This window comes from Enterococcus sp. AZ101 (assembly GCF_050499005.1).
Taxonomy (GTDB): Bacteria; Bacillota; Bacilli; order Lactobacillales; family Enterococcaceae; genus Enterococcus_L; species Enterococcus_L ureilyticus.
In genome coordinates this window covers 1-57,671 of record NZ_JBMHEZ010000003.1, presented here as the reverse complement: position 1 = coordinate 57,671, position 57,671 = coordinate 1, and the positions used below count along the sequence as shown (strand labels likewise).

Genomic DNA, 57,671 nt, shown 5'->3' with positions numbered 1-57,671 from the left:
AATTAATCTTCCCAGAAGTTGATTATGATTTAGTAGATAAAGTACGCGGTATGGACATCGTTATTGTAACAACAGCAAACACAGATGAAGAATCTCGTGAATTGTTAACACAATTAGGTATGCCATTCCAAAAATAATAAAAGGAGGCGAACTACGTGGCTAAAAAATCAATGATTGCTAAAAACAAACGCCCTGCAAAACATTCAACACAAGCGTATACTCGTTGTGAACGTTGCGGACGTCCACATTCAGTTTATCGTAAATTTCATCTTTGCCGTATTTGCTTCCGCGAACTTGCCTATAAAGGTCAAATTCCCGGCGTGAAGAAAGCTAGCTGGTAAACAAGTAAACTCGCATAAAGGAGGTAAATAGTTCAATGGTCATGACAGATCCAATTGCAGATTTTCTAACGCGCATTCGTAATGCAAACATGGTTAAACATGAAAGCTTGGAAGTGCCTGCGTCAAAAATCAAACGTGATATCGCTGAAATCTTGAAACGTGAAGGTTTCGTACGCGATGTAGAATATATCGAAGATGACAAACAAGGCGTGATCCGTGTTTTCCTTAAATACGGTAAAAACGAAGAACGTGTTATCACAAACTTAAAACGTATCTCTAAACCAGGTTTACGTGCTTATGTCAAATCTGACGAAGTACCTAAAGTATTAAATGGTCTAGGAATCGCGATTATCTCTACTTCTGAAGGTGTTGTAACTGATAAAGAAGCAAGAGCTAAAAACATCGGCGGCGAAGTAATCGCCTACGTATGGTAATTTAAAAAAACACACAAGGAGGTGTCTCTAAGTGAGCCGTATTGGTAATAAAATCGTTGTACTTCCTGCTGGCGTCGAAGTTAAGCAAGAAGGAAACAACATTACTGTAAAAGGACCTAAAGGTGAATTAACACGTGAATTTTCTGCTGATATCAAAATGAATATCGAAGGAAATGAAGTAACATTCACTCGTCCAAATGATAGCAAAGACATGAAAACAATCCACGGAACAACTCGTGCGAACTTCAATAACATGGTTGTAGGAGTAAGTACAGGCTTTGAAAAAGGTCTTGAACTTATCGGGGTTGGGTACCGTGCTCAAATGCAAGGGACTACATTAGTTCTTAACGTTGGGTATTCTCATCCAGTAGAAATCACACCACCAGCTGGTGTAACTGTAGAAGTACCTTCGAATACACAAGTAGTTGTAAAAGGCGCTAACAAAGAACATGTTGGTGAATTAGCAGCAAATATTCGTGGTACTCGTCCTCCAGAACCTTATAAAGGCAAAGGAATCCGTTATGTTGGCGAATTCGTACGCCGTAAAGAAGGTAAAACTGGTAAATAATAGCAGCTTGAGAGTTATTTTTCAACTCTGTTTGAAAAATAACGATCCGTTGTCTATCGCAGCTTAATAGCTAGCAAATATAAAGAGGTGACAATTGTGATTACAAAACCAGATAAAAACAAAACACGCCAAAAGAGACATCGCCGTGTACGTAACAAAATCTCTGGTACTGCTGAGTGCCCACGCTTGAACGTATTCCGTTCTAACAAAAACATCTACGCGCAAATCATTGATGACGTAGCGGGTGTAACGCTAGCAAGTGCCTCTGCCTTAGATAAAGAAATTTCAGGTGGAAACAAAACAGAAACAGCCGCAGCTGTTGGTAAATTAATCGCTGAACGTGCCGCTGAAAAAGGCGTTAAAGTAGTAGTCTTTGACCGTGGTGGATACCTTTACCATGGCCGCGTGCAAGCTTTAGCTGAAGCAGCGCGTGAAAATGGACTAGAATTTTAGGAGAAGGAGGAACACCATTCATGGTTTATATTGATCCAAAACACTTGGAATTAGAAGACCGCGTGGTTTCTATCAACCGTGTAACGAAAGTTGTTAAAGGTGGACGTCGTCTACGCTTTGCAGCATTAGTTGTTGTGGGAGATAAAAACGGTCACGTTGGCTTTGGGACTGGTAAAGCACAAGAAGTGCCAGAAGCAATCCGTAAAGCAATCGAAGACGCGAAGAAAAACTTAGTGGAAGTACCTATGGTTGGTTCTAGTATCCCTCACGAAGTGATTGGGGTATTCGGTGGTGGCCGTATCCTTATGAAACCTGCAGTAGAAGGTTCTGGGGTAGCCGCTGGTGGACCAGTTCGTGCCGTATTGGAATTAGCTGGTGTAGCAGATATTACATCAAAATCATTAGGTTCAAACACACCAATCAACGTTGTTCGCGCAACAGTTGAAGGGTTAAAACAATTAAAACGTGCCGAAGAAGTGGCAGCACTTCGCGGTAAATCTGTAGAAGAAATTTTAGGATAAGGAGGACAAAATAATGGCTGAATTAAAAGTTACATTAAAACGCAGCGTTATCGGACGTCCTCAAAACCAAAAAGATACAGTTAAAGCATTAGGTTTAGGTAAACTAAACAGCTCTGTTGTGAAACCTGCGAACGAAGCAATCAAAGGTATGATCAACACTGTGTCACATTTAGTGGACGTTGAAGAAGTTTAATTTACAATAGTACATTGTTAAGGAGGTGCCAAACCAATGAAACTTCATGAATTGAAACCTGCTGAAGGTTCACGCCAAGTACGTAACCGTGTTGGACGTGGTACTTCATCTGGTAATGGTAAAACTGCCGGCCGTGGACAAAAAGGGCAAAAAGCTCGTTCAGGCGGTGGTGTAAGACTTGGATTTGAAGGGGGTCAAACTCCATTATTCCGTCGTTTACCAAAACGCGGCTTCACGAACATCAACCGTAAAGATTATGCAGTCATCAACTTAGATGTCTTAAATCGTTTCGAAGATGGAACTGAAGTTACACCTGCTGGATTGATCGAAGCTGGAATCGTGAAAAACGAAAAAGCTGGAATCAAAGTTCTTGCTAATGGTGAATTAACAACTAAAAAATTAACTGTGAAAGCAGCTAAATTCTCTAAAGCAGCAGAAGAAGCAATTGTTGCAGCTGGTGGATCAATCGAGGTGATCTAATGTTTAAACTGTTAAAAGACGCTTTTAAAGTCAAAGACATTAGATCAAAAATTTTGTTTACTGTATTCATTCTTTTTGTATTTCGTTTAGGTGCGCATATAACTGTACCTGGCGTAAATGCAAAAGGATTGCAAGACTTAAGCAATTTACCATTTTTAAATATGTTGAATATGGTCAGTGGTAGTGCAATGCAAAACTTCTCTATCTTCTCGATGGGGGTTTCACCTTACATTACAGCATCGATCATCATCCAATTATTACAAATGGATATCGTTCCAAAGTTTGTAGAATGGTCTAAGCAAGGTGAAGTTGGACGTAAGAAATTGAATCAAGCAACAAGATATCTAACGATTGTCTTGGGTATTGCTCAATCTATTGGGATTACTGCTGGATTTCAACAATTAAGTTCAGTTGGGATCGTAAAAAATCCGAATATCAGCACTTTTGTGATGATCTCTGTCATTTTAACTGGCGGAACAATGTTTGTTACTTGGTTAGGAGAACAGATTACTGAAAAAGGGATCGGTAATGGGGTTTCAATGATTATCTTCGCGGGGATTATTTCTCGTTTACCTGAAGGAATCAAAGAAATCATTGACGATTACTTTATCAACATCGAATCTTCTAGAATTTGGCAATCTGTCATTTTTATTGTAATCTTGATTATTGCAATTTTAGCTGTTGTTACTTTGGTAACTTTTTTCCAGCAAGCAGAACGAAAAATTCCGATCCAATATACAAAACGTGTTTCAGGAGCGCCAACTAGTAGTTATTTACCATTAAAAGTAAATGCTGCCGGTGTTATCCCAGTTATTTTTGCCAGCTCGTTGATTGCAACGCCGAATGCTGTTTTACAGGCCTTTTCTAAGAGTTATGCTGGTGAAGGTTGGTATGATGTAATGACACAAATTTTTAGTTACAATACCGTTCCAGGTGCGATTATTTATACTGTGCTGATCGTCGCTTTCACTTTCTTCTATGCGTTTGTTCAAGTTAACCCTGAGAAATTAGCGGAAAACTTACAAAAGCAAGGAAGCTATATTCCAAGTGTACGACCAGGTAAAGGAACAGAAGAATATATTTCTGGAATGTTAATGAGACTAAGTGTTGTCGGTTCTATATTCCTAGGTTTAGTGGCATTACTGCCGATCATTGCACAAATGATTTGGAAGTTACCGCAATCTATTGGTCTAGGAGGAACGAGCTTACTGATTGTGATTGGTGTTGCTTTAGAAACAGCGAAACAATTAGAAGGTTTAATGTTGAAACGTCAATATGTTGGCTTTATCAATAAGTAGGAGTCGTGTGTTGAGGATCATCCTCAGCACCATTCTTATTGGGCTAGCTTCAAAAGCCAGCCTTTAAAATTAGGAGGAAATGAAATGAACCTCATTTTAATGGGATTGCCTGGGGCAGGCAAAGGTACTCAAGCAGAACAGATCGTGGATACTTATGGTATTCCGCATATTTCTACAGGAGATATGTTCCGTGCTGCGATGAAAAACGAAACTGCTCTTGGCTTAGAAGCGAAATCTTATATCGATAAAGGTGCTTTGGTTCCTGACGATGTAACAAATGGAATCGTCAAAGAACGTTTGGCAGAACCAGATACTGATAAAGGTTTTTTATTAGATGGTTTTCCACGGACTTTGGATCAAGCAGAAGCTTTAGATAAAATGTTAACAGAGTTAAATAAAAAAATTGATGCTGTCATCGACATCCATGTCGAAGAAGAAATTTTGGTTGAACGCTTAGCTGGTCGGTTTATCTGCCGAACGTGCGGAGCTACCTATCACAAAATCTTTAATCCTCCTACCGTAGAAGGAACATGCGATCGTTGCGGCGGACATGAATTTTATCAAAGAGAAGATGATAAGCCCGAAACGGTCAAAAACCGTCTGGCTGTCAACATCAAAAGTAGTGCACCAATTTTAGACTTTTACAAGGCTAAAAACGTATTGCATACAATAGATGGGAATCGCGAGATCGATACTGTTTTTTCTGAAGTGAAAGAAATCATTGAAAAAAAATAGTTGTTTGAATTGCCGCAAGCTTACCATTTGTGTTTGATTCAGATTCTCTTGCCAAATAGAAAAATTTATGATAGAATGTATCAGTCCGACTTCTACCTTTTTGTGGAAGTTTAATTGAAAATTCTAGGTGGGGGCTGAAGTTTCCGCCATTTTATCGTGTGAAAATGCGAAACAAGTACAAGGAGGTACTGTGCGTGGCTAAAGAAGATATGATTGAAGTCGAAGGTACAGTCGTCGAAACTTTGCCGAATGCAATGTTTAAAGTTGAACTAGAAAATGGACACCAAGTTCTTGCTACTGTTTCCGGTAAGATCCGTATGCACTATATTCGAATTTTACCTGGGGATAAAGTGACTGTAGAGTTATCTCCATATGATTTAACTCGTGGTCGAATCACTTATCGCTTTAAATAATTGTACTCCGTAAAATTCAGGGAGGTATTATCATGAAAGTAAGACCATCAGTAAAACCAATGTGTGAACATTGTAAAGTAATTCGCCGTAAAGGACGTGTTATGGTCATTTGCCCAGCAAATCCAAAACATAAACAACGTCAAGGATAATAGGAGGTGTAACGTAGAATGGCTCGTATTGCAGGAGTAGACATCCCTCGTGATAAACGTGTAGTGATTTCCCTTACTTATATTTTTGGTATTGGTAACACTACTGCTAAAAAAGTTTTAGCAAACGTTGGTGTATCTGAAGATATTCGTGTTCGTGACTTAACAAACGAACAAACAGATGCTATCCGTGCGGAAATCGATAAGTTAAAAATTGAAGGTGATCTTCGTCGTGAAGTGAACTTAAACATCAAACGTTTGATGGAAATCGGTTCATACCGTGGTATCCGTCACCGTCGTGGATTACCAACTCGTGGACAAAACACGAAAAATAATGCACGTACTCGTAAAGGCCCAGCTCGTACTGTAGCAGGCAAGAAAAAATAATTCCTAAGTGAAGGAGGTTAGATCCTCATGGCAGCAAAAAAAGTTAGTCGTAAACGCCGTGTGAAAAAGAATATAGAAACTGGGATTGCACATATCCATTCTACATTCAATAATACAATTGTAATGATCACTGACAGTCATGGTAATGCATTAGCATGGTCATCTGCAGGTTCATTAGGTTTTAAAGGAAGCAAAAAATCAACACCGTTTGCAGCTCAAATGGCCGCAGAAGCTGCAACTAAAGCAGCACAAGAACACGGACTTAAAACTGTTGATGTAACAGTTAAAGGACCTGGTTCTGGACGTGAAGCAGCGATTCGTTCATTGCAAGCAACAGGTTTAGAAGTGACTGCAATTCGTGACGTGACTCCAGTTCCTCATAATGGATGCCGCCCTCCAAAACGCCGTCGTGTTTAATGAGTGCCACTCATTCTGAGTTTGAATTAAGAACGTCATTGAACAAGACACTTTTCGTTTTGAAAGGGGTATAGATAAGAATGATTGAATTTGAAAAACCAAGAATCGAAAAAATTGATGAGAATAGAGATTATGGCAAGTTCGTCGTTGAACCACTGGAAAGAGGTTACGGGACTACTTTAGGCAATTCTCTACGTCGTATTTTATTATCTTCTCTACCAGGAGCTGCTATTACCAATATTCAAATCGATGGTGTGTTGCATGAATTCTCTACCATTAAAGGTGTAAGAGAAGACGTAACTCAAATTATTTTGAATATTAAAGGCTTAGCATTAAAGCTTTATGCAGAAGAAGAAAAAACCCTTGAGATCGATATTACAGGACCTGCTACAGTAACTGCTGGCGATATCATCGTCGACAGCGATGTTGAGATCTTGAATAAAGATTTAATTATCTGTAGTGTCTCTGAAGGAGCTACTTTCCATGCTCGCTTAACAGTGAAACCTGGTCGTGGCTATGTTCAAGCAGACGAAAACAAAAAGGAAGATATGCCAATTGGTGTTCTCCCAGTTGATTCCATCTATACGCCAGTTCGCCGTGTGAACTACCAAGTAGAAAACACTCGTGTTGGTCGTCGTGATGACTTCGACAAATTAACAATGGAAATATGGACTGATGGTTCAATCATTCCTCAAGAAGCCCTTAGCTTAGCTGCTAAGATTATGACGGAGCATTTAGACATCTTTGTTAACCTTACTGATGAAGCGAAAAACGCTGAAATCATGGTTGAAAAAGAAGAAACACAAAAAGAAAAAATGCTAGAAATGACCATCGAAGAACTAGACTTGTCTGTTCGTTCATATAACTGTTTAAAACGTGCAGGTATTAATACTGTACAGGAACTTACAAATAAATCTGAACCAGAAATGATCAAAGTACGTAATTTAGGTCGTAAATCTCTTGAAGAGGTTAAACTAAAACTACATGATTTAGGTTTAGGCTTACGTAAAGACGATTAATACTTTTTACGAAGGAGGAAAACCAACGTGGGTTATCGTAAATTAGGACGCACATCAAGCCAACGTAAGGCAATGCTGCGTGACTTAACTACTGATTTAATTATCAATGAACGTATCGTTACGACTGAGTCTCGTGCGAAAGAAATTCGTTCAACTACAGAAAAAATGATTACTTTAGGCAAACGTGGCGATCTTCATGCTCGTCGTCAAGCAGCTACTTTTGTACGCAATGAAGTTGCTAGCGTTCGTGAAGAAGACGAAAAAATCGTTGTTGAATCAGCTTTACAAAAGTTATTCAATGACCTTGCACCTCGTTATGCTGAACGCCAAGGTGGTTACACTCGTATCTTGAAGACAGAACCAAGACGCGGAGATGCAGCACCAATGGTAATTATTGAATTTGTTAAATAATCAAACTATACCGTCACTTTATAGATGATTCTTTTAGAGTGTTATGATGTTGGAGGCGACTCCTAGTCTAGCTCAACGCTTTCCCTGTCGAACTTGGTTTGACAGGGAAGCACTCATCATAGTATAAGGTGTATTTTTTTGTCCTGAGAATTTTTCTCAGGTTTTTTTGTGTTTAAACGATAGATTTTTTATTTTTGTTATTTTATTGCATCCCGATGCAAAGTTTAGTATACTTTCATTAGTCGGAATTTTCTGACAAAACACTAGGAGTTTCAAAAGGGGGAGTAATATGGCACAAATGACCGCGTTCACGTTATTGGTGGGCATCTTGTATATTGGAGATGTTGTTTCAAGTAAAACAAAAGCATGGATTTCATCTGTTTTTGTTTGTGCAGTATTATTTGTTATTGGTTACTGGACTTTTTTTCCAGAAAATATTGTTGAAATCGCTGGAATACCACCAGTCGTCGCTACTTTATTGATGTATTTACTGATTACGAATATGGGAACTTTATTATCTGTTAAAGAGCTAGTAAACCAATGGAAAACCATTGTGATCACACTTTCAGGAATTTTAGGCATCGTTGTTTTATTATTAACCGCAGGTTCAGTTGTTTTTGATTTTAAAACAGTTTTAGTAGCCGTTCCTCCACTAGTAGGAGGCGTTGTTTCATCTTTGATTATGTCAGAAGCAGCCAAAACTGCCGGCTTGACATCGTTATCAGTATTGGCTATTTTGATTTATGTAATGCAAGGCTTTGCCGGGTATCCTTTAACGTCCATCATGTTGAAGAAAGAAGGCAAGCGAATGCTTGAAAAATACCGTAGTGGTGAATGGGTTCCAACGCATGAACAAGAAACAAGCGAGAGCTCAGAGAGTGATGAAGATCTTCCCAAATTGTTTAAAGGCATTCCCAAAAAATATCATACGGATTATTCACGAATCTTTCGTTTAGCAATTGTGGCTACATTGGCTTATTATGTCTCAGTGTGGTGTGCGCCCTTTCTATCAATCAGTCCGTTTGTATTATGTTTATTTTTCGGTGTTGTCGCCTCATCGTTAGGTTTTTTAGAAAAGCAACCGTTGAAAAAAGCGAATAGTTTTGGTTTTGCAATTTTAGGATTAATGTTATTTATCTTTGATGGATTAAAAAAAGCGACACCAGAGATGCTAGAAGAATTATTCTTACCCATGGTCGGGATCATCATTATTGGGGTGATCGGCATGTATATCTTTTCAGCAATCGTAGGAAAATTGTTAGGTGTTAGTAAAGAAATGGCATTTGCTGTGTCATTGACAGCCTTATATGGTTTTCCTGCAGATTATATTATTACCAATGAAGTCATTCAGTCATTAACTGAAGATGAAAAGGAAAAAGAAGCACTGACCAGTCATATGATGCCGCCAATGTTAGTTGCAGGATTTATAACCGTTACGATCGTGTCAGTTGTCCTTGCCGGGATCTTTTCAAGTATTTTATTGAGTTTATAGAAATGAGGGAATAAAATGAACGAATTAAAAGCGTTGGTTCAAAAGTATAAAGAAGAAATGATCGATTTTAGAAGAGATTTACATCAACATCCAGAATTGCAATTTGAAGAATTTAGAACAACTGAAAAAGTTGCTGAAACATTAGATAAAATTGGAATTCCCTATCGTAAGACTGAACCTACAGGAATTATTGCAGAACTAGTTGGCGGTCAACCTGGAAAAACAGTGGCTTTGCGAGCAGATATGGATGCTTTACCTGTACAAGAATTGTCAGAAGGAATTTCTTACAAATCCTTAGAAGATGGCAAAATGCATGCCTGTGGTCACGATGCACATACGGCAATGCTTTTGACTGCAGCGAAAGCATTAAAAGAAGTGCAGCCAAAAATCAAAGGAACAGTTCGGTTTATTTTTCAGCCTTCAGAGGAAAATGCCCTAGGAGCTAAAGCTATGGTCGCTCAAGGAGCAGTGGAAGGTGTGGACGATGTTTTTGGGATGCATATCTGGTCACAAATGCTTTCTGGAACAGCTTCTTGTGTTGTCGGCTCATCATTTGCTTCAGCGGATATTTTTTCAATTGATTTCAAAGGACGCGGTGGACATGGCGCAATGCCGGATGCTTGTATAGATGCTGCTGTAATGGCTTCTTCTTTTGTGATGAATGTACAGACAGTGGTTTCCAGAGAAACTAATCCGCTAGATCCTGTTGTCGTAACAGTAGGAAAAATGGATGTAGGGACTCGTTTTAATGTAATTGCTGAAAATGCTCGTTTAGAGGGGACTGTACGTTGTTTTAGCATTGAGACGCGTGATCGTGTGGAAAAAGCACTAAAACGCTATGCAGAGCAAACTGCGGCGATGTACGGAGGCACAGCTGTCATTGATTATGATCATGGAACGATTCCAGTGGTCAATGATGAAGAAGATGCATTATTTGCTCAAAGTATTATCGCCGAAAACTTTGGTGAAGCTGCACTAATCCAAGAACCACCGACTACTGGTGGAGAGGATTTTAGTTACTTCACTGAAAATACACCAGGATGTTTTGCCTTAGTTGGTTGTGGAAATCCAGAAAAAGACACCCAATGGGCCCATCATCATGGTCGTTTTAATGTTGATGAAGATGCGATGGAGATTGGCGCAGAATTGTATGCGCAATATGCTTTTGAATATTTAAATAAATAGTCAATGAGTTGACGTACAAGGATAGAAAAGACTGATTTTTAGTTTTTCTATCCTTATTTGTTTAGTTGCACAAAAAATAATCGTTAAAAAAATACTGTCTTGACAGATATGAATTCACATATTAGCCCTTAATTTGTTATAATAGAAAATAGTGCAAAGAAAAGATGATTGAAAAAACACTGATTTTTTGTTAGTGTTAGTAAGACTAAATAATTGAGGGAGTACGCGATGCAACCGATAATTGAATTAAAAAATATCGATTTTAACTATCAACCTGAAGATGCTTCTCCCGCTTTGAAAGATGTATCTTTTTCCATCCAACAAGGTGAGTGGATTGCGATTATTGGGCACAATGGGTCAGGAAAATCAACATTGGCAAAAACAATCAATGGGCTATTATTACCTGCTTCTGGCACAATTAACGTCGGTGGTAAAGAATTAAATGAAACGAATGTCTGGGATATTCGCAAAATGGTCGGAATGGTCTTTCAAAATCCAGATAACCAATTTGTCGGCTCAACAGTAGAAGATGATGTTGCCTTTGGCTTAGAAAATCAAGGAATTCCTCGTGAAGAAATGGTTTTAAGAGTCAAAGATGCTTTAGAAAAAGTACGCATGGCCTCTTTTGCGACACGTGAACCTGCTAGGTTATCAGGAGGACAAAAGCAACGTGTAGCAATTGCAGGTGTAGTTGCTTTACGTCCTGATATTATTATTCTAGATGAAGCGACTAGTATGTTGGATCCTGAAGGTCGTGATGAAGTGATAGCGACGATCAAAAAAATCAAAGAAGAAAGTAATTTGACTGTGATTTCAATTACGCATGATATTGATGAAGCAGCTAATGCTAATCGAATTTTAGTAATGAAACAAGGAAAGTTAGTCAGCGAAGGGACACCTGAGAAGATTTTCTCTGCTGGAACTGAATTGATCCAGATGGGCTTAGACCTACCATTTCCAGAAAAATTAAAAATTGCCTTAAAGCAACGTGGAGTCGATGTACCAAACGAATACTTGACTGAAGAAAGGATGGTGGATTGGTTATGGACATCCGTTTTGAACAAGTAGATTTTACCTACCAACCTAACACACCCTTCGAACAGCGAGCATTATTCGATTTAAATTTAACAATAGAAGACGGTTCTTATACTGCAATCGTAGGGCATACTGGTAGTGGAAAATCAACCTTACTACAGCATTTAAATGCCTTGGTAAAACCGACAAAAGGGACTGTGACGATCGGTGATCGAACGATTGTACCTGAGACAAATAATAAAAATTTAAAACCGATACGTAAAAAAGTCGGTATTGTTTTTCAGTTTCCAGAAGCTCAATTATTCGAAGAAACAGTGGCGAAAGATATCGCTTTTGGGCCTAAGAATTTTGGTGTGGCAGGAGAAGAAGCTGCAAGATTAGCGGCTGAAATGCTTGATTTAGTTGGACTGGACGCTAGTTTTTTAGACCGTTCTCCTTTTGAACTTTCTGGTGGTCAGATGCGACGTGTGGCAATTGCTGGTGTTTTAGCGATGGAGCCAGAAGTACTCGTTTTGGATGAACCGACAGCTGGACTTGATCCGCAAGGACGTAAAGAAATGATGGAGATGTTTCAGCGTTTGCATGAAGAACGTGGCATGACAATCGTTTTAGTGACGCATTTAATGGATGATGTAGCTAACTACGCAGACCATGTCTTAGTATTAGAAAAAGGCAGAATCGTGAAGGCAGGTGCACCTCAAGAGGTCTTTCAAGATATCGACTGGTTGAAAGAAAAACAATTAGGCGTACCAACAGCTGCAACTTTTGCAGAGAAATTAATTGCCAAAGGGCTCTCTTTTGAAGACTTACCTCTGACGGCAGAAACACTGGCTGATGATTTATTAAAGGGCATGAAAAAGGCTGGTGAAGACGGATGATGAATAAATTGATTTTTGGTCGCTATATTCCAGGAGATTCTTTTATTCATAGGATGGACCCACGCGCAAAATTGATTGCTAGCTTTTATTTTATTGGGATCATCTTTTTGGCGAACAATTGGCAGACATACGGTATTTTAGCTATTTTTACATTATTTGCAATTTTTCTATCCAAAGTGAATATCCGTTTCTTTATTCGAGGAATCAAACCGCTGATTTGGTTGATTCTGTTCACGGTTGCGTTACAGATGTTGTTTACCCAAGGCGGAGAAGTTTACTTTAAGTGGGGAATTTTTACAATCACTGAATTTGGTGTGACCAACGGATTATTTATTTTCTGTCGGTTTGTGTTGATTATCTTTATGTCTACATTACTTACATTGACAACACCGCCTCTGGACCTCTCAGATGCAATCGAATATTTATTGCGTCCATTAAAGGTAGTTCGTTTTCCTGTGCATGAAGTGTCATTGATGTTATCGATCGCGTTGCGTTTTGTGCCAACTTTGATGGATGAAACAGAGAAGATCATGAATGCACAACGGGCTCGTGGAGTGGATTTTGGCGAAGGGAACCTGATTCAAAAAATGAAAGCTGTGGTACCGCTGTTGATTCCGTTATTTGTGAGTAGTTTTAATCGAGCAGAAGATTTAGCAACTGCGATGGAAGCACGTGGCTACCAAGGTGGGGACGGCCGGACAAAATATCGGATTCTTCATTGGCAGGTAACAGATACAGCTGTTATGTTGGTATTTGCAGTCTTAACTGTAATGCTGATTTTTATGAGAAGTTAGAAGTAAAGGTGGAAAAGAAATGCCACGCTATAAAGCAATAATTGCGTATGACGGAACAAATTTTAATGGTTTTCAAGCTCAACCAAATGGACGTACTGTCCAAGAAGAGCTTGAAAAGACATTGAGAAAAATGAATAACGGCAAAACGATCACGATTTTTGGTTCTGGTCGGACAGATGCAGGGGTTCACGCCGCTGGACAAGTGATTCATTTTGATTATCCACAGACGAGAGATTTGGAAAAAATGCGTTATGCTCTAGATACTCAAACACCTGAAGATATCGCTGTTAAAAGTGTAGAAATCGTACCAGATGATTTCCATGCTCGTTATCATGTTGTTGAGAAGATCTATCAATTTCGGGTAGATATCGGGAAACCAAGAAGTCCGTTTAAACGATTCTACGCTAGCTACTTTCCTTATGAAGTGGATATTAAAAAGATTCGAAGAGCATTGACTGATTTAGTTGGAACGCATGATTTTACGTCATTTTGTGCTTCTGGTACCGAGATTGAGGACAAAGTTCGAACGATTCATGAAGCAAGACTTGAGATCAATGAAGCGGGAGACGAACTGGTTTTTACATTTCGTGGAGATGGTTTTTTGTATAAGATGATCCGAATATTGGTAGGAACACTTCTTAAAATGGGAAATGGTCGAATGGATGAAACAAGAATTCCTGAAATCATTGCCGCTAAAGATCGGAATTTAGCTGGACCAACTGCACATCCAGAAGGGCTGTATTTGGTTGAAGTAAAATATGAATGAATAAGTTTTTTATGAGTAAAATAACCAAACGTTTTATAAAAAAGTAGAGTAGCTATAACTCAAGAAGTTGTAGCAACTCTACTTTTTTATTTTATATTAATTCTTAAAAAAATTTAAAAACGTGAAAAATATTTGTATATTTCAGTATACAGGAGTAAGATATAATTCATAAAATCGATTGGGAATGAATGATCGATGGAGCAGAATAATTCCCTTTTTTTAGGGCTAAATGCTTGTGTACCAAGCTAGTTTAATTTTTGTAGAATATAATAAATCGTTATAAAGTTATTTTTAAGTCAGCAAATTTAGTTGGGGTTTATCGGAAAATTACTTATTTTGATAGATTACTCATTTCAAAGCTTCCATAAAACAATCTTTTATACGTATATTGTATAGAAATAGTATATAAATTAATAAATAACGTATTTGAATGAAGATAGGAGGATAAAAATGCTTGGTGTTATTTTATTGTATGTAGGAATGGTGTTAATAAGCAATGGTCTTTACCGATTACAAGGGACACAAGATAAATCAGTCGTGGTGATGAATCTATTTACAGGTGGATTAAGTTTACTTTTAAACCTGGTAGCTCTTTCTTACGGGATAGTAGCGAATAAAGATTCATCGTGGTTTTATGCCAGTGCGACTGGTTTATTATTTGCGTTTACGTATCTCTATACAGCAATTAATTCAATGTTTGATTTAGATCAGAAGCTTTATGGCTGGTTCAGTTTATTTGTAGCAATCAACGCGATTCCAGCAGGAATATTATGTTTTTATGGGTATGGCGGAAATACGTTATACGGAATAATTTGGTTTCTCTGGGGAATTCTTTGGTTTACAGGATTTCTTGAAAATACACTCGGAAAAAATCTGGGGAAATTTGTGGGTTATCTATCGGTAGGGGAAGGAATCATTACTGCTTGGATTCCTGGATTCTTAATGCTACTTGATTTATGGCCAAAATAAAATGAGAAGGGAGCATTTATTATGCAATTAACAACAAGAGAACAAGAAAAAATGATGATCAGCTTGGCAGCAATGATTGCCCAACGCAGAAAAGACAAAAAAATAAAGTTGAATCATCCAGAAAGTGTCGCTTTGATTACGGATTTGATTTTAGAAGGCGCACGTGAAGGAAAAACAGTTTCTGAATTAATGAACGAGGGTAGAAATCTTTTAACAAAAGAAGATGTCATGGAAGGTATTTCAGAAATGATTCCAATGATTCAAGTAGAAGCAACATTTCCAGATGGAACAAAGTTAGTTACCGTTCATGATCCAATCCAATAAATTCATTTTAATGATTCGATGAAGGAGGAAAAGTTATGATTCCAGGAGAATATAAGTTAGCAAAAGAGCCAGTTGTATGTAATGAAGGGTATGATGCCATCACTTTAGAGGTGAAAAATGTTGGTGATCGAGCTGTTCAGGTGGGGTCACATTTTCACTTCTATGAAGCAAACGAAGAAGGCTTGAAATTTGATCGTGAAAAAGCAAGAGGCAAACGTCTAGATATACCTGCAGGTACTGCAATCCGCTTTGAACCAGGTGAAACCCGTAAAGTGAATTTGATTGACGTAGGTGGAAAACGCCGTATTTATGGTTTCAATGATAAAATAAATGGTTTTTTAGATGATGACCGCACAAAATAGCTGAAAAGAGGGAAAAATATGAGCTTTAAAATGGATAGAAGTAAATACGCGCAAATGTTTGGCCCAATAGTCGGGGATAGTGTTCGATTAGGAGATACGGATTTATTTGCAGCAATTGAAAAGGATTATACGATTCACGGTGAAGAAAGCAAGTTTGGTGGAGGAAAAGTTTTGAGAGATGGCATGGGGCAAAGCGCTACAGAAACCCGTGCAGCAAATCCACTGGTTGTAGATACAATTATCACCAATGCAACAATCATTGACTATACAGGAATTATTAAAGCGGATATAGGGATCCGCGATGGTAAGATCATCGCCATTGGTAAAGGCGGAAATCCAGATAATATGGATGACATAGACTTTGTCGTTGGTGCTAGTACGGAAGCAATTTCTGCTGAGGGTCTAATCGTAACAGCGGGTGGATTGGATATTCATGTTCATTTTATTTCACCAGGTTTAGCACAAGCGGGACTTGATAATGGCATTACAACATTATTCGGTGGGGGAACAGGTCCAGCTGATGGAACAAATTCAGCGACTACATCACCTGGTAAATGGCATATCGAACGAATGCTTCAGTCAGCCGAAAACTTACCGATCAACATTGGTGTTATGGCAAAAGGTGCGGGTGCTGTACCTGAAACGATTGCAGAACAAATTGAAGCGGGTGCCATGGCGATAAAAAACCATGAAGATTGGGGCGCAACTGCTGCTGGAATTGATAATTCACTGAAAGCTGCTGATCAATACGATGTTCAATTTGCGGTTCATACTGATTCGCTTAATGAAGGGGGATTCGTTCAAAATACGTTAGATGCTTTTCAAGGACGAACAGTGCATACATTCCATACTGAAGGTGCAGGTGGTGGACACGCACCAGATATCATGGTAGTAGCGGGGCACGATAATGTGTTGCCTTCATCAACGAATCCAACAAATCCTTATACGATCAATGAAATCAGTGAACTATTTGATATGGTCATGGTTTGTCATAACTTGGATCCGAAATTACCAGAAGACGTGTCATTTGCAGAATCTCGTGTACGTAAACAAACGATTGCAGCAGAAGATGTTTTACATGATATGGGTGCACTAAGTATTATGACTTCTGATGCAATGGCTATGGGACGTGTTGGTGAAGTTGCAATGCGTTGTTGGCAGTTGGCAGATAAAATGAAAAAACAACGTGGACCTTTAGATGGTGATAGTGAATTTAACGATAATAATCGGATCAAACGATATATTGCGAAATACACAATAAATCCAGCCATCACAAACGGTGTATCAGATTATATCGGATCCGTTGAAGTAGGCAAATATGCTGATTTAGTCATTTGGGAACCAGCGAAGTTTGGAGCAAAACCCAAAATGGTTTTAAAAATGGGCATGATTAGTTATGGTGTGATGGGAGATGCAAGTTCAAGTCTACCTACACCACAACCTCGTCTAATGAGAGATCTCTTTGGGGCATGCGGCAAGGCTGTGACTGCCACAAATATTACATTCGTTTCACAGTTTGCATACGATCATGGAATCAAGGAAAACATTGGACTTGAAAAAGTAGTTTTACCTGTTCATAATACAAGAAACTTAACCAAGCGAGACATGAAATTAAATAATTTCAGTCCAAAAACGATTACCGTTGACCCTCATACATTTGATGTGAAGATTGATGACGAATTGATTACTTGTGATCCCGTCGACACTGTGGCGTTAAGCCAAAGATATTACCTATTCTAAACAGAAAAATGCTGGGACAAAAGTGGCAAGCTATCAAAAATTCTTTTAAAAAAATGATATCTATATACATTTAGAAGAAATTTTAAGGAAGCTAATGCCACTTTTGTTCTGTTAAATTATCAATATGTTATTACAGGAGGAAGAATATGATTTTGACAGCTATTGATTCAAATCTTGATGAAATCGATGATATTACGAAATATCATGTTGAAACTGTTAGATTAAACAGTGATGATTTAAACAAAAGAATTTTAAGGGTAACCACAGATCATGGCAACGATTATGGTATTCGATTAACAAGTGAAAGTGAAGCGTTGCGTAATGGTTCTATCTTTTTTGTCGATGACCATAACATTTTAGTCATTGCGGTACGCTCTGAAGAAATGATTATCATTAAACCGTCAACGATGGATGAAATGGGTGAAATTGCTCACTTACTTGGAAATACACATAAACCTGTTGTTGTAGAAGACGGGAAAATTGTTTTAGAAGTAGATCCAACTGTAGTTGATCTTTTAAATAAAAAGGACATAGACTACGAGATTAAAAAAATCAAGTTGAAAAAAGCTTTGAAACATGTGGACTTGTCGCATGAACATTAATGAAAAAAGGTTTGAAAATTTTTTAGATGTTGTACAAGTCTGCGATTCCACTTTTCCTATTGGGACATTCAATCATTCCTTTGGTATGGAAAATTATTTGAGAACAGATAAAATAACGAATGCAGATGATTTTGAAATTTGGTTAGATACGTATCTAAAAACACAATTTAAATACGGTGAAGGGTTACTTATAAATCTTTGTTTTAAAGCTTTGGAAGAAGAAAAAATAGAAGTAATTTGGGAATACGATAAAATCATTACATGTTCCTCACAAGCAGCTGAAACAAGAAATGGGACAAAAATGATTGCGAAGCAAATGATTGACCTAGTTCAAACTTTACATGATATTCCATTACTAGATGATTATAAGCAACAAATCAAAAAGGCTACTGTTTATGGAAATCCAGCGATTGTTTTTGCTATTTTTGCTCATTATAAAGGACTGGACGCAGATGAAGCAATCTTACTTTATGGCTATAGTATAAATTCTACGATGATTCAAAATGCTGTCAGAGCAGTCCCTCTAGGGCAAAAAAGCGGACAATTAATTCTACAAAGAACAATCCCACTTCTAGAAGAGATAGTAGCAGAAATGAAGCAATTGGACGCATCTTATTTAGGAGCCAATGTACCTGGAATCGAATTGTCACAAATTAACCATGAAACACAAGTATTCAGACTTTTTATGTCATAGGGAGGAAATAACAGATGAAAAAAACAGTAATAATTGGTGTCGGTGGACCCGTTGGATCAGGGAAAACATTACTTATTGAACGTTTAGTTAGACAAATGAATGAGGATTTGAACGTTGCAGTAATAACCAATGATATCTATACAAAAGAAGATGCAAAATTCTTATGTGATAACTCTGTTTTAAGTGAAGATCGTATTATCGGTGTAGAAACTGGAGGATGTCCACATACAGCAATTCGTGAAGATGCATCAATGAATTTTGCAGCTATTGAACAATTAGAAGAACGATTTGAAGATTTAGATGTAATTTTTTTGGAAAGTGGTGGGGATAATTTAGCCGCAACGTTTAGTCCAGAATTAGTCGATTCCTCTATTTATATTATTGATGTGGCTCAAGGAGAAAAAATTCCTAGAAAAGCAGGTCAAGGAATGATCAAGAGTGATTTATTTATCATCAATAAAATCGATTTGGCTCCGTATGTTGGTGCTGATTTAGATGTCATGAAAAAAGACACCGAAGTTTTTCGAGAAGATAATACTTTTTTATTTACTAACTTAAAGGATCAAGAAGGGGTAGCAGCCGTAAATGAATGGATCCGTAAAAATGTTTTACTAGAAGGATTATAATATGAGGCAAGATACAGACGGACTTATTGAAATGGCATTTACCAATCGTAATAACCGAACCATTGCGTCTAGAATTTATCATGAGGGCAATTCTCGCGTGTCCTCGAATATTCCATTAGCGAATGAGAAAACACCATATTACTTCTTTATTAGTACGGGTGGGGGTTTCCTTGAGGGAGAGAAATATGAACTGGATGTTACGGTAGCCAAAGAAGCGCATGCTATCGTGACAACTCAAGCACCAACTTACGTATACAAATGTGATAATAAAATACAAACAACACAAAAAACACAGCTGGTTTTAGAAGAAAATAGCACATTTGAATATTTAACAGATGAAGTAATTCCTTATAAAAATTCAATTTACAAACAAGAAACAATCGTTCAGATGAAAGAAAATGCAACGCTAATTTTAATGGATGGTGTAACAGCGGGCTGGTCTGCTGATGAGCAACCGTTTCAATACGCTGAATTACAGATGAAAACAAGTATATATATGGATGAAGAATTAATCTACAATGACCATTTACTATCAGAGCCATTGAAAAATGATATGTCTGCACTAGGTTATTTTGAAGACGGCTTGAATTACAATACGTTGATAATTATCAGTCCTTCTTGTACAAAAGAGGTTATTGAAACAATTAGAAAGAAATTAAATGAAATTGAAACAACTGTCAATTTTGGCATTTCAAGTTTAGAAAAACCTGGTTTTGTGCTTCGAGCGCTGGGGAAAAGTGGAGAAGAAAATCGCTATATCCTGATGCAAGCACTCAATCATTTTCGAATAGAACAGCTTCATTATCCTGAATTGATTCTTAGTAAAAATGACAACTACATCCAGAATTAATGGACAAGATGAAGATTTTTTACGAACTTTTTAGTAAGAAATGGCGAGGCATTGTTCTGTTATGTAGTAAAAAGGGGAAATTAGTGTGGAAATGGCTAAGAAGACATTTAAAAATGAAATTATTGATTACTGGTCAAAGAGATCTGAAACCTATGGACAACAGCATCATGAAGAATTACTGGGAGAACCAAAAGCATTATGGCAGAATGTCATCCTTAGTGCTTTTAATGCAAACGAAAACCCAGTTAAAAAAATTCTTGATATAGGTACTGGTCCTGGTTTTCTCTCCATATTGCTTGCTGAAAAAGGCTTTGAAGTGACGTCAATCGATATGACAGAAGAAATGTTGATTCAAGCAAAGTTGAATGCGGGTGATCTCGTTGAAAAAATCGAATGGACATTGATGGATGCCCATAAGTTGACATTTGATACAGCACACTTCGATGCAATTGTCACAAGAAATGTCACTTGGAATCTAGAAAATCCAAAGGAAGCATATAAAGAATGGTATCGAGTATTAAAACCAGGAGGAATCTTACTAAATTTTGATTCAAATTGGTACAAATATCTTTACGATGAAACGCTTCGGGAGAAATATGAAAAAAATCGAGAATTGACGCAAGAGATGGCTGTTAAAGATTATTATGAAGGGACAGACATTGATTGGATGGAAGACTTAGCTAAAGAAATGCCTTTATCAAAAATTACCCGTCCTATATGGGATAAGAAGGTATTGAAAGAGTGTGGATTCCAATCTATTACAATTCATGAGAATATGAATGATCAATTACTAAGTGATATTCAAAAAATTAATTTCTTGTTTTCCCCTATATTCCTAATAGAAGCAACAAAATAAATAGCAAAGGAGATGAGTTGTTGGCAAAGAAAAGAAAATGGATGCCAGTCTTCTTTTTTACTATCTCTATGATGCTACTAATTTTAGCAGGCTGTAATTCATCAAAAAAAGAGAGCCGATCTTCTAATCAAATAAATTATGGTAGTACAAAAGATATACGAGATATTAATCCGCATTTATATAACGGAGAAATGGCTGCGCAAAATATGGTTTTCGAAGGATTGACCAAAAATGAAGAGGGAAAAGTCAAACCTGCGTTAGCAAAAAGCTGGGCTATTTCTGATGATGGTAAAGAATATACCTTTTCTTTACAAACTAATGTGAAATTTACGGATGGTACGGCATTCAATGCAGATGCTGTGAAGCAAAATTTTGATGCAGTTTTGGCTAATAAGGAACGTCATGCTTGGTTAGATATGGTGAATGAAATCGAGTCGACACAAGTAGTAGATGATGAGACTTTCAAATTAACCTTAAAACATCCCTATTACCCAACCTTGATTGAACTCGGGTTGACTAGGCCATTTCGTTTTATCTCGCCTAAAAGTTTTATTGAGGGGGGATCTAAAACGGGTGTGTCAAGCTATGTGGGAACTGGGCCGTATAAACTGGAAACGCACAAGGACAATCAATATGCGCACTTTGTAGTGAATGAAGATTATTGGGGTGAAAAACCAAAAGTTTCAGAAGTGGATTGGAAAGTAATTCCAGATTCACAAGCATTATTACTTGCTCTAAAAAAAGGAGAAATTGATCTTATTTATGGTGCAGATGGCGACCAATTAAATATGGATGCCTATAACGCAATGAAAGCTGACAAGGCTGCTTTTACAGCCGTATCTAGCCAACCAGTAGCCTCTCGTGCAATACTATTAAATAGTAAACGAGAAAATCTGAGTTCATTAAAGGTTAGACAAGCGTTAACTTACGCAGTCAACAAAGAGAATATTATTAAAGGTGTACTAAACAATTCAGAAGACAAAGCGGATACGCTATTACCAAAAACGGCTCCTTATTGTGATATTGAATTAAAAAGCTATAATCACAACGTGGAAAAAGCAAATCAATTACTAGATGAAGCAGGATGGAAAGTAGGGGAAAATGGAATACGGATGAAGGATGATAAACCTTTAGCACTAACTTTTTCCTATAATTCACAAAATGCACAAGAAGGAACAATCGCTCAATCGATTCAAGCGGATCTTAAAGAGGTGGGAGTGGACTTAGCCATTATTTCTGAGGAAAAACAGAATTTTCTTGATCGTCAAAAAGATGGAGAGTTCGATTTACAGTATTCGTTGTCGTGGGGAACGCCTTACGATCCGCAATCTTATCTTTCTTCTTGGCGAATACCGGCACATGGAGATTATCAAGCACAATTAGGCTTGGATAAAAAAGCATGGTTGGATGATAAAATCACACAAGTGATGATTGAGCCAGATGAAAAACAGAGACAAACAGATTATAGCGAAATTTTGACTTACATCAACGATCAATGTATATATATCCCAATTTCGTATTCGAAAACGAAAGCAATTGGTAAAGCTAACCTTAAAAATATCACGTTTAATGATTCGCAATATGAAATACCATTTGAAAAAATGTTCTTTGAATAAGGATAGAAAGTTGGGTGACAATGATTAAATCTATTATTAAAAATTGTGGAAAAATCCTACTTCTTCTTTTTTTAATAACGTTTATTCCTTTTTTCCTATTGACGTATCTATCCAATGATCCAGCTGAAGTAGCACTAAGAGTCCAGGCAATCACACCAACTGAACAAAATGTGCGTCAGATGCGTTCAGAATTGGGGTTAGATCAACCTTTTTTTGCAAGATATATTGATTGGGTTCAACAGGCTCTAAAAGGGGATTTAGGTAAAAGCTATGCTACTGGTAAATCGATTGCTGGTATGATCAGTGAGGCTTTTCCATATACAGTATTTTTGACTCTAGTGACACTGATCATCATTATTGTAACCTGTTTAGTACTGGGAATTTTGGCTGCTAATTATCAAAATCATTGGACTGAAAAAGTCTTAAGATTGATTACCTTTGTCTTAAATGCAATTCCATCATTTTGGCTAGGGTTGTTACTGATCTTTTTGTTCTCTATCAAGCTAAATTGGTTACCAACGGGAGGGGCCGAAAGCCTATTATCAGTTTTCTTGCCGGCATTGACACTTTCTTTGGCCTACTCTAGTTCGTATATTCGGTTGATTCGCAATGATTTATTGCAAAATAAACAGTTGCCATATGTCGACTATTATTTTACAAGAGGATTTTCAAAAAAATCGATCACGAAACATTTATTGAAAAATTCTTTGCGTTCTTCTGTTGTTTCGATTGGCGTGAGTATTCCCAAACTGATTGCTGGTAGCATCATTATAGAAAGTGTTTTTGCATGGCCTGGTATGGGGCTTCTCTGTATTAATGCAATCAGAAACCGCGATTTACCTGTTTTGCAAGCCTATATTGTGATTATGTCATTGTTCTTTATTAGCAGTAGTTTGTTGATTGATTCCTTAAACAAAAGGATTGATCCCAGACTAAGAGAGCGAGGCAGCTGATGGATGTAATGAAAAAAATAGTCAAGGATAGAATAGTTCTTGTTTCTATTCTCTTTTTAAGTCTTTTAATTTTAGGTATTATTTTTGCGAATGTCTTGTCACCGTATGATCCAAACAAACAAGATATTATGAATAAATTGGCTCATCCAAGTAGTGAACATTTTTTTGGAACAGACATGTTAGGTCGAGATATCTTTTCGAGGATATTATATGGCGGTAGAGTGACGTTACTTCTCTCCTTTTTAATTGTTTTCTTGATTCTTTTGATCGGGCTCATTTTTGGTGGAATTTCTGGGATGTTTGGTGGTTGGATCGATGCCTCAATGATGCGATTTTGTGACCTGATGCTTTCTTTACCGAATGAAATGATGTCTTTATGTATTATTGGGATTTTAGGCCCTAGTTTACTGACGATTATTTTAGCACTGACAATAGTACGATTTCCGTGGTACGTTAAAATGATCAGGACAGAAGTCCTTAATTATAAAACAAAAAATTATGTTGTCTTCTCCCTAAGTTCTGGAAAGTCTAAAGGATGGGTATTTAAAGAACACATTTTTCCCCCGATTATTCGGGCAATCATTGTTTACTCTACATTAGATATTAGTGCAGTGATTATGAGTATTAGTGCGCTATCTTTTCTCGGGGTTGGGATTCAGCCACCAACAGCTGAGTGGGGTAGAATGTTAAACGAATCCAGAGAAATCGCTGTAGTTGAGCCTTGGCAGATGATTCCTGCTGGGATCACACTATTTCTTGTGATAGCGATGCTCAATTATATCGGAGACGCAGTTGCGGAAGGAATCAACGAAGCGAATAGCGAGTAACGAGGGAGAAAGTAATGGAAAATACACTAATTTTGGTAGTGGAAGAGTTGAGCGTAAATGAACTCAAAACAAATAAAAGAGTCCTTGATAACCTAACTTTTCAAGTAGAAAGAAATGAGTTTTTAGGTATTCTGGCACCAAGTGGAAGTGGGAAAACAACACTTCTTAAAACGATTATGAGAATCTGTCCAAAATCACTTCATTCAAGTGGATTAATTACCTATTTTCCGGATACTAAAAATAAAATCGTTATTCAGGAGAAAACCAATGTTCATTCTTCGGCGGTATTAAGTCGCGAATTAACATACATCCCTCAAAATGCTTCAGAAGCATTTGATCCTATTGAAAAAATGGGTGTGCAATTGAAAGAAACATTGACAGAAAATCGATTTTCTGTAAGTGAAAGAACAAATATGATTCAAGAGTTATTGGAAAGTATGGACTTACCAGAAAGTATCTTAAACAAATACCCCTTTCAATTATCTGGTGGAACGTTACAGCGCTGTGCAATTGGGTTAGCACTTATTTTGAAATCCAAAGTGATTATTGCAGATGAGCCGACGAGTGCATTGGACACGATAAATAGAAAGAGAATTCTAGATAGTTTCTTGCAGCTAAAAAAACGAAATGAGACGACTCTACTTTTGGCGACACATGATATTGCTATTGTAGATTACTTATGCGATACGGCGCTTGTTTTAGAAGCAGGTAGAAAAATTGAACACAAAAAAATAGATAAAATGGACACTGATTCAACCTCATATTTGGTAAAAATGCGTAGAATAAAAAATAAAATAGGTTCGACATTTTGGAGATTAAAAGATGGAAAATTGGTTAGTTCTTGAGCAATTATCAAAGACGTATTACAAAGAGCGGTTATTCATGCCAAGAGAAAAAATGGACGGTGGACTAAAGCCATTTTCACTTTGTATTTCAGAAGAGATTATTGGTATTTTAGGAGAAAGTGGTAGTGGGAAAACAACATTAGCTAAACTAATAGCTGGTATTGAAAAACCAGATAAAGGGTCAGGGGAAATCATATTTAGACTAAATGAGCCACTCAAACAAAAGAACCCAGTGAGCATGATATTTCAAGAGTACACCTCTGCAATCAATCCGGACTTTACTGTAGAAAAAGCATTAGTAGAATCAGTTAGTAAAAACAATAAAACACAAGAAACAAAAGAAAAAATAATTACTGTTTTAAATAAAGTGGGATTATCTGAAGAACTCTTAGACAAGAAACCAAGAAACTTAAGTGGTGGCCAGATTCAGCGTGTTTGTATTGCGAGAAGCATCTTAACGGAAGCAAAGGTATTGATTTTGGATGAAGCCTTTAGTTCGTTAGACTTATTTAATGTGGAGCGTATGCTTGAGTTGTTACTTGCTTTAAAAAAAGAATTTAACTTGTATTATATAGTCGTTACTCATAATTTAGAATTGGCTACCTATTTTTGTGACAAACTTATTTTTTTAAAAGAGGGACATTTAGAAGAAGTGATAGAAACGAGTCAATTGATGCATGCGAAATCTGCTTATGTCCAAGCTTTGATTGATGCTCAAATTTGAGCGCCAAATAGTATAATTTGCTAGTAGTGTAGCAAAATGAATTACTATATTGAAATAGATTCAAAGAAAGGAATGGAATTCATGTCAAATTCAATTAATACAGGCGATACAGCATTTATGATTTTATGTACAGCAATGGTGTGTTTAATGACACCAGGTTTAGCTTTTTTCTATGGAGGTTTGGCACGTAAAAATAATATATTAATCATTATGGGACAATCATTTGTTTCAGTTGGAGTCACAACGTTAATGTGGATTTTTGGAGGGTTTGGGCTAGCATTTGGTACAGATTTTCATGGTATTATCGGAAATCCAGCTGATTTCTTCTTGATGAAAAATGTAGGCACATTAGCGAACCTTTTACATGGGGCAACGATTCCCTTTTTAATGTTTTTTGCTTTTCAATTGATGTTTTGTGTGATCACCGTCCCTCTTATGACAGGGGCTTTTGCGGATCGTTTGACGATGAAAGGGTATATTTTACTGTTGATTGGCTGGAATTTATTGATTTATTTCCCTGTCTGCCATTGGGTTTGGGGTGGTGGATTCTTAAGTAATTTCAACTTTAAAGACTTTGCTGGCGGTACAGTTATTCATACGACAGCCGGATTTGGTTCTCTAGCAACGATCTTGTACTTAGGACAAAGAAAGTTGACGGAACAACAAAAAAGCCAACACAATAATTTGATGATTGCTGCAATCGGAACTGGACTTTTATGGTTTGGTTGGTTTGGGTTTAATTCTGGTGGTGCATTACGTGCAGATATTCAAGCAGTGAATGCATTTGTTTCAACGTTTGTTGCACTTGCTACATCTTTAACTGTATGGATTTTATTTGCCAAATTTAAGAAGGGGTACTATGATTTTGTGGATATTTTGACTGGGTCAGTTGCAGGATTAGCAACGATAACCCCTTGCGCAGGATATGTAAAACCAACAGAAGCAATTGCTATTGGTGCCATCGCAGCAATTATTTGTAACCTTGCTGTTGATTTTCGTAAGAAAAAAGGTTGGGATGATGCATTGGATGTATGGGGTGTCCATGGCATTGGTGGATTCACTGGAACTATTTTAATTGGTATCTTCGGAACAGGTGCTTCATTAGTAACTGCTAGCGGCTTAAATGCACTGCTCGTTCAAATTTTAGGTGTCTGCTTCGTCGCAGCGTATGCATTCATCATAACAAGACTTATTCTAGTTGTTTCATCAAAAATAACAAGAATAGAGACAACAGAAGAAGAACAAGAAAAAGGATTAGATATGGAATTTTTCCATCAGTCTACTTATGATGAATAACTTTCATCTAATTAAATTGGCCAAAGTGAAAGAGTCAAGAGCGAAGACTGCCAAATCTTCACTCTTGACTCTTTCGTTTTTTAAATATTAATAAAATTACAAGTCAAGTTCATGTTCAACTTTTAACGAGTATCCGTGCTATAAACTAGCTTATTAGCCAGGCTTTTTTTGGGGGAGAATCAGTAAAACTATTTTCAGGACATTGTACATAGTAACGGGTTTAATAAGTCTTACCTTCGTTCATGAAATCTTACTTTAATTATTCTTGAATAATATTCTTCTTCTCAAAAAGCTGTTGCACTGTTCGATACAAATCAGCTAATTCTTCCTCGTCATAAGATAAATCCCAAAAATAAAGGGGTAATTCTGGATACTTTTTCCTCGGCAATAAAGAAGAACTGATCACTAAATCATATTGTTCATTCAAATCCTCCTGATAAGGTGCAGAATCTACAAAACCTAGATCATTTAAAAATTGGTAAATTCTTCTAACTAAAAGGAAATTATGCTCAAAAGCAACACCAATCATTAAATGTTCAGAATGCTTTGGCTTATCATAAGCCGGCAGTAAGACACTTTTGATAGCATTGACCAAGGGCTTTTTGATTGTATAAATAAACTTATATTCCTTTTCTTTCGCCTTTGTATCAAAAAAAGCTTGAATCTTTGTTTCAAGAAGTTCATCAGCTTTTTTCTTTTTACGTGGTAATTCTACTAACTTTTGAAGGTTAGGAAATGGTTGGCGTAACACATAAAAGGTAAACGTAATATTTAATAGATTTCCAATGATCATTGGTTTAGCAACAACATCAGGTTCCTTTTTGAAAATATTGATTTTAGCATAGGCAAGAAATTCTTGAACTAATTCATACACAGGATTTGGCCGCGACGAAAAATCATGCAATGTTTGAAATAGTGAAGGGTCATCATCTAGAGTATAAAAAGGAGCGTAATGAGCTAAGAAAAAAATAAAACTGCTTTCTCCCTTGCTGTGCTTAGGTGGTAGTGCTTGAATCGGTCCAAGTTCCTGGTTGAGACGCTCAAAATCATAGTACGGATTGTCCATCATTAAAAAATCATACCGGTCGTCATAACAAACAAAAATTTTCTTTCGCATTCGACAGAGAAAAATCGCTGCAAAATAGGTCAATTCTTTGGCACCTAAGTAAGTTCTAGATAAGGGGAAATATTCAGAAAATGCAACAACAAGCCTTTCAGCATCTTCAAAGGCAACACTTTTAAATGGCCAAACCGTCCCACGGGTTCCAAGCCACAATACATCAAAAAGTGCTACTCGAACAGCACGTTCATCCCCAGTCAAATTTGCTTCAGTATATGTAAATCGCAGATTAAATTGCTTTACGTGTTTTTTCAAAGGCAGCATCTTTCTAGAGACTGTCGAACGACTCACGTAATAGCGTTGACAAAAATCATCTATGTTAGGAAAATCTTGGTTTAAAAAATAAAGAATAAATTGAAAAGGCACCGATTTTTTCAAGAGAAAATAACGGTATTCATCAATGGTCACGAGTAACTTGGTACTATCGATTTTTCCTGCTTTTTGTAAAATGGATGGATGGTTGGAAATCACTTTAACTAAATCATGATTGATTTCATTTAAGATAATAAATGTCTGTTGATAATTCAACAATAGCTCATCAGATAATTGAGTAATTGAGATCTCTGATTGATTGATTTGTGTGATTCGTTTGAAAAGTTTAAACTTTGTCAGCATTCCGGAATCCATCATCAATTCTTCATATAGCATGCTAATCACTTCCTTGCCCCTATTCTACTGTATTATATAGGCACTTGTCAGCTAAGACGATAAGCTGTAGACAGCTAGTGACACATCCTTAACAAAAAGGCAAGATTTCGCTCGAAATAAAAAATAACCTCCAATAATTGTATTTTCCACGTACAACTTTTGGGGGTCACATCATAACTCTACGAGTTATCTCTCAGACTCAAGGAATTCGTATAAACGGTGCGAGCAGAAGCAATCCCTTCGGAAATAAGCTGAAATTCACAAAAATTTGAAGAGCAATTTTCGTGAATCCCTTCTTATTTCTCGGGATTAAACACTCCTGTCCCAACCTCTTTTTTTTATTTAAGATCAGTGTCTTTTTTCAGATTGATCCAAACCAAGCCGAGTATAAAACCAAGAACAGATGGAACGACCCAACCCATACCAATCGTAAATAATGGTAAGTAGTTCTCAGCAGTAGTCAAAATAGTTGTAACGCCTGAATTGCTCTTAATAAATTCAGGAGCATTATTCAAAGCATCAAGTAAAGCTGCCACAAGAGTGACATAAGTTGTTGTACGATAGACTTCTTTACGATGACCAAATAACGGACTGATAATCACTAGAATCATTAAAGTCATAGCCAAAGGATAAAGAAACATCAATACAGGAATAGAAAATTGAATAATATTCGTCAAGCCAACATTTGCAAATAAACAAGGTAAAATACTAGCTGCGGCAATGTAAAAAGCATAAGACCCTTTTGGAAATAGCTCACTGAATGTTTCAGAACAGGCAGTAATTAAACCAATGGCTGTTTTTAAGCACGCTAGAATGACGATAAAGGCTAATAAAACACTTCCTAAGCTACCCAAATAATGATTGGCAATCTGAGCTAAGGCAATTCCACCATTTTCACTGAGAGGGAATTTCCCCACACTCATTGTACCCATGTAAGACAATAATGTATAAATAATCCCCATCAAAACAACACTGATTGCACCAGATTTTATGGTATCCTTTGCAATGTCATTTGGTTTTTCTACTCCCATACCTCGAATCGTCGACACAATAATGATCCCAAAAGCTAAAGAAGCAAGAGCATCTAGTGTATTATAGCCTTCAGTAAACCCTTTAAAAAATGGATTTGCAACATATGACTCTGCAATAGGCGCTGAAGTGATCGAACCCAAGGGTGTAATAAAAGCAAATAAAATTAAAATAGCTAATAAAAATAAAAATAATGGATTCAAAAACTTTCCTACATAACCTAGTAGCTTAGATGGTTTACGTGAAAATGCCCAAGCAATAAAAAAGAATAGGGCTGAAAATAGTGCTAAAACTAATTTATGCTGATCACTTGGCAAAAAAGGGGCCAAACCAATCTCAAAAGATGTCGTAGCGAGACGAGGCAATGCGAAGAATGGACCAATCGTCAAGTATAGTAATACTGTAAAAGCAACAGCATAGCGCCGATTAACACGAGTTGCTAAATCAAAGACCCCATTACTTTTTGAAATACCAATAGCAATCACACCTAAAAAGGGTAACCCGATCCCTGTAATCAAAAAGCCTAAGTTTGCTAAAAAAATACTTGCTCCAGCTTCTTGCCCCATATGAACAGGAAAAATCAAATTTCCAGCTCCAAAAAATAAGCCAAATAGCATAGAACCTACATAAAGGTAGTCACGCCATGATAATTTTTTTGTCACACATCAACACTCCTTAAACGTTATTCTTAACTAAAATAACAGAATAAAGAGACCACAGCAAGCGAATTTCAGAAAGAGATACAGGTTTTTCTGAAAACATTAAAACCTGCTGAGATTAGCTTGTGAAATAAGCAAATTGATAATCATCACAAAACTGACCATTGATAAAAAATTCATCTTTAAATAAAGCTTCTTGTATAAACCCATTTTTTCGATAAAATTGAATGGCTTTAGTATTAGACCCCATAACGCGTAAAGAAATTTTATGAATCCCTTCTTTAGTAGCGACCTCCTTTAAATAATCCAATAATTGCCGACCAATCCCAAAAGATTGGCTGTCTGGATGAACACCGATCCCAAACATCCATTGCTTTTGATGGGCGTTCAAAGGCGTGGGATGATGAACGTCTATAAAACCATGAACTTTGTCAGCCTCAACAGCAACAAAAATAATGCGTCCAGCTGTTTTTTCCTTATACTCGTCAACGGAATGATAATAATGTAGGACAGGAGAATTTTCATTCGTCCAAATCGTATTTTCTATCTCAAATAGCTGTTGGAAATCGAGCTCTTCCACTGGTCGAATGGTGATCTGCTTGTTCATTTAATGCCTTCTTTCTGATTGTCGATCTCATTAAAGCGTTCTTCTAACTTTTGCTTATGGGTGCTTAAAATATCTTCGAAACGAATATCGTATTTATCAGCTAGGATAAAAATATTATCTAGCACGTCACCGAGTTCTTCAGTCAAGTCTTGAACTAAATGTTCTGGGGCTTTTGATTTTTCATCTGGACGGTCACGCCCAATTTCTAAAGCACGCACCGCACGCGCAACTTCTCCTGTCTCTTCAGCTAAAAAACTGACGCGGATAAAAGAGTTGAGCGCATACCAACCTCTTTTTTTATAAAAATGACTGATCCATTGTTGATACTGTTGAAGCTCCAAACAAATCCCTCCATTCTTCTTACTATGTTAGCATATAGAATAGAAAAAATAAAAATGAGTGTCATTTATTCAAAAGAGGATAGTCGCTATTTTTAACAAAGCAAAAATAGTCTATTTGTAGTATCATAATCAAGAGGAAGGCACAGTCAAAAATGGAGGGAAAAGAGATGACCACATTTTATTTTGTGAGACATGGAAAAACAGAACTGAATTTGAGTTTGAGATTTCAAGGAGGAAAAATCGATTCGCCGTTGTTACCGATCGGTATCGAACAAGCAATCCAAGCGGGACGTTATCTTTGCGATACATCATTTGATGCAGTTGCTGTCAGTACTCAAAAAAGAGCGATGGATACGGCGAATTACCTTCTTAAAGAAAATAATTATTTAGATGGATTAACCGTGAATTATTATGACAGCCTAAGAGAAATCAAATTTGGTAAACGTGAAGGCATTGAAATCGATCATACAGATGAGCAAACAAAGAACTTACGTCAACGACCAGACCTGTATGATCCCACAGCTTTTGGTGGTGAAACGATCGACTCTTTAGTAAAACGATCTACTGAAACAATAGAACAAATCAGTAAAAAATACCCAGATGGAAAAGTACTAATTGTAGCACATGGTGTGCTGTTGATTACGTTGATCAATTCCTTGATCGGAAAAGAAAAATCACAATGGCGTGAAGGTGGTCCCTTAGCGAATACGAGTATTACAATTTTAGAAAAAGAAAATGATTTACAGAATTACACGCTAAAAACATTTAATGATGTTTCTTATCAATCACAGAATGAAGAAGCATAAAAATCAAATCAAATGACAATCTGTTAGTCAGTTAGAATAGGTGGGAATTAGTTGAAGAGAATGGCCGTTTATTGCGGGGCAAGTGTAGGAAATAAAGCAATTTATCAGGAACAAACAAAAGTGTTAGGCCAATGGATGACCAATAATAAGTATGACCTTGTCTATGGGGGAGGCAATGTTGGTTTGATGGGAATTCTTGCCGATACAGTTATTGACAATGGTGGCAAAGCAATCGGAGTGATGCCAAAATTTCTAATGGAGCGTGAATTAGCACATCAAGCGATTACTGAAATGCATATTGTTACTGACATGCATGAGCGTAAACGTAAAATGATCGATTTGGCAGATTGCTATTTAGCTCTGCCTGGTGGACCTGGAACGTTGGAAGAAATATCAGAAGTTGTTTCTTGGGGAAGGGTTGGTGAACATCAAAATCCCTGTGTCTTTTTTAATGTAGAGGGCTATTATGATTTATTAGCCGAATTTTTTGATAAAATGGTTCGCGATGGATTTTTAACGGAAGCAGACCGAGCAAAGATTTTCTTTTCTGAAGATTTAGATGCGATTCAAGCATTTATCGCTACCTTTACACCACCAACGATTAGACAATATAAATAAATCAACACTCGTTTGAACAGTGACTGCTCAAGCGAGTGTTGATTTATTTTTTAAGGTTTTGATAAAATTCGATGTAAAAACTCTTTCGTCCGTTCTTCTTTTGGATGAACAAAGATATCGTCAGAAGTTCCTTCTTCTGCAATCACACCTTTATCCATAAAAATCACACGGTCAGAAACTTCTTTAGCAAATTCCATTTCATGAGTGACGATGATCATCGTTAATCCTGTATGGGCTAAATCCTTCATAGTCTTCAGTACTTCTCCGACCATTTCAGGATCAAGAGCTGAAGTTGGTTCATCGAATAACATCACATCAGGATTCATCGATAAGGCACGAGCGATGGCGACACGCTGTTTTTGTCCACCGGAAAGTTGGGCTGGTTTTGCATCAATAAAGCGTTCCATACCAACTTTTTCAAGATTTTCTAACGCAATTTTCTTTGCTTCTTCTTTATTACGCTTTAAAACAGTAAGCTGTCCTGAGGTACAATTTTCTAAAACATTCATATTATTAAATAGGTTAAATGATTGGAACACCATCCCTAAATGAGTACGGTATTTTGGCAGATTGTACCCACGCTCTAAGACATTTTCACCATTATAAATGATTTTGCCTCCAGTTGGTTTTTCGAGTAAGTTGATACAACGTAACAGGGTTGATTTACCTGAACCAGAAGAGCCAATGATCGTGACAACTTCTCCTTTCGTGACGTTTACATTGATATCTTTTAACACTTCGTTATCACCAAAGCTTTTTCTTAAATGTTCGACTTCAATAATTGCGCTCATATTATTTCCTCCTAAATTTGAAAGCTCTTTAGCTTTCTTTTACGTTTTCTAGTTCTTCAACTTTGACATAAGCAGAAGGGCCGTCCATTTTCTTCTCGACTACACGTAAAACTCGTGTGATAGCATAGGTCATGATCAAGTACATGATCCCTACGATCGTAAATGTTTGGAAGAACTGGAAGTTTGCACCAGAGGCAGAATTTCCTTGGAAAAATAGATCAGCAACACCGATAACACTTAAAACGGCTGTATCTTTGATATTGATTACAAATTCATTCCCAGTAGCGGGTAAAATATTACGTAAAACTTGCGGCACAATGACTTTACGCATAGTTTGCCCATGTGTCATTCCAATGGCTTGTGCTGCTTCAAATTGTCCAGAATCAACAGCAAAAATCCCACCACGAACGATTTCCGACATGTAAGCTCCTGTATTGATGGAAACAATGAATAATGCCGCAACCGTTCGGTCTAAAGAAATGCCAAAAGCTAAAGCTAGACCATAGAAAATGACCATTGCCTGCACCATCATAGGTGTTCCGCGGAACACCTCAATATAAATTGAAAGCAAACCATTGCCTAATTTTTGGAAGAACCGTTTCACTTTGTTATCGGATTCTGGAATCGTACGAACGACTCCAATCAATAAACCTAAAGCTGTTCCGACAAAGGTACCAATCAATGCGATAAACAAGGTTAAACCTGCACCGCGTAAGAACATGCCGCCGTATTGATCCCAGATATTTTTAAAATCAGCTAGAACGCTAGTTTTTTCACTATCACTTGTTTCAGCCGCGGGTTGATCTTTCACTGCTTGATCCATGATTTTTGTGCGTTCTTCTGAAGAAATACCGGATAAAATTTGATTCACTTTAGCAATGGTTGGGTCTGCTTTACGCATACCAACTGCGATTTGAACATCTTCAGCATTGGTTTGGAAGCCATTTTCTTTAGAGAATTCGAGCATTTCCAACTCTTTATTCACACTTGTAGCGGTCACACCTTCAGGCCGTTCACTCACATAGCCATCGATCATACCAGAAGCCAAGGCCGTTCTCATTGCTGAAAAGTTATCCATTGCTTGTTGTTTATTCACACCTGGAATTTGATCGATCACGCTATAATGGAAGGTATTTAACTGTGCTGTAACTTTAGCACCAGATAGATCCTTTAAGTTTTTAGCATCTGCAAATTTGCTTTTCTTCTGAACAACTACAACTAATTGCGATTCATAATAAGGATCAGTAAAATCAATTTCTTTGCGTCGTTCAGCCGTTGGGCTCATACCAGCAATAATCGCATCGATTTTTCCAGATTGCAGAGCAGGGGCTAGACCATCCCATTTTGTTTGAATGATCACGAGTTTTTTATCTAAGCCGGCAGCAATTTTTTTAGCGATTTGTACATCGTAGCCCCCTGCATAAGAAGAATTTCCTTGAATTGGTACAGCACCGTGTGCATCTGTTTTTTGGGACCAGTTAAACGGGGCGTAACCAGCCTCCATTCCAACACGGAATTCTCCGTTAGCCTCTGTTCCTTCTGCTTGACTAAAGACTGGAGCACAGAAAATAACTAAAATAAATGCAAATAACAAGCCAAGTGAAAATGATTTTTTGTTCATAATTGTCTTCCTTTCTTATACATCCTTGAATTTGTTTTACTATAATTCAGTTTAAAGAGTTTTGAAGAATACATTGAAACAGCTTCTTCTTTCACACAAAAAAACAACTATGCAAAATGCATAGTTGCCTATATCGTCAGGTACTCTCAACAAAAACATAGCGCAACTTAGCATCACTACTAAGACAGTCCGCAAGTTGTTCGCTTACGTCCCAACACATAACAGGGAGGCTGTTATGCATTTCGGCGATTTTTCCTAGACTTGTTTCGACGTGTCCTCTCACTCCACAAGCTTAATAAAAAACGCAACCTCTACCTCGATTTGAGGTACTATTTAATTATTCGATTCGAGTATAAAGTGTACGTTATTTACTTGGAAAAGTCAATTGCTTGTTTACCTAAGATTTGTTTGGAAATAATGGATTTCATGTCAATTGATTATAAAAAAACTTGGATAAACACAATTGTGGTAATCAGCGTTGTTTGTATTGTAGCTGTACTAGACATAAAGAATACAGAAGACCGTAGAACGGCTCGAGATGTTTTTTTAGGGTAATAGTCCATTTGTTTCTAGTAGCTCAAAACAGAGTGTGAAAGATAAAATGATCGTGGTCATCCTAATTAATCAAAGAACAAGAAAAAAGCACTGAAAAGGAATACCTTTTCAGTACTTTTTGACAGTCAAAAAATATAATTAAGCTTTTGCTGCTTCTTTTGGTTCGCGGCCTAAAATAGCTTGTAAGACAGTTAAGACACCATATGAAGCTAAGATTGTGTAAATCAAGCTTGAATAAGTTGTAATATCGAAATCCCACGTTTTGTAAATCACTAAAACAATAGCCAAAATAATACCAGCAAGAACGTTAAAGAATGCAAACGCCCACAGATTTCCGTTTTCTTTGCGTGAAAGATAATAGATCGAAAACCATAAACTTAGAACACCCCAAGCAATGCAGACTAAAATAGCTGCCCAATAAATAATAAATGCTACCACGAAGTTTCACCTCACTTTTATACATTAAGTATTCTATCACGTTCTCTTTTGTTTGTCATGAAAAGACAGTGATAAAGCGGACATAATTAAAAGCTTTTCACCTGTTTTTAACGTGCAAAATTCGTGTCCTAATTAGCAAATATGAACGCAATTCTTTTTTATTTCTACGAATATGTTTTCTCTCTCTTCCGTCTTTACGTTATAATGAAACTATTAGGAGATGAGACAATGCAAACAATTAATGAAACGAAAGCGATAAACCTGATCCAGCAAGCTAATCGTATTACTTTCTTAACAGGCGCGGGTGTGTCAACAGCCTCAGGCATCCCAGATTATCGCTCATTGTCTGGCATTTATCAAGGAATCGAACGACCTGAATATCTGTTAAGCCAGACTTGTATGATTGAGGAACCAGAAAAATTTTATTCATTTGTGCAAACATTATATCATCCTAATGCCAAACCAAATATCATCCATATGAAAATAGCAGAACTACAAAAAACTAAGAATGCATGGGTCGTTTCCCAAAATATAGACGGCCTCCATGCCAAAGCGAAAATGCAGCAGCTTGTTGATTTTCATGGAAACTTATATGATTGTTATTGTAGAAAATGTGGTCAAGCAGTTTCAGCAAAAGCTTATCTAACTTCTGCAAGGCATGAGCAATGTGGTGGCCAAATTCGACCGAATATTGTTCTATATGAAGAAGGATTAGATGAAAAAGCAATAGCGGTATCGATCGAAGCTATAGCAAAAGCTGATCTGATCGTGATCGTTGGGACTAGCTTTCAAGTGCATCCGTTTTGTGATTTGATTCATTATGCAAATGACGCAGCTACACTTTTAGTGATTAATCAAACACCGATTCAATTAAATAGGGATGCTTATTTTTTAAAAGAAGATGCAGTGAAGGTCTTTGAAAATATAGGATAAGGAGCTTTAAAATGGAAGAAATTAAATCAGAACGACAAAAAATGATCGAGGGCGAACTTTATTTTGCTGGTGATCCAGAACTGGCAACAGCTCGCAAATTTGCAAGAGAACAGATGAAATTGATCAATAAAGAAGAAGACAGCCAAATCCGCCGCCAATTAGTGGAAGAAACCTTTGGAACAACTGGAACAGGTAGTTACATTGAACCATCAATTAGTTTTGATTATGGGTTTAATATTCATGTTGGTAAAAATTTTTATGCCAATTTTAATAGTATTTTCTTAGATATTTGTCCAATTACGATTGGGGACAATTGCATGTTTGGACCGAACGCTCAACTATATGCAGCCACACATCCTCTACATCCAGTCAAAAGAAATAGTGGGTTGGAATTTGGAAAACCCATCACGATTGGGGATAATGTTTGGCTTGGCGGTGGTGTTATCATCACTCCAGGTGTAACGCTAGGTAATAATGTGGTTGTAGCAGCAGGGGCTGTCGTGACCAAATCTTTTCCAGATAATTGTGTAATTGGCGGTAATCCTGCAAAAATCATCAAAGAAATTGAACTGGATGAGCCGAATCAGCCTCCTTTAACAATCCAACGCGATAAAATTGATACACTAGACAAAAAAATAGTTGCATTATTAGAAGAACGTATGGATGTAGTAGAAGCAATTGTTGCTATCAAAAAAACTGCTGACAAGCAGATATTAGATACCTCAAGAGAACAAGAAGTTTTAGAAAAAATCAATACGTATATCCAAAATGATGCGTACAAAGAAGTGATCAAAGAAACTTACCAAGGAATTATGGACGCATCAAAACATTTTCAGCAAAAACAGCTGGATTAAAAGAGCCAGGAGGGAATTGAATGGATGGTGTAAAAAGACGGGAAGCGATCTTACTTGAATTAGAATCAGCAGAAAAGCCTGTGAGTGCCAGTCGTTTTGCAAAAGAGTTCAAAGTCAGCCGCCAAATTGTGGTTGGAGATGTAGCCCTTTTAAGAGCTGCAGGTCATGATATTATCGCAACAGCTAGAGGATATCTGCTGGAAAAAGAAGAAAATAAACAAGGTATCATTCGGAAAATTGCCTGTCAGCACTCTCCCGAACAAACGGAAGAGGAATTACGAACAATTGTCTTTTTAGGTGGTGAGTTGCTTGATGTTGTGGTAGAGCATCCGATTTATGGTGAATTAACAGGAGGTTTGCATATCCGCACAGAAAAAGAGGTGAAAGCGTTCATCAAAGCATATCAAAAAAGTAGTGCGTCGCTATTATCCGAGTTGACCGGTGGTATCCATCTACATACGATACGTTGTGAAAGTGAAGACGCACTTAGCCGAATAAAAGAAGGGTTAGCCGAAAAAGGAATTTTGTATCAGGGCTAATAAAAAGCTCTATCAGAAATCATCTCGATTTCTGATAGAGCTTTTACTAATTATTTTCAGCTTCAAATTTTTCAAACGCTGACTTGATTACATCTTTCAAAGCGTTAGCAGAAGCGTTCATGCGATCTTTTTCTGAATCTGTCAACGGAATTTCGATCACTTGTTTGACTCCTTGGCGGTTGATCACAGCTGGTGCACCAATATAAATATCATTTTGTCCGTATTCACCATCTAAATAAACAGATAGGGGGAAGACAGAATCTTCATCATCTAGAATCGCTTTTGTAATTCGTGCTAAGGCAGCTGCGATTCCGTAGAAGGTTGCACCTTTTTTCTCAATGATTGAATAAGCCGCATCTCGTACATTGAAGAATAAGTTGACCATCGCTTCTTCATCGACGTCTGGATTATTTTTGACCCATTCGTAAATTTGCAACCCAGCTACATTGGCATGTGACCAAACTGGAAATTCAGTATCACCATGTTCTCCCAAAATATACGCATGGACATTACGGGCATCCACATCAACTAATTCAGCGATTGCTTGACGGAAACGAGCAGAATCTAGAGATGTTCCTGAACCGATAACGCGTTCTTTTGGAAATCCTGAGAATTTCCATGTAGAATAAGTTAAAATATCCACTGGATTGGCAGCGACTAAGAAGATGCCACTAAATCCAGAATCAACGATTGCAGTGACGATTTGTTTGTTGATCTTTAAATTTTTATGCACTAAATCGATTCGTGTTTCACCTGGTTTTTGTGCGGCACCTGCTGTTAAGACAACAAGGTCAGCATCGTGACAATCGTCATAAGTAGCGGCATAAATCTTTTTAGGAGAAGTAAAAGCTAATGCGTGAGATAAATCAGCGGCATCTCCTTCAGTTTTCTTTGTATCTATATCAATAATACCAACTTCTTGAGCAATATTTTGAGTGACTAAGGCAAAAGCATAACTAGATCCGACAGCGCCATCTCCAACTAAAATTACCTTTTGGTGGTCTTTGTTCCCAACTGCTGCAGTCATGTGTATCATTCCTTTCAGATAATTGTTTTATCACACTGATAATACCATCGTTTGTGAGGTTTGTCACGTTTTTTGTTTAGAAAAATAATACAGTTTTTAAAGGTGTTTCATAAGAAAACTCTTTCATGTGCGGTGTTTCACTATTTCTGTTTTTACCTATTTAGTTTGATTGGGAGAAAAGACAATTAAATTTTATGGCTTTTTTAACAACTTAAAAGATTCGGCAATCGATTGTTTTATGGTATAATTATAAAAAAACTGGGCAGAGGATTTTCCTGCCTGGGTATTTTGTGTTGGACAATGAATAAACAAGAAGGCAAAGAAGATTCTGTATTTTTTTTCTGAGAAGATTCCGTTTGCCGCAATGTTTTTATAAGGAGAATTATAGATGAAGATGATCGTTGGGTTAGGTAACCCAGGAAGTAAATACCAAGAAACAAAACATAATATTGGTTTTATTACGGTAGATGAAATTGCGCATCGTTATAATGCGACCTTCAATAAAAGTCAGTTTGAAGCAGATATTGCAGAATTTTTCATTGGAACTGAGAAAATCATGCTAGTCAAACCACTAACATTCATGAATGAGTCTGGCCGCTCTGTGGGTCCTTTAATGACTTATTATGGTGTAGAAGATGATGAGTTGATCGTGATCTATGACGACTTAGATTTAGAAACAGGGAAGATTCGTTTACGAGAGAAAGGCGGAGCAGGTGGGCACAATGGCATGAAAAGTTTGATTGCACACCTAGGTACAAACATATTTCCGAGAATCAAGATCGGTATTGGTCGTCCAATTGGGAGCAATACGGTTGTTCATCATGTATTGACAGGGTTTCCTAAAGACAAATATGAAGAGATTTTACTAGCGGTGAAAAGCGCAGCAGATGCGGCAATCTATGCTTGTGAAGGCCATACGTTTGTTGACACGATGAATCAATTTAATGGGAAATAAGTGAAATAGGAAGTTTTATCTAGCTTTGCAGGCTAGTCTTTCAGAAAAAAGATAAAATCTGATTGTGGCAAAAGACGCCACCCTCATATTTTTCTATTTTTCAATCAAGACTGGAAGAGCCTGTTCAGCTTTTATAGTTATCTAGCTTTGCAGGCTAGTCTTTCAGAAAAAAGATAAAATCTGATTGTGGCAAAAGACGCCACCCTCATATTTTTCAATTTTTCAATCAAGACTGGGAGAGCCTGTTCAGCTTTTATAGTTATCTAGCTTTGCAGGCTAGTCTTTCAGAAAAAAGATAAAATCTGATTGTGGCAAGAGACGCCACCCTCATACTTTTCTATTTTTCAATCAAGACTGGGAGAGCCTGTTCAGCTTTTAAATTTTAGGAGGAGTCTGACGTGAACATCATTGAACGAATTGGTGCAAGTGAACTAGCCCGAGATTGGCAAAAGCAATTAACAGGGAATACCCGCCAGTTGATTACAGGGTTAGCCGGCTCTGCAAAAACATTAGTCATGACCAGTGGCTTTAAAGAGAAGAATAAAAAAATCGTTGTTGCCGTTCCAAATCTTTACTATGGAAACCAATTAGTCGAAGATTTTCGTAATATTTTGTCAGATGAAGAAGTCTATATCTTTCCTGTTGATGAGGTGTTATCAGCTGAAATGGCCTTTTCTTCACCAGAAGCCAGAGCTGAAAGAGTGGCGGCACTTGATTTTCTTTTGACCGATCAAGCAGGGATTATCGTTGTTCCAGTAGCCGGGTTAAGGAAATATTTACCAAGTAAACAAACTTGGGAAAAGGCTCAGCTTCATTGGGAGCTTGGTGGCGAAATCGAGTTAGATACATTAGCGCAGCAATTAGTTTTGATGGGCTATGAGCGCCAATCCTTAGTAGGAAAACCAGGGGATTTTAGTATTCGCGGTAGTATTGTCGATGTTTATCCATTGAATTCAGAATATCCAGTAAGAGCGGAATTGTTTGATATTGAGATCGATTCGCTCCGTTACTTTGAAGCAGATACACAACGTTCGGTCGGGCCTACTGAATCTGTCACACTTTCACCAATGACAGACTTGGTTTTTTCTAAAGACGATTTGATCCATGGGGAAAAAGAGCTGACGAAAGCATTGGAGAAACGAGTAGCAATTGCTAAAGATGCGTCTGAAAAAGGGTTTCTAGAAGACTATTTTGGACAGTTGGCAACTTTTTGGAGTCAAGGGATTCCCACAGATACAGCTCATTACTATACGGATTTATTGTACGAAAACAAAACGACCTTACTTGATTATTTAACAGAAGATAGTTTGGTTTTTATTGATGACTATGCGCGTATTTTAGAAGCAGAACGTGAAATTATTCGGGAAGAAAATGAATGGCAAGTGCTTAAACTAGAAGAAATGCGTATTTTTCCTGAGCAGACTTTTGGTGTAGAGTTTCACGAGCAAGTACGCAAAATGACGTTCTCAACAACTTTCTTTTCACTATTTCAAAAGGGTATGGGCAATCTGCGTTTCCAAGCGGTTCATAATTTTCAATATCGTTCGATGCAGCAATTCTTTGGTCAAATGCCCCTACTAAAAACGGAAATGGACCGTTGGCAAAAACAGGATCAGACGGTTATTGTTTTTGTTCCGACAAAAGAACGTAGTCAAAAAGTGGAAGAATTGTTTCGTGATTTTGCTATTTCAAGTGTGACCGCCTCAGCTGATAAATTAATAGAAGGTAAAATTCAAATCGTTGAAGGGGCGCTGCAATCTGGGTTTGAGTTGCCAATAGAAAAAATTGTTGCGATCACTGAAAAAGAAATTTTCCACACAACGACGAAAAAAAGAGCAAGGCGTCAAACTGTTTCGAATGCAGAACGCTTGAAAAGCTATAGCGATCTGAAAACAGGAGATTATGTGGTTCATGCCAATCATGGGATCGGAAAATATATTGGGATGCAGACGTTGGAAGTGGATGGTGTCCATCAAGACTACATCACGATTTTATACCAAAACGATGATAAACTATTCATTCCAGTTACGCAGTTGAACCTGATTCAAAAGTTTGTAGCTTCTGAAGCGAAATCACCAAAAGTTAATAAATTGGGTGGTAGCGAATGGAGTAAAACAAAACGCAAAGTTACATCTAAAATTGAAGATATAGCAGACGATTTGATTCAACTTTATGCGTCAAGAGAGTCTGAGAAAGGCTATGCTTTTCCACCAGATGATGCTTATCAAAAAGAATTTGAAGATGCTTTTCCCTATAGCGAAACAGATGATCAGCTAAGAAGTACGGCCGAAATCAAACACGACATGGAAAAAACGCGCCCGATGGATCGTCTATTGGTTGGCGATGTTGGCTACGGTAAGACAGAAGTCGCTTTACGTGCCGCATTTAAAGCAATCAACAATAATAAACAAGTGGCCTTTTTGGTTCCAACAACAATTTTAGCTCAGCAACATTACGAAACAATGTTGGATCGATTTGAAGGTTTCCCGGTAGAAGTCGGTTTATTGAGCCGCTTTAGAACGAAAAAACAACAAAATGAAACGATTGAAAAAATCAAACATGGTCAAGTCGATATTGTCGTAGGAACTCACCGCCTGCTTTCTCAAGATGTGAATTTTAGTGATTTAGGCTTGCTGGTGATCGATGAGGAACAGCGTTTTGGTGTGAAGCATAAAGAGCGATTGAAACAATTAAGGGCGCAAGTCGATGTTTTAACACTGACTGCAACACCGATACCTAGAACACTGCATATGTCGATGCTCGGCGTACGTGATCTATCTGTTATCGAGACGCCGCCTGAAAATCGTTATCCGATCCAAACGTACGTCATGGAAAATAATCCAGGAGCAATTAGAGAGGCAATCGAAAGAGAAATGGCTCGTGATGGGCAAGTTTTTTATCTATACAATCGAGTAGATACGATCGAGCAAAAGGTTGAAGAAATTCAAGCATTGGTTCCAGAAGCGAGGATTGCTTATGCACATGGTCAGATGACGGAAGTGCAATTAGAGAACACCTTATTCGATTTTATTGAACGGCAATATGATGTATTAGTGACAACGACAATCATTGAAACGGGTGTAGACATTCCTAATGCCAATACTTTATTTGTAGAAAATGCTGATTACATGGGGCTGTCCACCTTGTATCAATTACGAGGTAGGGTTGGTCGAAGTAATCGGGTAGCGTATGCCTATTTTATGTACGAACAACAAAAGATTTTAAATGAAGTGAGTGAAAAACGTTTAGAAGCGATCAAGGATTTCACCGAGTTAGGTTCAGGGTTTAAAATTGCGATGCGCGATTTATCAATACGTGGTGCAGGGAATCTATTAGGTGCACAGCAACATGGCTTTATTGATTCTGTTGGGTTTGATATGTACTCTCAAATGCTTTCAGAAGCAGTTGCTCGCAAACAAGGGAAAAATATCCAAGATCAAAAAACATCAGTTGAGATCGATTTGGGGATCGATGCCTACTTACCGACAAGCTATATCGATGATGAACGTCAAAAAATTGAAATTTACAAACGGATCCGTCAATTGGAAAATATGGATATGTATGATGAACTAGAAGCAGATCTACTGGATCGCTTTGGCGAATACCCAGACGAAGTTGCTCATTTATTGACGACAGGACGAATTAAAATGGATGGGGATCGAGCATTAATAGAAACGATCCGTAAACGACAACAAGAAATCATCTTTACACTAAGTAAGATTGGCACTAAAACATATAATGTAGAACAAATTTTTGAAGCCTTGTCCAACACACAATTAAAAGCAGATCTTGCAGTAGATAATGAAAAAATGTCTATTCGCTTGAAAGTGCCTAAAGATATGAAGGAAGCCGCTTGGCTGCAAGAAGTGGCGTTGTTTACTACAGCTTTGAGACAGGAAAAATATAAAACTGTGGCTGTTGAAGAATCATAGAAAAAGACAAGATGGATAGTTTAGTGCTTTGAAAAAAAGGGAACATCTGATTGTGATAAAAAAGCTTCACACTCACATTCATCTATTTTTAAGTGAAGCAAAATAAGCTCATTCAGCCTTTAGATTGGAGGTCAACTATGGCACATAAGGAAATGCGGACGATGATGCAAGGCGCGGTTGTTTTAACGGTAGCATCATTTATCGCCAAAGTGTTGAGTGCAGTTTATCGGGTACCGTTTCAAAATTTAGTTGGGGATGAAGGGTTTTACGTCTATCAACAAGTTTATCCGATTTATGGTATAGCAATGACTTTAGCATTATCAGGACTGCCGCAATTTATTTCTAAAATCGTAGCAGAACAACCAGAAATCAGTGAGCAGAAAAAAGTATTGCAACAACTTTTTCCTTTTGTTTTTATTTTGGCGGGTTTATGTTGGGCCTTCTTCTTTTTCGGTAGCTATGAAATTGCGTATATGATGGGAGACTTGAAATTGTCCTCTTTGATCCAAGTTGTCTCATTTACCTTTTTGCTAGTTCCAGTATTGTCATTTTATCGTGGAAATTTCCAAGGACATTTAAGGATGATTCCAAGTGCCGTTTCACAAGTGGTAGAACAGCTCGTTCGAGTTGGTGTGATTTTAGTTGCGGCGTACTCATTTTCTAAGTTTGGCTGGTCAGTTTATCAGACTGGAACCATTGCAATGGCTGGTGCGCTTTTAGGCGGCGTAGTTGCTGCAGGAATTTTGTGGTATTATGATCGAAAGATTCGGATAGGCAGTTCTGCTTATCTGACTCAATGGAGATGGTCAAGGAATTCAGGGAGCTTGTTTAGACGTTTGCTAGTAGAAGGCGGTATTGTTTCTTTGTATAGTGCCTTTTTAATTCTTTTTCAGTTGGTCGATTCATTTGTTGTAAAGAATACACTGGTTATTTCTGGGATAAGTGATTCTGCAGCAAAGATTGATAAAGGTGTGTATGATCGTGGTCAGCCGCTCGTTCAATTAGGCTTGGTTGTTGCATTGGCGTTGAGCTCCAGTTTTTTACCGACGCTAACAAAATATTTTGTTAGTCAAGAGCAAGGACGCTTTTTGCAAGCGGCTAAAGTCTTTTTACGTTTGACAACGACCGTTGCAGCTGCTGCTTCATTAGGTTTAGTATTACTGCTCCCATACATGAATTTTGCTTTGTTTAAGGACTATCATGGCAATGGGGTCTTAGGCATCTATGTTTGGTCCATTGCATTTATGGCAGTGATTCAAGCCTATCAAAGTATTTTACAGAGCCGTAATCAGTTTGTGACAGCAATAGTTGCTGCATGTGCGGGTCTTTTGGTAAAACTTATTTCCACAAGTCCACTGACATATTCATGGGGGACAGTAGGTGCAAGTCTTTCTACGATTGCAGGATTGATTACTACGCTCATTTTCTTGATGCTTTTTTCTAAAAACGAGATTAACCGTTTTGTTATAGAACATCGCTTTTTCAAAAAACTAATGATCAGTTTAGCGACAATGGGTATTGTATTGATCTGTTATCAAGGTGTGATTGCGTTGTTTCTTGGAACGGTCGACCACCGAGGTCAAGCGTTGATCTTTACATTAGTGGGCGTTTTAATTGGTGCAGGAACATTTATTTACAGTATCATCAAAATAAAGTTATTTACTGTACGGGAATGGCTGACATTACCGTTTGGAGCAAAAATATTAAGAATGAAGAGGAAATAATTATGCGTTTAGATAAATTTTTAAAAGTTTCACGTATTATTAAAAGAAGACCTGTAGCAAAAGAAGTTGCTGATAAAGGGCGGATTCAAATCAATGGCATCTTGGCGAAATCATCGAGTAATGTAAAAATTGGGGATCAAGTTCGAATCCAATTTGGCAATAAAATCTTAGAAATCGAAGTACTCGAGCTTCGTGATTCAACGAAAAAAGAAGATGCAGAAAAGATGTATCAGATTATTTCAGAGAAAAGAGTCGAAAATAGTGAGAATTTAGATTAGACAAGCTTCTTAGATGTTGGTATAATAAACTGGACAAACCAAAAACGAGTGGAGCGGAAAACATGGGAAAAAAGAAAAAAGACATGGAGAAAGTTGCTGCATTAGATAATGAGTATACTAAAGAACAGTATGCTGAATTTCAAAAACAGCAAAAGCAGTTGATTTTCAGACGCCGACGTTTGGCAGTTGTTTTTCTCGTGGCGTTTGTGATTTTTATCGTTTCAGGGATGCAGCTAATGAAGGATTATCAACAATTGAGTGCTTTCAAAAAGCAGCACACAGAAGCGGTTGCTGAATCCGCAGAAGCTGATAAGAAGTTAAATCGTTTGGAACAAGACGTGGCCCTTTTAAGAGATGATGATTACGTAGCGAAGTTGGCTCGTAGCCGTTTTTATGTTTCAAAAGAAGGCGAACAAATCTATAACATTCCAGAGTTAGGCGGAACGACTAGCTCCAGCAATGAACAAAAAGAATCATCACAAGAGAGTCAATCACAGTCTCATTCAACTGAAAAACAATCAGGCGAATAACTGCAGATATAATAGGGTAAATAATAGGAGGAACATTTTTTTTATGTCAATTGAAGTAGGAGCGAAGTTGCCAGGAAAAGTGTCTGGTATCACTAATTTTGGTGCCTTCATCGATCTAGGTGAAGGAAAAACAGGGTTGGTTCACATTAGTGAAGTATCAAATGGATTTGTAAAAGATATCCATGATGTGTTGACCGTAGGAGATGAAGTAACTGTAAAAGTTACCTCAGTCGGTGATGACGGTAAAGTAGGCTTATCGATTCGTAAAGCTCAAGAACAAGCAGCAGAACCAAAACGTGAATATCAACGTCGTGATAACAATGAGCATCAAGGCAATCGTGATCGGAATCAACGTCCAGCACCTAAAAAACAATTTACAAGAGCACAACCAATGAATAATTCAAAACAAGATTTTGATTCATTGATGAGCTCATTTTTGAAAGATAGTGATGATCGTTTAACTTCACTGAAACGGAATACTGAAGGCAAACGTGGCGGACGCGGTGGACGTCGTAATTAATGAATAGATAATTGAAGCTGAGCGAAAGCTCGGCTTTTATGTTTGGTGCAGTTTTTGTGGAAGTCTATAAACTAAGGAACGAAGAGGTGAGTAGATGTTTCGAGAATTTTATGATCATTGTAAAAACAATGCGTACTGGCAACCAAACCAAAAATTACTATTAGCAATTTCTGGTGGAGTTGATTCGATGGTATTATTAGAACTCATGCGAAAGGCGGCGCAAAAAGACTGCTTAAAATTGATTGTCGCCCATGTCGATCACCGCTTACGATTAGAATCAGTAGAAGAAGCATTATACTTGAGTGAGTACTGCCAACAAAAAGGGATTTCATACTATAGTAAAGTGTGGGAAGAAGTTGACAAGTCAAAAAATACAGAGGCTCGTGCCCGCAATTTTCGCTATACTTTTTTTTCTGAAATTATGGAACAAGAAAATATTTCTACGCTTTTGACTGCTCACCATAGCGATGATCAAGCTGAAACGATTTTGATGAAATTGGTAAGAGGAAGTGCACTATCAAATTTAGTTGGGATCAGAGCGAGACGACCCTTTGGTGGTGGTGAATTGATTCGACCTTTCTTAATTTTTTCCAAAGAACAGTTGGAACAGTTTGCTAAACAATCAGGAATTGTGTATTTTGAAGATCGTTCTAATCAAAGCGATACCTATCTGCGTAATCGTATGAGGCATCAGGTTATCCCTATTTTAAAACAGGAAAATCCAAATTTCTTACAGCATATCACTGATTTTAGTGAGCAACTTACTTTAGCTGACGAGCTTATTCAGTCTGTTATTGAACCAAAGTATGAGCGTTGGGTAAAAAAAACAGCAGAAGGTTGGTCATGTCAATTATCAGAACTAAGGCGGGAAGAAAGAAGTGTTCAACTGTTTTTCTTAATGTTTTTTTTCCAACGAACAATTGTTTCACAAGGTGTGCTAATCAGTCAAGCGCAGCTTCAACAACTACTAAAACTGCTCAATCAGCCAGCCCCCCAATTGATGATGGATATCGAACAAGGTTGGCAAATAGTAAAAGAATACAATGTTGTCCATCTAAAGAAAAATCAGCTGAATTATAAAGAAGGCCCCTTTTTTTTATGTGAAAATGAGCAAGTTTTTCTTTCTGAAAATGAATGGCTAGGATTGGAAACGACAGAAGAAAAAATACAGCAGCCAGAAACAATAAAAAATTGGTCAGAGCATTCGTTACTCATAAGCGGGCAAACGAAACTACCATTAACGATCCGTCATCGTAAAAATGGCGACAGAATATCGATGACGCCTGACTTAACGAAAAGAGTGAATCGGATATTTATTGATCAAAAAGTTCCAAATTTGCTCAGAGATCAAGCTTGGATCATTCTTTCGGCGCAAGATCAGATTATTTGGGTTCCTCTTTTTGCAAATTCCTATTTGAGTATTCCGAAAGAAACTGATAAAATACTCTACAGACTCCTTTATAAAATAAAAGAGTAAGGAATAGAAAATGCTTTTATTCAAAGCAACAAAATAATATAAAAATCATGAATAATGATCTCACAGGAAAAGGAGAGCACTATGTTAGAGAAAGATATTGAACGAGTTTTGATTAGCAAAGAACAAATTCTTGAAAAATCAATTGAACTTGGAAAACAACTAACAGAAGACTACAAGGATAAAAATCCATTAGTGATCGGTATTTTAAAGGGAGCAATTCCTTTTATGGCGGACATCACACGTACAATTGATACGTACTTAGAAATGGACTTTATGGATGTATCCAGCTATGGCAATGCAACCGTGTCTTCTGGTGAAGTAAAAATCGTTAAAGATTTAGACACAAATGTTGAAGGTCGTGATATTCTGATTGTAGAAGATATCATTGACAGCGGACGTACGTTAGCCTATCTAGTTGATCTCTTTAAGTATAGAAAAGCAGCATCCGTAAAAATTGTAACATTGTTAGATAAACCGGAAGGCCGTGTGGTCGATATCGTTGCGGATTACGTTGGTTTTGACGTACCCAATGAGTTTGTTGTAGGTTACGGCTTAGATTATGCTGAACGCTATCGAAATCTTCCGTATGTAGGGGTATTAAAACCTGAAATCTACGAATCAAATTAATATCTCTCTTAGATTTAGTTATGTTACAATGTAAAGGTCAGGATTGATAAAAATAAACCGTAAAATTAAATTACGAACAGTAATCAAAGGAGGACAGGCATGAATAAAAAAAATAGCGGCATGAAAAATGGCCTTTATTATGTATTGCTGATTTTGGCGATGGTCATGGTTGTTTATTTCATTTTTGGAAATAACAATCCTCAGTCACCAGATATCGAATACTCAACCTTCAGTACCCAATTAGAAGAAGGTAAAGTGAAAGAACTGACGATCCAACCAACCAATGGTGTGTATAAGATCACAGGTCAGTACAAAGAAAAACAAGAAATCAAAAATACTGGTGGTCTTTCTTTATGGGGATCTACAGAAGTTTCAACTAAAGCATTTACTACCATTGTCTTACCAAGTGATATCACCTTATCAGGAATCCAAGATATGGCGAAAGATAATAATGTAAAACTTACAGTGAAAGAACAATCATCTAGTGGTGCTTGGCTTTCTATCTTATTTAGTTTCTTACCAATCGTATTGTTTATCTTCTTATTCTACATGATGATGGGACAACAAGGCGGCGGTGGCGGTGGGGGCGGCCGTGTCATGAACTTTGGTAAATCAAAAGCCAAAGAAGCAGACAAAAAAGCCAACCGCGTACGCTTCTCTGACGTAGCAGGAGCGGAAGAAGAAAAACAAGAATTAGTTGAAGTGGTCGAATTCTTAAAAGACCCTCGCCGTTTCGTTGAATTAGGTGCCCGCATCCCAGCAGGTGTTCTATTAGAAGGACCTCCGGGGACTGGTAAAACCTTACTTGCTAAAGCCGTTGCCGGTGAAGCAGGTGTACCGTTCTACTCTATCTCAGGTTCAGACTTCGTTGAAATGTTCGTCGGTGTCGGTGCAAGCCGTGTCCGTGACTTATTTGAAACAGCGAAGAAAAATGCACCAGCAATCATCTTCATCGATGAAATCGATGCCGTTGGTCGTCAACGTGGTGCTGGTATGGGCGGCGGACACGATGAACGTGAACAAACCCTAAACCAATTGCTTGTTGAAATGGATGGATTTGATGGCAACGAAGGCGTAATCGTCGTAGCTGCAACAAACCGTTCAGATGTATTGGATCCGGCATTATTACGTCCAGGCCGTTTTGACCGTCAAATTTTAGTTGGTCGTCCTGATGTAAAAGGCCGTGAAGCGATTCTTAAAGTTCATGCTCGTAACAAACCATTAGCTGACGATGTTGATTTGAAAGTCGTAGCACAACAAACACCAGGTTTTGCTGGTGCTGATTTAGAAAACGTCTTAAACGAAGCGGCTCTAGTTGCTGCTCGTCGTAATAAAAAGAAAATTGATGCATCCGATGTGGACGAAGCAGAAGACCGCGTAATTGCAGGTCCTGCGAAGAGAGATCGTGTGATCAATAAAAAAGAACGCGAAATGGTTGCTTACCATGAAGCAGGACATACCATTGTTGGTTTAGTCTTAAGCCGTGCCCGTATCGTTCATAAAGTAACGATCATTCCTCGTGGACGCGCTGGCGGTTATATGATCGCTTTACCAAAAGAAGATCAATTCTTAATGACCAAAGAAGACATGTTTGAACAAATCGTTGGATTACTTGGTGGACGTACAGCAGAAGAAATTATTTTCGATGTACAATCAACAGGTGCTTCTAATGACTTCGAACAAGCAACAGGGATTGCCCGTAGCATGGTAACTGAATATGGAATGAGTGACAAATTAGGTCCTGTTCAATATGAAGGAAACCACCAAGTCTTTGTTGGACGTGACTATGGTCAAACAAAAGCTTACTCAGAACAGGTAGCATTCGAAATCGATCAAGAAGTACGTCGTATCTTGATGGAAGCACACGATAAAGCGCGTGAAATCATTGAAACGCACCGTGCGCAACATAAACTAATTGCTGAAAAACTATTAGAGTATGAAACATTAGATGCTCGTAGTATCAAATCATTGTTTGAAGAAGGCGTTATGCCACAGGATGTTATCGATAGCCAATTCCCTAGTGAAAAGGCTCAAACATTCGAGGAAGCCAAACGTGCATTAGAAGAAAAAGATGCACAAAGACAAGCCGAAGAAAAACAAGACTTTGAGGAAGCGAAAAAAGAGTTACATGACGAAACGGAAGAAGTAAAAGCGGACAGTGAAAAAACAGAAGAAAAAGTTCAATCAGAAGTAAAATCTGATGAAGAACACAAAAATGATTCTGAATATGACCGTAACAACTTTGACGATCGTTACAAATAAGCACATGAAAGTCTCCGTTACACTCGTTCAGTGAGTGTAACGGAGACATTTTTAATAGTTGCGTGCGCAACCCATGGCATTGCTGTATTTTATAAGTAGCAGTTACAGCTTTTTATGTAGTATTGATTTGTACAACCTTACTGTATTTTGGTTTAAGAATTTATTTTCCTTTGAACCAATCGGCTAATAAATAAAAATACGTTTCATTGCCTATGGTCTATTACTCTAAAAAAAGCAAGTAGCACTTATCAGTTCCAATTGTTGGTCGCAACTTTTTTTTTCTTTAGCTTAAAATGATTTAGTTGAAAAAATAGCCAAACACTAGTATTATCTGATAATGAGTTAGAAAAAGAAGCAAGTGAGAAGAGGAAAATAAAAATGGAAGATTACTTAGTTAAAGCATTATGCTATGAAGGATCAATTCGCGCTTATGCAGTTTGCGCAACCAATACAATCTCAGAAGCACAAAAACGTCATGATACATGGAGTTCTTCGACAGCAGCGTTAGGCAGAACGATGGTCGGAGCTTTGCTTTTAGGCGCAACTCTGAAAGGCGAAGACAAATTAACCGTAAAAGTTCAAGGAAACGGACCAGCTGGCGCGATAGTTGTTGATAGCGATGGGGATGGGAATACAAAAGGTTACATTAAAAATCCGCATGTTAGTTTAACGTTAAATGAAAATGGTAAAATCGATGTTCGCGGTGCAGTTGGAACTGAAGGGATTTTTACAGTAATCAAAGATTTAGGCCTGAAAGAAACTTTTTCGGGGCAAACACCAATCGTTTCTGGCGAAATAGGAGAGGACTTTACTTATTTCATGGCAGTCTCTGAGCAAATCCCATCGGCAATCGGCTTAAGTGTTCTGGTTGATACCGATGAAAGTGTCAAGGCTGCAGGTGGATTTATGATTCAAGTAATGCCAGGTGCGGATGAAAAAACAATTGATTTTATTGAAAAACGGCTACAAGAAGTTCCGATGATTTCCCGTTTGATTGACGAAGGTGAATCGCCAGAAGGAATACTAGAGCGGTTGCTTGGAAAAGATGAAATCGAAATCTTAGAAAAAATGCCAGTGCAATTTAAATGTAACTGCTCAAAAGAAAAATTTGGCACGGCGATCATTGCAGTAGGATTAGATGAAATCAATGCTATGATTGAGGAAGATCATGGAGCTGAAGCTGTTTGTCAATTTTGCGGCAATAAATACCACTATAGCGAAGCTGATTTGATAGAACTAAGAGACGAAGCAACCAAAAATACTCGTGAAAAATAACAGGAGGTCCATATGTGGAAAATAGGAGATATCGAAATTCCTAACCGTGTCGTTGTAGCACCTATGGCGGGTATTAGTAATGCAGCTTTTCGTGTAACAGTCAAAGAGTTTGGTGCAGGACTAGTTGTCTGTGAAATGATTAGTGATAAGGGAATACAGCAAAGAAATAAAAAAACGCTAGATATGCTTTATATAGATGAGAAAGAATATCCATTAAGCGTACAAATTTTCGGTGGAGACAAAGAGAACTTAGTCGAAGCAGCTAAATTTGTAGAAGAAAATACGAAAGCGGCGATCATTGATATCAATATGGGATGCCCTGTAAATAAAGTCATTAAAGCAGAAGCTGGGGCAAAATGGCTATTAGACCCAAACAAAGTCTACGAAATGGTAGACGCTGTTTCCTCCGCTATAGATTTGCCAGTCACAGTTAAAATGAGAACTGGTTGGGATGAAGATCACTTATTTGCGGTTGAAAATGCGTTAGCTGCTGAAAAAGCAGGAGCCTCTGCCATTGCCATGCATGGTCGTACAAGAGTTCAAATGTATGAAGGTCAAGCAAATTGGGATATTTTAAAAGAAGTCAAACGACATCTGACGATTCCTTTTATGGGAAATGGGGATGTACGTACACCTGAAGATGCTAAACGTATGCTAGAATATGTGGGGGCTGACGGTGTGATGATCGGTAGAGCTGCCTTGGGGAATCCATGGATGATCCAACGTACGAAGCAATATCTTGAAACTGGAGAACTACTACCAGAGCCAACCCCCTTTGAAAAAATTGAAACAGCTAAAGTACACTTGCAACGTTTAACCGATTTAAAAGGTGAAAAAATTGCTACTAGAGAATTCAGGCAACACGCTGCTTATTATTTAAAGGGAATCCCGCGTGCGGCTAAAGTAAAAGTTGCAATCAATCAAGCGGAAAGTCAACAAGAGATGGTCGATTTAATGGAAGCCTTCCTAGAAAAAACAGAAAAACAGGCAGAAAATGAAGCAATCGAAACAATCTAACAAAAAAAGCCGGCTGAAACAAAAATTCGGCTTGCTTTTTTTTGTTTTAATGTGGCATTATAGGGGTATGTGATTTCAGAATGGAGGAAGTACAGTGGCAGATGAACAACAAACGCATGTAGAAGATCTAAATGATCAAATGCTTGTGCGTCGTGAAAAAATGGAAAATCTACGTGAAGAAGGGATCGACCCTTTCGGGAAGCGTTTTGAACGTACACATAATTCAAAAGAATTACATGAACAATTTGATCAACATTCAAAAGAAGAATTAAACGAAATGGATTTATCAACAAGTGTAGCTGGACGAATGATGACTAAACGAGGCAAAGGTAAAGCGGGTTTTGCGCATTTACAAGATCGTGATGGTCAAATCCAAATTTATGTACGGAAAGATCAAGTTGGTGATGAAGCGTATCAACTATTTAAACAAGCAGATCTAGGCGATTTCTTTGGTGTGACAGGGCAAATCATGAAGACAGATACTGGGGAAGTGACGGTTAAAGCGAAGACGATTGTCTTATTGACTAAGGCTTTACGCCCTTTACCAGATAAATACCATGGACTGACAAATATCGAGCAACGCTATCGTCAACGCTATTTAGATTTGATCAGTAATAAAGATAGCTTTGATCGCTTTATGAAACGTAGTCAAATCATCAGCGAAATTCGTCGTTATCTTGATGGTAATGGCTATGTAGAAGTTGAGACACCTGTCTTGCACAATGATGCTGGCGGTGCGGCAGCACGACCGTTTATTACCCATCATAATGCTTTAGATATGGAGTTATACCTGCGAATTGCCTTGGAGCTACATTTGAAACGCTTAATCGTCGGTGGTATGGAGAAAGTCTATGAAATCGGCCGAGTGTTCCGAAATGAAGGAACTGATACAACGCACAATCCAGAATTCACAATGTTAGAAGCCTATACTGCATATACAGATTATCAAGATGTGATGGATTTGACAGAAGGAATCATCCGTAATGCTGCAGAAAAAGTCTTAGGAACAACTGCAATCACTTACGATGGGCAAGAAGTCGATTTAGGCTCTGAGTTCAGAAGAGTGCATATGGTAGATGCAATCAAGGAACAAACAGGCGTAGATTTCTGGCAAGAAATGACGGTTGAAGAAGCACGCTCACTAGCAAAAGAACATAATGTAGAAATCAAAGATAGTATGGCAGTGGGACATATTCTAAACGAATTCTTTGAAACATTTGTTGAAGAAACTTTGCAACAACCAACATTTGTTTATGGTCATCCAGTGGAAGTTTCCCCCCTAGCGAAGAAAAATCCAGAAGATGCTCGATTTACAGATCGGTTTGAACTATTTATAGTAGGAAAAGAATTTGCAAATGCATTTACTGAATTGAATGACCCAATTGATCAACGTGAACGTTTTGAAGAGCAAGAAAAAGAACGTGAACAAGGAAATGATGAAGCGCATGGCGTGGATGAAGATTTTATTGAATCTTTAGAATATGGATTACCACCAACTGGCGGTCTAGGTATCGGTATCGATCGTCTAGTTATGCTTTTAACTGATGCCCAATCAATACGAGATGTCTTGTTATTTCCAACGATGAGATAAAAAATAAAAGAGTAGATTATTGACCGACAATTGAAGTGAGCCCCCTAAGTTAGACCAGAAAATCTAACTTAGGGGGCTTTTTATAGTGGCTAAATATGATTATGACTTTAAAAAATCAGTAGTTGAAGCGTATCAGAGGGGAGAAGGTGGGTATGTGGCTCTAGCTCGCCGATACGGTATTCCAGCGGATTCAACAGTAAGAAAATGGGTAAAGATTGTAGAAAAATTGGACTTTAATGCCTTAAACCGACGTAAAAATAAACAAACTTATTCTTCCCAATTCAAGCAAGATGTCATACACTATTATTTGACTAGCGGTGACTCTTACCTTAATGTCGCATTGAAATATGGATTGCCATCTGGAAATCTACTCCAACATTGGCACCAACTATTTCTGCGTGAAGGCATTGAAGGTCTCTTACCGAAACTGAAAGGAAGGCCTTCAATGACTAAGAAAAAGAAGAAACAAATACCAAAAAGGCCGTTAACGCGTGAACAAGAACTGGAACGAGAAAATGAACTGCTTCATGCAGAACTGGCCTTCGTAAAAAAGCTCCGAGCTTTAGGGATGAATATCCCAGATCGACTCAAGAACGAGATGCACGAATCATCCACGAACTCCGAAAGGAGTTCCGATTAACGATTCTTCTTGAAGCGACAAAATTTCCTAAAGCGACATACATGTATTGGCAAAAGCGATTGAATCGTGGGAATCCAGATGCCAAGCTAGAGGAAACCATTCAAGAAATCTTCGAAGAAAACGATGGGAACTATGGGTATCGTCGGATTCAAATCGCCCTGAACGAACAGGGAGTAAAGGTAAATCAAAAGAAAATCCGTCGAATCATGCGTAAGCTTGGGCTGAAGAGCGTAAAGTTTACACGCAAATCACGTAAGTACAATTCCTACAAAGGGACTGTTGGACGAGTGGCAAAGAATCGGATTCACAGACGATTTGTTACCTCGGTTCCTCATCAAAAGATTACAACTGATACTTCTGAATTTAAGTATTATGAACAAGATACGAACGGAAAACCTGTCATCAAGAAGCTGTATTTAGACCCATTCCTAGATCTGTTTAACGGGGAAATTCTGTCCTATCGAATATCAGAAAAACCAAATGCAAAGGCCGTTCTTGATGCTCAAAAAGAAGCCATAGAACAAACCGCGGACTGCCCCTATCGTCGGACTTTCCATTCTGACCAAGGCTGGGCTTACCAGATGAATGTTTATAGAAAGCCTTTAGCGGAGAAAAAAATATTCCAGAGCATGTCCCGAAAAGGGAATTGTCTTGACAATTCACCGATGGAAAGCTTCTTTGGTCTATTAAAGCAAGAAATTTATTATGGTGTGATTTATACAAGCTTTAAAAGGTTGAAGAGGGCAATTAAAGAGTGGATTAATTACTATAAACATCACCGAATCAAAACAAGGCTCGGCTGCAGTCCCGTTCAATATCGCAAACGGATGACCGCATAAAAACCCGACCAAATTTCTTCGGTCGGGTTATGGTCTAACTATTGGGTCTCACTTCAAATCTACTCTTTTTTATTTTCTTAGAAATAGCAGGAAAAACAATCGATTTCACTATTCTATCTGCAAAAAACGAACAATAAAGAACAAAAGTAATAGAATAATCGGTAACGA

At 37.7% G+C, this 57,671-nt stretch carries 63 protein-coding genes and 1 riboswitch (1 of these 64 running past the window's edge); of the genes, 55 read left to right on the top strand and 8 right to left on the bottom strand.

Annotated elements, in window-relative coordinates:
• The 37 genes from rplE to IGJ50_RS14000 all read left to right on the top strand — a co-directional run.
• On the top strand, positions 1 to 137 hold the 3' end of the coding sequence (gene rplE / locus IGJ50_RS14180; protein ID WP_429951022.1) for a 50S ribosomal protein L5. 403 nt of this gene lie to the left of the window's left edge; the window shows 137 of its 540 coding nt (coding positions 404-540); the start codon falls outside the window, past its left edge; it ends in the stop codon at positions 135 to 137.
• An 18-nt stretch (positions 138 to 155) separates the two neighbouring features.
• Complete coding sequence (locus IGJ50_RS14175) at positions 156 to 341, top strand: type Z 30S ribosomal protein S14 (protein ID WP_002356214.1); 186 nt, start codon at positions 156 to 158, stop codon at positions 339 to 341.
• 35 nt (positions 342 to 376) lie between these two features.
• The gene (gene rpsH, locus IGJ50_RS14170) at positions 377 to 775 is read left to right on the top strand and encodes a 30S ribosomal protein S8 (RefSeq protein ID WP_010761677.1); all 399 of its coding nucleotides are present in this window, start codon (positions 377 to 379) and stop codon (positions 773 to 775) included.
• A 31-nt stretch (positions 776 to 806) separates the two neighbouring features.
• Positions 807 to 1,343, top strand: coding sequence for a 50S ribosomal protein L6 (gene rplF / locus IGJ50_RS14165; protein WP_010761676.1), 537 nt, complete (start codon positions 807 to 809; stop codon positions 1,341 to 1,343).
• 96 nt (positions 1,344 to 1,439) lie between these two features.
• Positions 1,440 to 1,796 (top strand): 50S ribosomal protein L18, encoded by a 357-nt coding sequence (gene rplR, locus IGJ50_RS14160; RefSeq protein ID WP_010761675.1) that lies wholly within the window; start codon positions 1,440 to 1,442, stop codon positions 1,794 to 1,796.
• A gap of 20 nt (positions 1,797 to 1,816) precedes the next feature.
• Complete coding sequence (gene rpsE, locus IGJ50_RS14155; protein WP_010761674.1) at positions 1,817 to 2,317, top strand: 30S ribosomal protein S5; 501 nt, start codon at positions 1,817 to 1,819, stop codon at positions 2,315 to 2,317.
• A gap of 13 nt (positions 2,318 to 2,330) precedes the next feature.
• The gene (rpmD, locus tag IGJ50_RS14150) at positions 2,331 to 2,510 is read left to right on the top strand and encodes a 50S ribosomal protein L30 (RefSeq protein ID WP_010761673.1); all 180 of its coding nucleotides are present in this window, start codon (positions 2,331 to 2,333) and stop codon (positions 2,508 to 2,510) included.
• A 36-nt stretch (positions 2,511 to 2,546) separates the two neighbouring features.
• Positions 2,547 to 2,990, top strand: a complete 444-nt coding sequence (gene rplO, locus IGJ50_RS14145; protein ID WP_010761672.1) for a 50S ribosomal protein L15 — start codon at positions 2,547 to 2,549, stop codon at positions 2,988 to 2,990.
• Positions 2,990 to 4,288 (top strand): preprotein translocase subunit SecY, encoded by a 1,299-nt coding sequence (gene secY, locus IGJ50_RS14140; RefSeq protein ID WP_069641196.1) that lies wholly within the window; start codon positions 2,990 to 2,992, stop codon positions 4,286 to 4,288. Before rplO ends, secY begins: the two co-directional genes overlap by 1 nt.
• Positions 4,289 to 4,372: 84 nt before the next feature.
• Positions 4,373 to 5,023 carry an adenylate kinase gene (locus tag IGJ50_RS14135; RefSeq protein ID WP_069641197.1) on the top strand — a complete coding sequence of 217 codons (651 nt, stop codon included), beginning with the start codon at positions 4,373 to 4,375 and terminating at the stop codon, positions 5,021 to 5,023.
• 194 nt (positions 5,024 to 5,217) lie between these two features.
• On the top strand, positions 5,218 to 5,436 hold the full coding sequence (gene infA, locus IGJ50_RS14130) for a translation initiation factor IF-1 (RefSeq protein ID WP_002356224.1): 219 nt from the start codon (positions 5,218 to 5,220) through the stop codon (positions 5,434 to 5,436).
• Positions 5,437 to 5,468: 32 nt separating this feature from the next.
• The gene (rpmJ, locus tag IGJ50_RS14125) at positions 5,469 to 5,585 is read left to right on the top strand and encodes a 50S ribosomal protein L36 (RefSeq protein WP_002288710.1); all 117 of its coding nucleotides are present in this window, start codon (positions 5,469 to 5,471) and stop codon (positions 5,583 to 5,585) included.
• An 18-nt stretch (positions 5,586 to 5,603) separates the two neighbouring features.
• Positions 5,604 to 5,969 (top strand): 30S ribosomal protein S13, encoded by a 366-nt coding sequence (gene rpsM, locus IGJ50_RS14120; RefSeq protein WP_010766211.1) that lies wholly within the window; start codon positions 5,604 to 5,606, stop codon positions 5,967 to 5,969.
• A gap of 27 nt (positions 5,970 to 5,996) precedes the next feature.
• On the top strand, positions 5,997 to 6,386 hold the full coding sequence (gene rpsK, locus IGJ50_RS14115; protein ID WP_010761668.1) for a 30S ribosomal protein S11: 390 nt from the start codon (positions 5,997 to 5,999) through the stop codon (positions 6,384 to 6,386).
• 80 nt (positions 6,387 to 6,466) lie between these two features.
• Positions 6,467 to 7,405 (top strand): DNA-directed RNA polymerase subunit alpha, encoded by a 939-nt coding sequence (locus tag IGJ50_RS14110; RefSeq protein WP_010761667.1) that lies wholly within the window; start codon positions 6,467 to 6,469, stop codon positions 7,403 to 7,405.
• A gap of 27 nt (positions 7,406 to 7,432) precedes the next feature.
• Positions 7,433 to 7,816, top strand: coding sequence for a 50S ribosomal protein L17 (rplQ, locus tag IGJ50_RS14105; RefSeq protein ID WP_069641199.1), 384 nt, complete (start codon positions 7,433 to 7,435; stop codon positions 7,814 to 7,816).
• Positions 7,817 to 8,105: 289 nt separating this feature from the next.
• Positions 8,106 to 9,308, top strand: a complete 1,203-nt coding sequence (locus IGJ50_RS14100) for a hypothetical protein (RefSeq protein WP_429951017.1) — start codon at positions 8,106 to 8,108, stop codon at positions 9,306 to 9,308.
• 15 nt (positions 9,309 to 9,323) lie between these two features.
• Entirely contained in the window at positions 9,324 to 10,493 is a 1,170-nt protein-coding gene (locus IGJ50_RS14095) for a M20 family metallopeptidase (RefSeq protein ID WP_069641201.1), read from the top strand.
• Positions 10,494 to 10,721: 228 nt separating this feature from the next.
• Complete coding sequence (locus tag IGJ50_RS14090) at positions 10,722 to 11,561, top strand: energy-coupling factor ABC transporter ATP-binding protein (protein WP_207120427.1); 840 nt, start codon at positions 10,722 to 10,724, stop codon at positions 11,559 to 11,561.
• Complete coding sequence (locus tag IGJ50_RS14085) at positions 11,537 to 12,406, top strand: energy-coupling factor ABC transporter ATP-binding protein (RefSeq protein WP_429951015.1); 870 nt, start codon at positions 11,537 to 11,539, stop codon at positions 12,404 to 12,406. The genes IGJ50_RS14090 and IGJ50_RS14085 overlap by 25 nt, the downstream gene beginning before the upstream one ends.
• A complete protein-coding gene (locus tag IGJ50_RS14080; RefSeq protein WP_069641204.1) occupies positions 12,403 to 13,200 on the top strand; it encodes an energy-coupling factor transporter transmembrane component T family protein in 798 nt (265 codons plus the stop codon). The genes IGJ50_RS14085 and IGJ50_RS14080 overlap by 4 nt, the downstream gene beginning before the upstream one ends.
• Positions 13,201 to 13,219: 19 nt before the next feature.
• A complete protein-coding gene (gene truA, locus IGJ50_RS14075; protein ID WP_069641205.1) occupies positions 13,220 to 13,966 on the top strand; it encodes a tRNA pseudouridine(38-40) synthase TruA in 747 nt (248 codons plus the stop codon).
• 450 nt (positions 13,967 to 14,416) lie between these two features.
• Positions 14,417 to 14,935 (top strand): AmiS/UreI family transporter, encoded by a 519-nt coding sequence (locus IGJ50_RS14070; protein ID WP_069641206.1) that lies wholly within the window; start codon positions 14,417 to 14,419, stop codon positions 14,933 to 14,935.
• A 21-nt stretch (positions 14,936 to 14,956) separates the two neighbouring features.
• Positions 14,957 to 15,259 carry an urease subunit gamma gene (locus tag IGJ50_RS14065; RefSeq protein WP_069641207.1) on the top strand — a complete coding sequence of 101 codons (303 nt, stop codon included), beginning with the start codon at positions 14,957 to 14,959 and terminating at the stop codon, positions 15,257 to 15,259.
• Positions 15,260 to 15,294: 35 nt separating this feature from the next.
• Complete coding sequence (locus IGJ50_RS14060) at positions 15,295 to 15,621, top strand: urease subunit beta (protein WP_069641208.1); 327 nt, start codon at positions 15,295 to 15,297, stop codon at positions 15,619 to 15,621.
• An 18-nt stretch (positions 15,622 to 15,639) separates the two neighbouring features.
• Entirely contained in the window at positions 15,640 to 17,361 is a 1,722-nt protein-coding gene (gene ureC / locus IGJ50_RS14055) for an urease subunit alpha (RefSeq protein ID WP_069641209.1), read from the top strand.
• A 146-nt stretch (positions 17,362 to 17,507) separates the two neighbouring features.
• Complete coding sequence (locus tag IGJ50_RS14050) at positions 17,508 to 17,963, top strand: urease accessory protein UreE (protein ID WP_069641210.1); 456 nt, start codon at positions 17,508 to 17,510, stop codon at positions 17,961 to 17,963.
• Positions 17,953 to 18,657, top strand: a complete 705-nt coding sequence (locus tag IGJ50_RS14045; protein WP_429951013.1) for an urease accessory protein UreF — start codon at positions 17,953 to 17,955, stop codon at positions 18,655 to 18,657. The genes IGJ50_RS14050 and IGJ50_RS14045 overlap by 11 nt, the downstream gene beginning before the upstream one ends.
• A gap of 14 nt (positions 18,658 to 18,671) precedes the next feature.
• Positions 18,672 to 19,283 (top strand): urease accessory protein UreG, encoded by a 612-nt coding sequence (gene ureG / locus IGJ50_RS14040; protein WP_069641212.1) that lies wholly within the window; start codon positions 18,672 to 18,674, stop codon positions 19,281 to 19,283.
• A gap of 1 nt (position 19,284) precedes the next feature.
• Positions 19,285 to 20,133 (top strand): urease accessory protein UreD, encoded by an 849-nt coding sequence (locus tag IGJ50_RS14035; RefSeq protein WP_069641213.1) that lies wholly within the window; start codon positions 19,285 to 19,287, stop codon positions 20,131 to 20,133.
• 91 nt (positions 20,134 to 20,224) lie between these two features.
• Positions 20,225 to 20,989, top strand: a complete 765-nt coding sequence (locus IGJ50_RS14030; protein ID WP_069641249.1) for a class I SAM-dependent methyltransferase — start codon at positions 20,225 to 20,227, stop codon at positions 20,987 to 20,989.
• Positions 20,990 to 21,009: 20 nt separating this feature from the next.
• Positions 21,010 to 22,605, top strand: a complete 1,596-nt coding sequence (gene nikA, locus IGJ50_RS14025; RefSeq protein WP_429951009.1) for a nickel ABC transporter substrate-binding protein — start codon at positions 21,010 to 21,012, stop codon at positions 22,603 to 22,605.
• A 20-nt stretch (positions 22,606 to 22,625) separates the two neighbouring features.
• Complete coding sequence (locus IGJ50_RS14020) at positions 22,626 to 23,558, top strand: ABC transporter permease (RefSeq protein ID WP_429951549.1); 933 nt, start codon at positions 22,626 to 22,628, stop codon at positions 23,556 to 23,558.
• Positions 23,558 to 24,385: an ABC transporter permease gene (locus IGJ50_RS14015; RefSeq protein WP_429951007.1), complete on the top strand. Its 828-nt coding sequence runs from the start codon at positions 23,558 to 23,560 to the stop codon at positions 24,383 to 24,385. The genes IGJ50_RS14020 and IGJ50_RS14015 overlap by 1 nt, the downstream gene beginning before the upstream one ends.
• 14 nt (positions 24,386 to 24,399) lie before the next feature.
• The gene (locus IGJ50_RS14010; RefSeq protein ID WP_429951005.1) at positions 24,400 to 25,230 is read left to right on the top strand and encodes an ATP-binding cassette domain-containing protein; all 831 of its coding nucleotides are present in this window, start codon (positions 24,400 to 24,402) and stop codon (positions 25,228 to 25,230) included.
• Entirely contained in the window at positions 25,208 to 25,954 is a 747-nt protein-coding gene (locus IGJ50_RS14005; protein ID WP_069641217.1) for an ABC transporter ATP-binding protein, read from the top strand. Before IGJ50_RS14010 ends, IGJ50_RS14005 begins: the two co-directional genes overlap by 23 nt.
• A gap of 81 nt (positions 25,955 to 26,035) precedes the next feature.
• A complete protein-coding gene (locus IGJ50_RS14000; RefSeq protein WP_207120433.1) occupies positions 26,036 to 27,250 on the top strand; it encodes an ammonium transporter in 1,215 nt (404 codons plus the stop codon).
• 259 nt (positions 27,251 to 27,509) lie between these two features.
• Here the strand turns inward: IGJ50_RS14000 and IGJ50_RS13995 are convergent, their stop codons facing one another.
• The 4 genes from IGJ50_RS13995 to IGJ50_RS13980 all read right to left on the bottom strand — a co-directional run bounded on the left by IGJ50_RS13995 (position 27,510) and on the right by IGJ50_RS13980 (position 31,654).
• Positions 27,510 to 29,018, bottom strand: coding sequence for a helix-turn-helix domain-containing protein (locus tag IGJ50_RS13995; protein WP_429951547.1), 1,509 nt, complete (start codon positions 29,016 to 29,018; stop codon positions 27,510 to 27,512).
• A gap of 338 nt (positions 29,019 to 29,356) precedes the next feature.
• Positions 29,357 to 30,709, bottom strand: coding sequence for a branched-chain amino acid transport system II carrier protein (brnQ, locus tag IGJ50_RS13990; RefSeq protein WP_429951003.1), 1,353 nt, complete (start codon positions 30,707 to 30,709; stop codon positions 29,357 to 29,359).
• A 115-nt stretch (positions 30,710 to 30,824) separates the two neighbouring features.
• Complete coding sequence (locus IGJ50_RS13985) at positions 30,825 to 31,313, bottom strand: GNAT family N-acetyltransferase (protein ID WP_208929461.1); 489 nt, start codon at positions 31,311 to 31,313, stop codon at positions 30,825 to 30,827.
• Positions 31,310 to 31,654 carry a MazG nucleotide pyrophosphohydrolase domain-containing protein gene (locus tag IGJ50_RS13980; RefSeq protein ID WP_069641222.1) on the bottom strand — a complete coding sequence of 115 codons (345 nt, stop codon included), beginning with the start codon at positions 31,652 to 31,654 and terminating at the stop codon, positions 31,310 to 31,312. The genes IGJ50_RS13985 and IGJ50_RS13980 overlap by 4 nt, the downstream gene beginning before the upstream one ends.
• Positions 31,655 to 31,821: 167 nt before the next feature.
• On the opposite strand from IGJ50_RS13980, the gene IGJ50_RS13975 reads away from it, so the two are divergent.
• Both IGJ50_RS13975 and IGJ50_RS13970 read left to right on the top strand, forming a co-directional pair.
• Complete coding sequence (locus IGJ50_RS13975; RefSeq protein ID WP_207121806.1) at positions 31,822 to 32,460, top strand: histidine phosphatase family protein; 639 nt, start codon at positions 31,822 to 31,824, stop codon at positions 32,458 to 32,460.
• A 60-nt stretch (positions 32,461 to 32,520) separates the two neighbouring features.
• Positions 32,521 to 33,078 carry a TIGR00730 family Rossman fold protein gene (locus tag IGJ50_RS13970; RefSeq protein ID WP_204638571.1) on the top strand — a complete coding sequence of 186 codons (558 nt, stop codon included), beginning with the start codon at positions 32,521 to 32,523 and terminating at the stop codon, positions 33,076 to 33,078.
• A 50-nt stretch (positions 33,079 to 33,128) separates the two neighbouring features.
• Here IGJ50_RS13970 and IGJ50_RS13965 read toward each other — a convergent pair whose 3' ends face one another.
• The 3 genes from IGJ50_RS13965 to IGJ50_RS13955 form a co-directional block, all read right to left on the bottom strand.
• On the bottom strand, positions 33,129 to 33,869 hold the full coding sequence (locus IGJ50_RS13965) for an amino acid ABC transporter ATP-binding protein (protein ID WP_069641224.1): 741 nt from the start codon (positions 33,867 to 33,869) through the stop codon (positions 33,129 to 33,131).
• 28 nt (positions 33,870 to 33,897) lie between these two features.
• Positions 33,898 to 35,490, bottom strand: coding sequence for an ABC transporter permease subunit (locus IGJ50_RS13960; RefSeq protein ID WP_429951001.1), 1,593 nt, complete (start codon positions 35,488 to 35,490; stop codon positions 33,898 to 33,900).
• A gap of 150 nt (positions 35,491 to 35,640) precedes the next feature.
• Positions 35,641 to 35,812, bottom strand: a riboswitch (Lysine riboswitch).
• A 371-nt stretch (positions 35,813 to 36,183) separates the two neighbouring features.
• The gene (locus IGJ50_RS13955) at positions 36,184 to 36,483 is read right to left on the bottom strand and encodes a hypothetical protein (protein WP_069641226.1); all 300 of its coding nucleotides are present in this window, start codon (positions 36,481 to 36,483) and stop codon (positions 36,184 to 36,186) included.
• A 228-nt stretch (positions 36,484 to 36,711) separates the two neighbouring features.
• On the opposite strand from IGJ50_RS13955, the gene IGJ50_RS13950 reads away from it, so the two are divergent.
• The 3 genes from IGJ50_RS13950 to IGJ50_RS13940 are packed head-to-tail and all read left to right on the top strand — an operon-like array spanning position 36,712 to position 38,809.
• Positions 36,712 to 37,416 (top strand): NAD-dependent protein deacylase, encoded by a 705-nt coding sequence (locus tag IGJ50_RS13950; protein ID WP_207121805.1) that lies wholly within the window; start codon positions 36,712 to 36,714, stop codon positions 37,414 to 37,416.
• A gap of 11 nt (positions 37,417 to 37,427) precedes the next feature.
• The gene (locus IGJ50_RS13945; RefSeq protein WP_207121804.1) at positions 37,428 to 38,270 is read left to right on the top strand and encodes a chorismate mutase; all 843 of its coding nucleotides are present in this window, start codon (positions 37,428 to 37,430) and stop codon (positions 38,268 to 38,270) included.
• A gap of 20 nt (positions 38,271 to 38,290) precedes the next feature.
• Positions 38,291 to 38,809: a transcription repressor NadR gene (locus IGJ50_RS13940; protein ID WP_069641228.1), complete on the top strand. Its 519-nt coding sequence runs from the start codon at positions 38,291 to 38,293 to the stop codon at positions 38,807 to 38,809.
• A 46-nt stretch (positions 38,810 to 38,855) separates the two neighbouring features.
• Here the strand turns inward: IGJ50_RS13940 and IGJ50_RS13935 are convergent, their stop codons facing one another.
• On the bottom strand, positions 38,856 to 39,836 hold the full coding sequence (locus IGJ50_RS13935) for an L-lactate dehydrogenase (protein ID WP_207121802.1): 981 nt from the start codon (positions 39,834 to 39,836) through the stop codon (positions 38,856 to 38,858).
• Positions 39,837 to 40,224: 388 nt separating this feature from the next.
• Between IGJ50_RS13935 and pth the strand changes: the two genes are divergently transcribed.
• The 13 genes from pth to IGJ50_RS13870 all read left to right on the top strand — a co-directional run bounded on the left by pth (position 40,225) and on the right by IGJ50_RS13870 (position 57,503).
• Positions 40,225 to 40,791 carry an aminoacyl-tRNA hydrolase gene (pth, locus tag IGJ50_RS13930; RefSeq protein ID WP_429950998.1) on the top strand — a complete coding sequence of 189 codons (567 nt, stop codon included), beginning with the start codon at positions 40,225 to 40,227 and terminating at the stop codon, positions 40,789 to 40,791.
• Between the two features lie 398 nt (positions 40,792 to 41,189).
• Positions 41,190 to 44,723, top strand: coding sequence for a transcription-repair coupling factor (gene mfd, locus IGJ50_RS13925; protein ID WP_429950996.1), 3,534 nt, complete (start codon positions 41,190 to 41,192; stop codon positions 44,721 to 44,723).
• A gap of 137 nt (positions 44,724 to 44,860) precedes the next feature.
• Positions 44,861 to 46,447, top strand: coding sequence for a putative polysaccharide biosynthesis protein (locus IGJ50_RS13920; RefSeq protein WP_069641232.1), 1,587 nt, complete (start codon positions 44,861 to 44,863; stop codon positions 46,445 to 46,447).
• Between the two features lie 2 nt (positions 46,448 to 46,449).
• Positions 46,450 to 46,725, top strand: coding sequence for an RNA-binding S4 domain-containing protein (locus tag IGJ50_RS13915; protein WP_069641233.1), 276 nt, complete (start codon positions 46,450 to 46,452; stop codon positions 46,723 to 46,725).
• 62 nt (positions 46,726 to 46,787) lie between these two features.
• Complete coding sequence (locus IGJ50_RS13910; protein ID WP_069641234.1) at positions 46,788 to 47,255, top strand: FtsB family cell division protein; 468 nt, start codon at positions 46,788 to 46,790, stop codon at positions 47,253 to 47,255.
• A 43-nt stretch (positions 47,256 to 47,298) separates the two neighbouring features.
• Positions 47,299 to 47,775: a S1 domain-containing RNA-binding protein gene (locus tag IGJ50_RS13905; RefSeq protein ID WP_069641235.1), complete on the top strand. Its 477-nt coding sequence runs from the start codon at positions 47,299 to 47,301 to the stop codon at positions 47,773 to 47,775.
• A gap of 94 nt (positions 47,776 to 47,869) precedes the next feature.
• Positions 47,870 to 49,252 (top strand): tRNA lysidine(34) synthetase TilS, encoded by a 1,383-nt coding sequence (gene tilS, locus IGJ50_RS13900; protein ID WP_429950994.1) that lies wholly within the window; start codon positions 47,870 to 47,872, stop codon positions 49,250 to 49,252.
• Between the two features lie 81 nt (positions 49,253 to 49,333).
• A complete protein-coding gene (gene hpt / locus IGJ50_RS13895; RefSeq protein WP_069641237.1) occupies positions 49,334 to 49,879 on the top strand; it encodes a hypoxanthine phosphoribosyltransferase in 546 nt (181 codons plus the stop codon).
• A 99-nt stretch (positions 49,880 to 49,978) separates the two neighbouring features.
• Positions 49,979 to 52,141 carry an ATP-dependent zinc metalloprotease FtsH gene (gene ftsH / locus IGJ50_RS13890; RefSeq protein ID WP_069641238.1) on the top strand — a complete coding sequence of 721 codons (2,163 nt, stop codon included), beginning with the start codon at positions 49,979 to 49,981 and terminating at the stop codon, positions 52,139 to 52,141.
• A 378-nt stretch (positions 52,142 to 52,519) separates the two neighbouring features.
• A complete protein-coding gene (gene hslO / locus IGJ50_RS13885; protein WP_069641239.1) occupies positions 52,520 to 53,416 on the top strand; it encodes an Hsp33 family molecular chaperone HslO in 897 nt (298 codons plus the stop codon).
• A gap of 12 nt (positions 53,417 to 53,428) precedes the next feature.
• Positions 53,429 to 54,433 carry a tRNA dihydrouridine synthase DusB gene (gene dusB / locus IGJ50_RS13880; RefSeq protein ID WP_069641240.1) on the top strand — a complete coding sequence of 335 codons (1,005 nt, stop codon included), beginning with the start codon at positions 53,429 to 53,431 and terminating at the stop codon, positions 54,431 to 54,433.
• 94 nt (positions 54,434 to 54,527) lie between these two features.
• A complete protein-coding gene (lysS, locus tag IGJ50_RS13875; protein WP_069641241.1) occupies positions 54,528 to 56,024 on the top strand; it encodes a lysine--tRNA ligase in 1,497 nt (498 codons plus the stop codon).
• Positions 56,025 to 56,109: 85 nt separating this feature from the next.
• A protein-coding gene (locus IGJ50_RS13870; RefSeq protein ID WP_429950990.1) for an IS3 family transposase occupies positions 56,110 to 57,503 on the top strand; the annotation gives its coding sequence in 2 pieces (ribosomal slippage) (positions 56,110 to 56,650 and positions 56,650 to 57,503; 1,395 coding nt in all).
• The last annotated feature ends 168 nt before the right edge of the window (positions 57,504 to 57,671 follow it).

Coding starts and splice junctions, on each gene's coding strand:
- IGJ50_RS14060 (WP_069641208.1), top strand. CDS start 15,295: ATGATTCCAGGAGAATATAAGTTAGCAAAAGAGCCAGTTGTATGTAAT.
- rpsM (WP_010766211.1), top strand. CDS start 5,604: ATGGCTCGTATTGCAGGAGTAGACATCCCTCGTGATAAACGTGTAGTG.
- hslO (WP_069641239.1), top strand. CDS start 52,520: ATGGAAGATTACTTAGTTAAAGCATTATGCTATGAAGGATCAATTCGC.
- IGJ50_RS14020 (WP_429951549.1), top strand. CDS start 22,626: ATGATTAAATCTATTATTAAAAATTGTGGAAAAATCCTACTTCTTCTT.
- IGJ50_RS13995 (WP_429951547.1), bottom strand. CDS start 29,018: ATGCTATATGAAGAATTGATGATGGATTCCGGAATGCTGACAAAGTTT.
- IGJ50_RS14090 (WP_207120427.1), top strand. CDS start 10,722: ATGCAACCGATAATTGAATTAAAAAATATCGATTTTAACTATCAACCT.
- tilS (WP_429950994.1), top strand. CDS start 47,870: ATGTTTCGAGAATTTTATGATCATTGTAAAAACAATGCGTACTGGCAA.
- IGJ50_RS14035 (WP_069641213.1), top strand. CDS start 19,285: ATGAGGCAAGATACAGACGGACTTATTGAAATGGCATTTACCAATCGT.
- IGJ50_RS13935 (WP_207121802.1), bottom strand. CDS start 39,836: ATGACTGCAGCAGTTGGGAACAAAGACCACCAAAAGGTAATTTTAGTT.
- IGJ50_RS14050 (WP_069641210.1), top strand. CDS start 17,508: ATGATTTTGACAGCTATTGATTCAAATCTTGATGAAATCGATGATATT.
- rpsK (WP_010761668.1), top strand. CDS start 5,997: ATGGCAGCAAAAAAAGTTAGTCGTAAACGCCGTGTGAAAAAGAATATA.
- IGJ50_RS14070 (WP_069641206.1), top strand. CDS start 14,417: ATGCTTGGTGTTATTTTATTGTATGTAGGAATGGTGTTAATAAGCAAT.
- rpmD (WP_010761673.1), top strand. CDS start 2,331: ATGGCTGAATTAAAAGTTACATTAAAACGCAGCGTTATCGGACGTCCT.
- IGJ50_RS14000 (WP_207120433.1), top strand. CDS start 26,036: ATGTCAAATTCAATTAATACAGGCGATACAGCATTTATGATTTTATGT.
- IGJ50_RS13945 (WP_207121804.1), top strand. CDS start 37,428: ATGGAAGAAATTAAATCAGAACGACAAAAAATGATCGAGGGCGAACTT.
- IGJ50_RS14030 (WP_069641249.1), top strand. CDS start 20,225: ATGGCTAAGAAGACATTTAAAAATGAAATTATTGATTACTGGTCAAAG.
- IGJ50_RS13905 (WP_069641235.1), top strand. CDS start 47,299: ATGTCAATTGAAGTAGGAGCGAAGTTGCCAGGAAAAGTGTCTGGTATC.
- rpsE (WP_010761674.1), top strand. CDS start 1,817: ATGGTTTATATTGATCCAAAACACTTGGAATTAGAAGACCGCGTGGTT.
- IGJ50_RS13985 (WP_208929461.1), bottom strand. CDS start 31,313: ATGAACAAGCAGATCACCATTCGACCAGTGGAAGAGCTCGATTTCCAA.
- dusB (WP_069641240.1), top strand. CDS start 53,429: ATGTGGAAAATAGGAGATATCGAAATTCCTAACCGTGTCGTTGTAGCA.
- IGJ50_RS14085 (WP_429951015.1), top strand. CDS start 11,537: ATGGACATCCGTTTTGAACAAGTAGATTTTACCTACCAACCTAACACA.
- IGJ50_RS14015 (WP_429951007.1), top strand. CDS start 23,558: ATGGATGTAATGAAAAAAATAGTCAAGGATAGAATAGTTCTTGTTTCT.
- IGJ50_RS14100 (WP_429951017.1), top strand. CDS start 8,106: ATGGCACAAATGACCGCGTTCACGTTATTGGTGGGCATCTTGTATATT.
- rplO (WP_010761672.1), top strand. CDS start 2,547: ATGAAACTTCATGAATTGAAACCTGCTGAAGGTTCACGCCAAGTACGT.
- IGJ50_RS14110 (WP_010761667.1), top strand. CDS start 6,467: ATGATTGAATTTGAAAAACCAAGAATCGAAAAAATTGATGAGAATAGA.
- IGJ50_RS13910 (WP_069641234.1), top strand. CDS start 46,788: ATGGGAAAAAAGAAAAAAGACATGGAGAAAGTTGCTGCATTAGATAAT.
- truA (WP_069641205.1), top strand. CDS start 13,220: ATGCCACGCTATAAAGCAATAATTGCGTATGACGGAACAAATTTTAAT.
- rpsH (WP_010761677.1), top strand. CDS start 377: ATGGTCATGACAGATCCAATTGCAGATTTTCTAACGCGCATTCGTAAT.
- IGJ50_RS14065 (WP_069641207.1), top strand. CDS start 14,957: ATGCAATTAACAACAAGAGAACAAGAAAAAATGATGATCAGCTTGGCA.
- rpmJ (WP_002288710.1), top strand. CDS start 5,469: ATGAAAGTAAGACCATCAGTAAAACCAATGTGTGAACATTGTAAAGTA.
- IGJ50_RS13940 (WP_069641228.1), top strand. CDS start 38,291: ATGGATGGTGTAAAAAGACGGGAAGCGATCTTACTTGAATTAGAATCA.
- IGJ50_RS13975 (WP_207121806.1), top strand. CDS start 31,822: ATGACCACATTTTATTTTGTGAGACATGGAAAAACAGAACTGAATTTG.
- IGJ50_RS14095 (WP_069641201.1), top strand. CDS start 9,324: ATGAACGAATTAAAAGCGTTGGTTCAAAAGTATAAAGAAGAAATGATC.
- IGJ50_RS14010 (WP_429951005.1), top strand. CDS start 24,400: ATGGAAAATACACTAATTTTGGTAGTGGAAGAGTTGAGCGTAAATGAA.
- pth (WP_429950998.1), top strand. CDS start 40,225: ATGAAGATGATCGTTGGGTTAGGTAACCCAGGAAGTAAATACCAAGAA.
- secY (WP_069641196.1), top strand. CDS start 2,990: ATGTTTAAACTGTTAAAAGACGCTTTTAAAGTCAAAGACATTAGATCA.
- hpt (WP_069641237.1), top strand. CDS start 49,334: ATGTTAGAGAAAGATATTGAACGAGTTTTGATTAGCAAAGAACAAATT.
- IGJ50_RS13965 (WP_069641224.1), bottom strand. CDS start 33,869: ATGAGCGCAATTATTGAAGTCGAACATTTAAGAAAAAGCTTTGGTGAT.
- IGJ50_RS13920 (WP_069641232.1), top strand. CDS start 44,861: ATGGCACATAAGGAAATGCGGACGATGATGCAAGGCGCGGTTGTTTTA.
- ureG (WP_069641212.1), top strand. CDS start 18,672: ATGAAAAAAACAGTAATAATTGGTGTCGGTGGACCCGTTGGATCAGGG.
- IGJ50_RS13960 (WP_429951001.1), bottom strand. CDS start 35,490: ATGAACAAAAAATCATTTTCACTTGGCTTGTTATTTGCATTTATTTTA.
- IGJ50_RS14005 (WP_069641217.1), top strand. CDS start 25,208: ATGGAAAATTGGTTAGTTCTTGAGCAATTATCAAAGACGTATTACAAA.
- IGJ50_RS13915 (WP_069641233.1), top strand. CDS start 46,450: ATGCGTTTAGATAAATTTTTAAAAGTTTCACGTATTATTAAAAGAAGA.
- IGJ50_RS14080 (WP_069641204.1), top strand. CDS start 12,403: ATGATGAATAAATTGATTTTTGGTCGCTATATTCCAGGAGATTCTTTT.
- IGJ50_RS14135 (WP_069641197.1), top strand. CDS start 4,373: ATGAACCTCATTTTAATGGGATTGCCTGGGGCAGGCAAAGGTACTCAA.
- IGJ50_RS13950 (WP_207121805.1), top strand. CDS start 36,712: ATGCAAACAATTAATGAAACGAAAGCGATAAACCTGATCCAGCAAGCT.
- ureC (WP_069641209.1), top strand. CDS start 15,640: ATGAGCTTTAAAATGGATAGAAGTAAATACGCGCAAATGTTTGGCCCA.
- ftsH (WP_069641238.1), top strand. CDS start 49,979: ATGAATAAAAAAAATAGCGGCATGAAAAATGGCCTTTATTATGTATTG.
- IGJ50_RS13970 (WP_204638571.1), top strand. CDS start 32,521: ATGGCCGTTTATTGCGGGGCAAGTGTAGGAAATAAAGCAATTTATCAG.
- IGJ50_RS14045 (WP_429951013.1), top strand. CDS start 17,953: ATGAACATTAATGAAAAAAGGTTTGAAAATTTTTTAGATGTTGTACAA.